This window comes from Microbacterium sp. 1154 (assembly GCF_031455375.1).
In the GTDB taxonomy this organism is placed as follows: Bacteria; Actinomycetota; Actinomycetes; order Actinomycetales; family Microbacteriaceae; genus Microbacterium.
This window is the reverse complement of sequence record NZ_JAVDSN010000007.1, coordinates 1-57,671: the sequence shown is the minus strand read 5'-3', so window position 1 is coordinate 57,671 and position 57,671 is coordinate 1. Positions and strand designations below refer to the sequence as shown.

The following is a 57,671-nucleotide window of genomic DNA, read 5'->3' as shown; positions in this document are numbered from 1 at the left end:
GGAACGCCACGTCGGACATGAGCACGCGGGCACCCACGCGGATCTCGAGGTCGTGCACGGCGAGCACAGCGAACGTCCGTTCTTCGGGGATGGGGAAACCGGCCGACATGGCCAGCCACCCAGTATAAGACGCGCCCCTGCGTGCCCGCCGACAGCGCGGTCATGGTCGGGCGACGACGCCCGGGCGAGAGCTGCGACCAAACGACCGCGCCCTGCGGATGCCGACGATCCGGGCGCGACGAATAACGCACCGCGAGAGTGTCTCGACGCCGAGGAGTTCGGCCTGTCCCTCTGGCATCCGGGTTTGCGTTCTGCCCCGAGGACTGACCTAAACTAAGCCTATCCTTACCTAACACGCAGGAGGCTCTTCGTGTCCCGATTCCGCGCACTGGCGGCACTCGCCGTCGGTTCCGCCCTCGTCCTGACCGGCTGCGCCGGCACCTCGGCAGCCGCTCCCGGCGCCTCCGAGTCGACCGACGGGGATGCCGCATTCCCCTTGACGCTCAGCAACGTCTTCGGCGAGACGACCATCCCCGCCAAGCCCGAGCGCGTCGTCACGGTCGACTGGGGCAACCAGGACGTCGCCCTGGCGCTCGGTGTCGTTCCCGTCGCCATGCCCAAGGTGATCTACGGAGACGAAGACGGCGACGGACTCCTCCCCTGGACGAAGGACAAGCTCGCCGAACTCGGCGCGCAGACGCCCGTCCTGATGGACGAGACCAACGGCTACGACTACGAGGCGATCTCCGACGCTCGGCCCGACGTCATCCTCGCCGCCTACTCCGGCATGACCCAGGAGCAGTACGACACGCTCAGCAAGATCGCGCCGGTCGTCACCTTCCAGGACGTCGCGTGGGGCACCACCTGGCAGGACATGACCGTCCTCGACGGCACGGCGCTCGGCCTGAAGGACGAGGCCGAGCAGATCGTCGCCGACAAGGAGAAGCACATCACCGACGAGGCGGCGAAGTACCCCGCCATCGCCGGCAAGAAGTCGCTCCTCACCTACTTCGACCCGACCAACCTGTCGACCCTCGGCTTCTACAACACGCTCGACCCGCGCATGGGCTACCTCGAGGAGCTCGGCCTCGCCCCGTCGTCATACGTCGCCTCGCAGTCGGCAGCGTCCGACACCTTCTGGTTCACGCCCAGCACGGAGCAGATCGAGAACTTCACCGACGTCCAGGTGATGGTGGCCTACGGCGCCGACGGCATGATCTCCGCGATGCAGGCCGACCCGCTGCTGTCGAAGGTGCCGGCCGTGGCGAACGGTGCGATCGCCGTGATCACGAGTGGTTCCACCCTCTCGTCGGCCATCACCCCGACGCCGCTGAACATCGGATCGACCTACGGCGACGAGTACATCGGCCTCGTGGGAGCTGCAGCCGCGAAGGCCGCGTCCTGATGCCGACGCCCCACCCGTCGGAGCGATGAGCACTCTCGCTCCGGCCCTCTCCGCCCCCGGCGACGCCCGCCCGCGTCGCTGGGGGCGGAGACGTGCGGTCGGTGTCGCCGCTCTCGTCATCGTGCTCGTCGTCGCGGCGATCCTCTCGGTGACCTTCGGTGCGCGTGACGTGACCGCGGCCGACATCTGGTCCGGGCTCACCGGATCCACCGACACCGCCTCGGCGGCCGCGGTCGCCAAGCGGGTCCCCCGCACGCTCCTCGCGGTCCTCGTCGGCGCAGCCCTCGCGGTCTCGGGTGCGGTGCTGCAGGGAGCTACCCGCAACCCTCTCGCCGACCCGCAGATCCTCGGCATCAACGGCGGCGCCGGACTGGCGATCGTCGTCGGGATCGCCTTCTTCGGGCTCGGATCGGCGACGTCGTACATCTGGGTGGGACTGATCGGTGCCGCAGGTGCTGCGGTGCTGGTCTACGCGATCGGCTCGCTCGGTCGCGGCGGGGCGACGCCGTTGCGTCTCGCGCTCGCCGGCGCGGTGAGCGCCGTCGCCTTCAGCTCCCTCACGAGCGCCGTCCTCCTGCCGCGCATCAATGTCATGAACGAGTTCCGTTTCTGGCAGATCGGCGGCGTCGGTGGCGCGACCTTCGAGACGATCCTGCAGGTGCTGCCCTTCCTCCTGGCCGGTCTCGTGATCTGCCTCGCCAGCTCGACGTCTTTGAACACGCTCGCCCTCGGAGACGAGCTCGCCGCGGGCCTCGGCGCTCGCGTCCGCACCGCCCGACTCCTCTCCACGGGGGGCGCCGTGATCCTGTGCGGCGCCGCGACCGCGGTCGCCGGCCCCATCGGCTTCGTCGGGCTCGTCGTCCCGCACATGATCCGCTTGCTCGTCGGCGTCGACCACCGGTGGCTGCTGCCGGTCTCGGCCCTCGGCGGAGCCGCGCTCCTCACGCTCGGAGACGTCGTGGGCCGCCTGGTCGCACGTCCCGAGGAAATCGAGGTCGGTATCGTCACCGCTCTGGTCGGGGCTCCGTTCTTCATCGCGCTGGTCCGGCGACAGAGGATGAGGGCGCTGTGATCGACGCACTCACCAGCCCCGCGCCTCCCGCCCTGGCCTCCGTCGTCGCCGGCCGGAAGAGTCGTCGCCGGAAATGGGCGCTGGTCACCGGCATCCTGGCCCTTCTCGTCGTCGGCGCGTTCTCGTTGTCGCTCATGCTGGGCCAGACCGTCTACTCCCCGAGCGACGTGTGGGGCGTCCTCACGGGACAACGCGTCCCGGGAGCATCGTTCACCGTGGGCGAGCTGCGGCTGCCCCGCGCGGTGACCGCGCTGTTCACGGGCCTGTGCTTCGGCATGGGAGGTGTGGTCTTCCAGTCGATGCTGCGCAATGCCCTCGCGAGTCCCGACGTCATCGGCATCAACACCGGGGCGAGCGCGGCTGCCGTCATCGGCATCGTCGTCTTCGGGATGGGCGAGACGACGGTGTCGTTCCTCGCGATGGCCGCGGCCCTCGCCGCCGCGCTCACGATCTACCTGCTCGCCTACCGCAACGGCGGCTCGGGGGCACGCCTGATCCTCGTCGGCATCGGCGTCGCGGCGATGTGCCAGGCCGTGGTGTCGTACGTGATCGCACGCGCCGCGGAATACGACCTCCCCGCCGCGATGCGCTGGATCACCGGCAACCTGAACGACGCGACGTGGGACCGCGCCCTGCCGGTCGCCGGCGCGGTCATCGTCCTCGCCCCGGTTCTCCTCGGCCTGTCCGGCCGCCTCGAGATCCTCCGCATGGGCGATGACACCGCCGCCGCCGTCGGTCTCCCCGTCGAGCGGAGTCGGCTGCTGCTCATCGTCGCCGCGGTGGGCCTGCTGGCCTTCGGCACGGCCGCCGCGGGCCCCATCGCCTTCGTGTCGTTCCTGGCCGGCCCCATCGCCGTGCGTCTGCTCGGGCCGGTCGGCTCCCCCATCCTGCCCGCGGGTCTGGTCGGCGCCCTCCTGGTGCTCGTGGCGGACTACTGCGCCCAGTACGCGTTCGGCACGCGTCTGCCCGTGGGCGTCATCACCGGTGTGCTCGGCGCGCCGTATCTCATCTATCTGCTCGTTCGCAGCAGCCGAACCGGAGGAACCACGCTATGACCGTCGAGCGCTCCCTCGTCGCCGAGGCCGTCACCCTCGGCTACGGAGACCGGACCATCGTCGACTCGCTCGACCTGCAGATCCCGCCGGGGAAAGTGACGACCATCGTCGGTGCGAACGCGTGCGGCAAGTCGACGCTGCTCAAGGCCATGGCGCGTCTGCTGACGCCGGCAGCGGGTCAGGTGCTGCTGGACGGCAAGTCCATCCACCGTCAGCCCACCAAGCAGGTCGCGCGCGTGCTCGGGCTCCTCCCCCAGTCGCCGATCGCCCCCGACGGCATCGCTGTGTCGGATCTCGTCAGCCGCGGCCGCCACCCCCACCAGGGTGCGCTGTCGCGTTGGACGAGCGCCGACGACGCCGCGGTGGCACGCGCTCTCGACGCCACCGACGTCGCGCACCTCGCCGATCGCCCCGTCGACGAACTCAGTGGTGGCCAGCGCCAGCGGGTCTGGATCGCGATGGCCCTCGCGCAGGAGACCGACGTCCTCCTGCTCGACGAGCCCACGACGTTCCTCGACATCAGCCATCAGATCGACGTCCTCGACCTGCTGGCCGACCTCAACCGCGACCGCGGAACCACCGTGGCCATGGTGCTGCACGATCTCAACCTCGCCGCCCGGTACGCCGACCACCTCGTGGCCATGGCGCAGGGCGAGGTCATCGCGGCGGGAGATCCCTCCGACGTCCTCACCGAGGACACCGTGCGCCGCGTCTTCGGCCTCGACAGCCGCGTCGTGCCCGACCCGCTGACCGGGCGACCCATGGTGATCCCCGTCGGCCGGCATCACACGGTGGCCGAGCCGGAGCAAGCGCAGACGGTCTCGGCCGACGCATGACGAAAGCCCCGGCCTCGGCCGGGGCTTTCATCGTTCGGGGCACGAAGCGCCCGGAGTTCAGGCCGTGCGCTCGACCTGACCGGCGCGCCAGTAACCCATGAAGGCGACGCGTCCGCGATCGACACCGCAGCCCGAGACGAGCATCCGGCGCAGCAGCTTCACCGTCGAGGACTCGCCCGCGATCCAGGCGTAGAACTCCCCCTCCGCGTCGGCGGGGCTGTCCCACAGCAGGTCGACGTCGAGGTCGATCTCCTCGAGCACCTGCGGCCGGGGCGCGGCCGCCCGCGCCAGAACGTCACCGGATGCCGCGGTCCAGGCCTCCACGGCCTCGACCAGCGCCTCGCCGTGAGGCCGTTCGCCCCTCGGGAGCCAGTGCACGCGCGCGTTCCCGCTGCGCACCGGGAGCGCGTCGTCGACATCGGGGACCTCGATGAACGCGTCGACCTCGAGCCCCGGCTCGAGCCCCTCGAGCACCGCGCAGATCGCGGGGGCGGCGGTCTCATCACCGGCCAACACGATGCGACGCGCCGTGCCGGGGTGGAAGTCGATGCCCTGCGCCGACTCGGGGCTGCGCGCATCGGGGCCGACGACGACAAGGTGGTCTCCGGTCGTCGCCGACTCGGCCCACGAACCCGCGGGCCCGGCGTCGTGGTGGACGACGAAGTCGATGTCGAGCTCCCGCGCCTCGGGGTCGATCCGGCGCACGGTGTAGGTGCGGAACGGCATGCGTTCGTCGTCGGGCAGATCGCGCCAGCGGGTGTACCACTCGCCGTTGGCGATGGCATCCGGGTCGTCCTGTCCGATGTCGCAGACGGTGCCGTCGCGACCGGGCAGCACCAGTTTGACGCGCTGGTCCCGACGATCGGTGCCGAAGACGTCGAAGTCGGGAGAAGTGAACGTCACGCGCACGAAGTGCGGCGAGAGTCGCCGCACCTCCTTCACCACGGCGACGTACGGGCGGTAGGCGGGACGCGTGGCAGTGATCACAAGATAAGGATATCCTTACCTTCCCCCGGAATGCCACGCCGCTGCCTCGACGGCGAGCGAACGGGCCGCGCTATCCGCGATCGACGAGCTTCCCGACCCGCTCGATCGCCTCGCGCAGCACCTCGGGGGCGCACCCGACGTTGATCCGCACGTGCCCCACACCCTCAACTCCGAAGAGGGGCCCGTGGTGCAGGGCGACCTGAGCCTCGCGCCGGATGAAGGGAGCGGGATTGTCGCCCCAGCCGTAGGCCGAGACGTCGACCCACGCGAGGAACCCCGCCTCGGGGATCCGGTACCGCGCGAGGGGCAGGTGTTCGGCGAGAAGGTCGGCGAGCAGCCGTCGATTGTCGTCCAGAGCCACGAGCAGCGAGGCGAGCCACCCGTCGCTGTCGGCGGAGAACGCGGCACGATTCGCGAGGACGCCGAACAGCCCCGCTCGCCACTCCACCTCCCACGGGAGGCCCCGGACGACCGCGGCCGTGTCCTCCGCCCCCGTCACGATGACCGCGCACTTCAAGCCCGCGAGGTTGTACGTCTTGCTCGCGCTCGTCACGATGTAGCCGACCGCGGCGGCCTCGTCGCCGGCATCCAGGAACGGCGTGAACACCGCCGGGGCGTGCGTGAGGGGCGCGTGGATCTCGTCGCTGACCACGCTCGCGCCGTAGCGGTACGCGAGACGCGCGAGCGCCGCGAGGGAGTCGCGGGAATGGACGGTGCCGGTGGGGTTGTGCGGGTTGCACAGCAGCACGGCCCGGGCGCCGCCGGCCAGTGCCCGCTCGATGCCGTCGAGGTCGAGGCTCCAGCGCTGACCGTCGTCGACCAGCGGAACGCGCTCGACCACGGCCCCCGCCTCTTCGACGGTGTCGTAGAACGGCGGATAGACGGGCGGCGTCACGATCACACGGTCGCCGGGAGAGGTCACCGCGCGCAGCACCTCGACGACGCCCATCATCACGTCGCCCGTCCAGCGGATGCGCGCCGGATCCGGCCGCCACCCCCACTGACGCTCCGCGAAGTCGGCGAAGTCGAGATCGATCCCGGGCCGCGGCGGGGTGTACCCCGTGTCGCCGATCTCGACGGCGCGGTGCAGTGCGGACGTGATGGCCGGCGCGAGCGGGTAGTCGGTCTCGGCGACGAACATGGGGATCACGTCATCGTCGTAGGAACGCCACTTCGTGCTGCTGCGCTGACGCAGGAGCTCGAGCGGCAGGGCCTGCAACGGGAGAACGCTCATGCGAAAAGCCTAACGAGAGGCCCGGATGCCGAGTACTCCACGCGTCAGAGGAGGACACACGAGCGCAGACCCCGGACCCTCGCCGCCGCACGGCGTCCACGGGGCGCCGGGGTCCCGGCATCCGGAAACGACGAACGCCCACCCCGTGAGGAGTGGGCGTTCGTGGTGATCGGGATCTCAGATCGCGAAGCCGAGAGCGCGCATCATGTCGCGGCCGTCGTCGGTGATCCGCTCGGGACCCCACGGCGGCATCCACACCCAGTTGATGCGGAAGCGTTCCACGACGTTGTCGAGGGCCTGCGCGGTCTGCTCTTCGAGCACGTCGGTCAGCGGGCAGCCGGCCGAGGTGAGGGTCATGTGGATGACGAGCGCGTCGTTCTCGTCATCCCAGGCGAGATCGTAGATGAGGCCGAGGTCGACGACGTTGATCCCCAGTTCGGGGTCCATGACGTCTTTGAGAGCCTCGGTGACCTCGTCGTACTTCTCGGGAGCGAGCGTTGCGGTCATGTAACGATCCTACGCGTCGATCGGCGTACCGGCCTCGAGGAAGCGGTCGTAACCCTCTTCTTCGAGTCGGTCGGCGAGCTCGGGGCCGCCCTCTTCGACGATGCGGCCCTTGACGACCACGTGCACGAAGTCGGGACGGATGTAGCGAAGGATGCGCGTGTAGTGCGTGATCAGCAGCACACCGAGATCGGTCTGCTCCTTCGCGCGGTTGACGCCCTCGGACACGATCTTGAGCGCATCGACGTCGAGGCCGGAGTCGGTCTCGTCGAGCACGGCGATCTTCGGCTTAAGCAGTTCGAGCTGGAGGATCTCGTGGCGCTTCTTCTCGCCGCCCGAGAAGCCCTCGTTGACGTTGCGCGAGGCGAACTTCGGGTCCATGCGGAGGTTCTCCATGGCGCCCTTGACGTCCTTGGTCCACGAGCGGATGGCCGGAGCCTCGCCGTCGATGGCCGTCTTCGCGGTACGGAGGAAGTTGGTGACGGTGACACCGGGGATCTCGACCGGGTACTGCATCGCCAGGAAGAGGCCCGCGCGAGCGCGCTCGTCGACGCTCATCTCGAGCACGTCCTCACCGTCGAGGGTGATGGAGCCGCTGGTGACGGTGTACTTGGGGTGACCGGCGATCGTGTACGCCAGGGTCGACTTGCCGGAGCCGTTGGGGCCCATGATCGCGTGGGTCTCACCGGTGCGCATCGTGAGCGTCACGCCGTTGAGGATCGGGGTCGTACCGTTCTCCGTCTCGACCGTCACGTGGAGGTCGCGGATCTCGAGGACAGACATGGTGTTCCTTACTCGTAAATTCTGGGGGTCGTGGGCGCGGCTCAGGCCGTCGCCTTGGTGACGGACGGATCGATGAGCACGTCGTCTCCGTCGATCACGACCTCGTACACGGGCACCGGCTCGTAGGCCGGGAGGTTCAGCGGTCGACCGGTCTTGAGCGAGAAGGCCGAACCGTGAGCCCAGCACTCCAGCGTCTCTCCCTCGACGAAACCGTCGGAGAGCGAGATGTCGCCGTGCGTGCACACGTCGCCGATAGCGTGGACATCGCCGTTACCGTCCAGCACGACGGCGATCGCGACCCCCTCGATTTCAACGCGATGCGCCTCGTCCTGGGTGAGGTCGCTCAGAGCGCACGCGCGCGAGGCGCTCACGCCTCGGCTCCCGCGGCCAGCTCGTGCTCGATGGCCTCGATGAGCTCGGTCTCGAGCTCGGGGATGCCGATACGCTGCACGATCTCGCTGAGGAAGCCCAGCACGACAAGGCGACGAGCCTCGTCCTCCGCGATGCCGCGGGCCTGCAGGTAGAACAGCTGCTCGTCGTCGAAACGCCCCGTGGCGCTGGCGTGACCCGCACCCTGGATGTCACCGGTCTCGATCTCGAGGTTCGGGATCGAGTCGGCGCGGGCGCCGTCGGTGAGCACGAGGTTGCGGTTCGCCTCGTAGGAGTCGGTGCCCGTGGCATCCGGCCCGATGAGGACGTCGCCGATCCAGACACTGCGTGCGCTCTCGCCCTGCAGCGCGCCCTTGTAGAGCACGTCGCCGACGGTGTGCGGCCCCTTGTGGTGCAGGTAGACCTGCGACTCGAGGTGCTGACCGGCGTCCGAGAACGACAGGCCGTACAGGCGTCCCTCGGCGCCGGGGCCCGAGAGCTCGACGGAGGGGTTGACGCGTACGACGCCGCCACCGAAGCTCACCACGACGTGCGTGAGCTTGGCGTCTCGGTCGACTCGGGCCTGATGGGATGCCGCGTGCACGGCGTCGTCGTTCCAGCGCTGCACCGAGACGACGGTGAGGTCGGCGCCGTCGCGCACGATGATCTCGACGTTCTGGACGTGGTTCGCCGTGCCCTCGTGACGCAGCACCACCGTGCCGCGCGAGTTCGGCTGCGCCTCGATCACGACGTGGGCGTGGGCGAGGCCGCCCGTGCCGGTCAGGCGCACGACGACGGGCTCGTCGAGCTCGACGTTCGCGGGGATCCGCAGCAGCGGCGCTTCGGTCTCGTGCGTCCAGGCGAGGGCGGCGGTGAGGTCTTCCGGGCGGAAGTGCTCACCGCGCGGGGCGTCGCCCGCGGCCAGGCGCAGCTGCTCGACGGCGGCCGGGGCGCTGACCTCGACCGAGACGACGCCCGAGGGGCCCGCCTCGTCGACGAACAGCGGCGCGAGCCGGTCGATCGGCGTCAGCTTCCAGTTGACCTCGCGGCCCGAGGGCACACCGAAATCGGCCGGATCGAACGAGGTCGGTCGCTCCGAGCGCGTCTGCACCGGAACGACGGATGCCACGAGTGCGGCGGGGTCGATATGCCCCTCCGCGGCGGCTGCGGGAGTGTCAGTCGCAGTCGTCATTTAGCCTACGGATCCTTCCATGCCCATCTCGATGAGCTTGTTGAGCTCGAGCGCGTATTCCATCGGCAGCTCGCGGGCGATCGGCTCGATGAAGCCGCGCACGATCATGGCCATCGCCTCGTCTTCGGGCATACCGCGCGACTGCAGGTAGAACAGCTGCTCTTCGCTGACCTTCGAGACCGTGGCCTCGTGGCCGAGCTGCACGTCGTCGACGCGGATGTCGATCGCGGGGTAGGTGTCGCTGCGCGAGATCGTGTCGACCAGCAGCGCGTCGCAGCGCACCGTGTTGGCGGAGTGGTGCGCGTTGGCATCCACTCGGACCTCACCGCGGTAGCCCGCACGGCCGCCGCCGCGCGCGATCGACTTGGAGACGATCGACGACTGCGTGTAGGGCGCCATGTGGATCATCTTCGCGCCGGCGTCCTGGTGCTGACCGGGACCGGCGAACGCGACCGAGAGGGTCTCGCCCTTGGCGTGCTCGCCCATGAGATAGATGGAGGGGTACTTCATCGTCACCTTGGAGCCGATGTTGCCGTCGACCCACTCCATGGTCGCGCCCTCGTGGGCTACGGCCCGCTTGGTGACGAGGTTGTAGACGTTGTTCGACCAGTTCTGGATCGTCGTGTAGCGAACGCGGGCGTTCTTCTTCACGATGATCTCGACCACGGCCGAGTGCAGCGAGTCGCTCTTGTAGATCGGAGCGGTGCAGCCCTCGATGTAGTGGACGTAGCTGTCCTCGTCGGCGATGATCAGCGTCCGCTCGAACTGGCCCATGTTCTCGGTGTTGATGCGGAAGTAGGCCTGCAGGGGAATCTCGACGTGCACGCCCTTGGGGACGTAGACGAACGATCCGCCCGACCACACGGCCGTGTTCAGGGCGGCGAACTTGTTGTCTCCGGCGGGGATGACCGTGCCGAAGTACTCCTCGAAGAACTCGGGGTGCTCGCGCAGAGCGGTGTCGGTGTCCATGAAGATGACACCCTGCTGCTCGAGGTCCTCACGGATCTGGTGGTAGACCACCTCGGACTCGTACTGCGCGGCGACGCCGGCGACGAGGCGCTGGCGCTCCGCCTCGGGGATGCCGAGCTTCTCGTACGTGTTGCGGATCTCTTCCGGCAGGTCTTCCCAGGTCTGGGCCTGCTTCTCGGTCGAGCGGACGAAGTACTTGATGTTGTCGAAGTCGATCTCCGACAGGTCCGCACCCCACGTGGGCATGGGCTTGCGGCCGAACAGCTGGTAGCCCTTCAGACGCGTCTTCAGCATCCACTCGGGCTCGGACTTGAGGGCGGAGATCCCGCGCACCACGTCCTCGTTGATCCCGCGCTGCGCGATCGCGCCGGCGGCATCGGTGTCGTGCCAGCCGAACTCGTATTGCCCCAGGCTTTCGAGCTCGGGTCGGTCGATGAGTACATCGGACATGGTGATCACTCTCCTTCTCGGGCCACAACGGTGTCATCCGCCCCGGCATTCCGGACTCCGGTCGAAGTCTCAGGAACGACGCTGGTGGGCCCGCTCGAAGGCGCTGGCTGCGCGCCTAGACTGTCGTGGGTGCGGAACGCGTGAGCGCTGCACCCGGACCCTTCGATTCTACAGGCAACACCCGCTCCCGGCATGGCAGGCCCGCTCTCTCCACAGCCCGGAGCACCTCGACGCCAGGAAGCCGTACGCATGCCCTCCGCCTCGTCCCCCACCGCCTCGACCCGCGTCCCCGCCGCCTTGCGTCGCTTCGCGGCCTGGCTCCCGACCGATGTCGATCGTCGCGTTCGCGTGTTCGCCTGGCTGTCGTTCGTCGCCGAGGTGCTGATCATCGGCACCGGAGGCGCCGTCCGCCTCACCGGCTCGGGCCTCGGGTGCCCGACCTGGCCGAAGTGCACGCCCGACTCGCTCGTGAACACCCAGGAGATGGGCATCCACGGCGTCATCGAATTCGGCAACCGGACGCTGACGGGGCTCGTCGGCATCCTGGCCATCGCCGTCGTCGTGCTCGTCTGGCGGATGCGGCACGAGCGTCGTGTGCTGTTCGTGCTCTCGCTCGTCGTGCTCGTCGGGATCATCGCTCAGGCCGTCGTCGGCGGGATCACGGTGCTCACGGGCCTGAACCCCTTCATCGTCGGCTTCCACTACGTCGCCTCGGTGTCGCTCGTGGCCGTGTGCGCCGCCTTCCTCGTCCGGATGAACCAGCCTGCCGGTCCGCGCCAGCTCGCGGCGCCGCGGTGGTTCGCCGGTCTCGTCCACGCCACCACCGGCGTCCTGGCCCTCACGATCGTGTTCGGCGTGCTGACCACCGGCGCAGGCCCCCACTCGGGCGACGCGTCCGCCGGACGCAACGGCTTCGACGCCGAGGTGCTGGAGCACGTGCACTCGTGGCCCGGGTACGCGCTGTTCGCGCTGACGCTGGTCGTCGTCATCGCGGCGTGGCGCCTGCGCCTGCCGGTGCGCCGCTGGGCCCTCGCCCTCCTCGCCGTCGAACTGGTGCAGATCGCCGTGGGCCTGTACCAGGCGCGCAACGGCCTGCCCGAGTTCGCCGTCGGCACGCACATGGTGCTCGCCGCCCTCGCCGCCGCGACGATGACCGTCGTCGTGCTGCGCCTGAAGCAGCCCGCGGTCGCGGGACGTCAGGACCCCGTGCGCGAGGCGGCCTCCGCGCGCGGCTGAGGCCGGGCGCCCGGCCCGCGACCGGCTCTCGGGCCGAGCGCCCTCGGCAACCGGGAACCCGCTCCCGACCCCCTTATACGCTCATAGGCGATTCATCGGCGACCCCTACACCGCGCACCGACGCATGGGTCATCGTTGAACGTGGCATTCCCGTGCCCACCGTCCCGTCGTCCCCCGCTTCGGGACCCGCCGCCCGACAACCCCCTGTCGGAACGACAAGGAGTACTCCCCATGAAGACTCGCCCCCGCCTGGTGACCAGCATCCCGTTCTGGGTGCTCGTGGTCGCATCCCTGGCCGCCATCGCCGGAGGACTCGCGATCGTCCTGAACGGGATCGACGCGATGGAGCAGGTGCTCAACGACCCGAACGCCACCGTCGTGCAGGTCTACGTCGGCCAGTCGTGGGTCGTCGTCGGTGCAGCCGTACTCGGCGCCGGTGCCATCGGCATCGTCGCGGTTCTGGCCCTCGCGGCCGCTGCCACGCTCACCCGCCGTCCCGACGTCGCGATCGAGACCATCGATTGGAACAGCGACGACGAGACCGTCGCCGAGAGCTCGGCTCCCGTCGCCCCGTTCGCGCCGGCCACCACCGCCACCCCCCTCGCGGTCGAGGATGCCGACGTCGAGACGCCCTCGACGGCCACCGCTCCCCCGCAGGCCGCCGCGGCAGCGCACCACGACGAGCCCCGGCTCGACACCGGAGACGACACCGCGCGTCGCTGATCCCGTGCCTCGAAGCGCCCGCTCCCGTTGGGGGCGGGCGCTTTCGTGTCTCCGGAAGACGGGGCGAATGCGTACCGTGGAGGGATGTTCACACTGCGCACGACCCGAGAGGACGACTGGCCCGAGGTGCGGTCGTTCCGCATCGAGAACGCCATGGACAACCCCGTGTCGTGGACCGCGACCGTCGAAGAGACACGGCTCATCCCCGACGACGGCTGGAAGATGCGCGCACGTCGCGGCGAACAGCCGGACACGACGAGCGTGGCCGCCATCGCCGACGAGACGGGTCGGTGGCTCGGCATGATGTGCGCGCAGATCGGCGACGCTCACGGCCCCGAACCCGTCCTCACGGGTGTCTACGTGACTCCGGACGCACGCGGGCGCGCGAACGGCGTCACCGACGCCCTGCTCGCCGCGGTCCTGGGCTGGGCGGCAACACGCGGAACGACCCTCCGGCTCTGGGTGGCCGAGCGCGCCACCCCGGCCCGGAAGTACTACACACGGAACGGGTTCGTCTCCACTGGACGCACCCAGGAGCTTCGGGTCCTCGGACGCGAACCCCACCCCGACGACGGCGGCCTCGTGGAGATGAGTCGCTCCCTGATCGCCGACGCACCCCGCGCGGACGCCGACCGCTGATCGCCACGGCCCCGGCTCGCTCGGTCACGCCAGGAACCGGCATCCGGAACGAAAAAGCGCCCGCTCCAAGAACGGGGCGGGCGCTTTCTGGAAGAGTTCAGAACGGAAGCAGCGGGTCGACCGCGATCGCGACGAATAACAGCGTCAGGTAGGTGATCGAGGCGTGGAACACGCGCATGGGCCGCGGCTCTCCACCGCGGACGGCGCGAGAGTACAGGCGGTGCGACTCGTAGATGAACCACCCGCCGAACACGAGCGCCGAGACCGTGTAGACCAGGCCCATCGGCGCGACGGGGATGAGCAGCAGCGAGCACGCGACGGTGGCCCACGCGTACAGGATGACCTGCAGACCCACCTGCGAACCACTGCGGGTCGCGCCCAGCATGGGCACATCGACCTCGTCGTACTGGGCCGCGTACTTCATCGACAGCGGCCAGTAGTGCGGCGGCGTCCACAGGAAGACCAGCGCGAACAGGATGAAGGGCGTCCACGAGAGCGAGCCCGTCACGGCCGACCAGCCGATGAGAACCGGGAAGCACCCCGCGATGCCGCCCCACACGATGTTCTGCTCGGTACGGCGCTTGAGGATCATCGTGTAGATCACGACGTAGAAGAAGATCGCCGCGGCCGAGAGACCCGCCGCCAGGACGTTGGTGAAGACCCACAGCCACACCGTCGACACCGCGGCGAGCGTCCACGCGAACACCAGCGCGCCGCGCGGCGAGACCTCGCCCGTCACGAGCGGGCGGTTGACGGTGCGCTGCATGTGGGCATCGATGTCGCGGTCGAGGTACATGTTGAACGCCGCCGCCGAGCCCGCGCTGAGCGAGCCGCCGACGACGGTGGCGAGGATGAGCCACAGGTTCGGGAGGCCGCCCTGCGCCAGGATCATCACCGGCACGGTGGTGACGAGGAGGAGCTCGAGGACGCGGGGCTTGGTCAGAGCGACGTAGGCCCGGAGGGTGCGTCCGACGGAGCGGCGATCGGTCGTCGCAATGACGTGCGACGTCGTCGAGATGTCCATCGTCCCCCGGGGTAGCGCGTATAGAACCTCCACGATTCTATGCCATCTCCACCACACGACCGGCCGTCTGTCGACCCCCGTCACGCACCGCAACCTGCGACGGCGTTCTCGCTATGCTGACGGTGAACGCGCGCCCCGCGCCGACACCCCACCCCTCTCCCACTCCTACGGTGGTGAGTGCGGCGTCGGAAGTGAACCCGGGCGCTCAGTATCGAGAAAGGCGACCCAGTTGTCGGACTTCGAATGGGATGACATCGATCGGCGCGCGGTGGACACCGCTCGCATTCTCGCGGCGGATGCCGTCGAGAAGGTGGGCAACGGCCACCCCGGAACCGCGATGTCGCTCGCTCCCGCGGCCTACCTGCTCTACCAGCGCGTCCTGCGCCACGACCCCGCTGACACCCACTGGCCGGGTCGCGATCGCTTCATCCTGTCGGTCGGCCACTCCTCGCTGACGCAGTACGTGCAGCTGTACCTCGGCGGCTTCGGCCTCGAGAAGAAGGACCTCGAGGCGCTGCGCACCTGGGGTTCGCTCACCCCCGGCCACCCCGAGTACGGCCACACCGACGGTGTCGAGATCACCACCGGCCCCCTCGGCCAGGGCCTCGCGTCGTCGGTGGGCTTCGCCTACGCGGCCCGCTACGAGCGCGGCCTGTTCGATCCCGAGACGCCGGCCGGCGAGAGCCCCTTCGACCACTACGTCTACGTGATCGCCGGTGACGGCGACCTCCAGGAGGGCGTGACCAGCGAGGCCTCCTCGCTCGCCGGCCACCAGGAGCTCGGCAACCTCATCGCCATCTACGACTCCAACCAGATCTCGATCGAAGACGACACCAACGTCGCTTTCACCGAGGACGTCCAGAAGCGCTACGAGGCCTACGGCTGGCACGTGCAGACGGTCGACTGGAAGAAGACCGGCGAGTACGTCGAAGACGTCGCCGAACTGAACGCCGCCATCGAGCGCGCCAAGGGCGAGACGAGCAAGCCCTCGCTCATCGTCCTGAAGACGATCATCGGCTGGCCCTCGCCCGGCAAGCAGAACTCCGGCAAGATCCACGGTTCGGCCCTGGGCGCCGACGAGCTCAAGGCCACGAAAGAGGTGCTCGGCTTCGACCCCGAGCAGCACTTCGCCGTCGACGACGACGTCATCGCCCACACGCGCAAGCTGGTCGAGCGCGGCGAGGCCGAGAAGGCCGCCTGGCAGCAAAAGTTCGACGCGTGGGCCGAGGCCCACCCCGAGCGCAAGCAGCTGTGGGACCGTCTGCAGGCCCGCGAGCTCCCCGAGGGCATCGCCGACGCCCTCCCCGCGTTCGAAGCGGGCAAGGACGTCTCGACCCGCGCCGCGAGCGGCACGGTCATCAACGCCCTGGCCGCCGAGCTCCCCGAGCTCTGGGGCGGTTCGGCCGACCTCGCCGAATCGAACCTCACCACGATCAAGGATGCCAAGTCCTTCATCCCCGCGGAGTGGTCGACGCACGAGTGGTCGGGTGACGACTATGGTCGCGTGCTGCACTTCGGCATCCGCGAGCACGCGATGGGCGCGATCCTCAACGGCATCGTCCTGCACGGCCCCACGCGTCCGTTCGGCGGCACGTTCCTCATCTTCAGCGACTACATGCGCCCGCCGGTGCGTCTGGCCGCCCTGATGAACATCCCGACGATCTTCGTGTGGACGCACGACTCCGTCGCCCTCGGCGAGGACGGCCCCACGCACCAGCCGATCGAGCAGATCGCCACGCTCCGCGCCATCCCGAACTTCGCCCTCGTCCGTCCCGCGGACGCCAACGAGACGAGCGTCGTCTGGCTCGAGATGCTGCGCCGCACCGCCGGTCCCGCCGGTATCGCCCTGACCCGCCAGAACATCCCCGTCTTCGCTCGCGGCGAGGGCGCGGCATCAGGTGACGAGTTCGCCTCCGCCGAAGGCGCGGTCAAGGGTGCGTACGTGCTGGCCGAAGCGAAGAACGGCGAGCCCGACGTGATCCTCATCGCGACCGGCTCCGAGGTGCAGCTGGCCGTCGAGGCGCGCGAGACCCTCGCCGCCGAGGGCGTCCACGCACGCGTCGTGTCGGCCCCGTCGCTCGAGTGGTTCGCCGAGCAGGACGAGGAATACCGCGAGTCGGTGCTGCCCTCGTCGGTGAAGGCGCGCGTGTCGGTCGAGGCCGGTTCCGCCCTCAGCTGGGCGGGCATCGTCGGCGACGCCGGACGCTCGGTCGCGATCGACCACTTCGGTGCGTCGGCCGACTACAAGACCCTTTTCCAGAAGTTCGGCATCACGACGGAGCACGTCGTCGAGGCCGCCCGCGAGTCGCTTGCTGCCGCGGGAGCGGCAGCCGGGCAGACGTCCGCAACGCAGAAGTAACCAGAGGAGAACCAGAACAATGAGCACTCCCACCGCAGATCTCTCCGCCGCCGGCGTCAGCATCTGGCTCGACGACCTGTCGCGTCAGCGCATCCAGTCCGGCAACCTCGCCGAGCTCATCGAGAAGCGCGACGTCTCGGGCGTCACCACGAACCCGACGATCTTCGCCGGTGCGCTGTCGAAGGGCGAGGCGTACGAGGGCCAGGTCAAGGAGCTCGCCGCGGAGAACGCCAGCGTCGACGAGGCGATCTTCTCGATCACCACCGACGACGTGCGCGACGCGTGCGACATCTTCCTCCCCGTCTTCGAGGCCACCCACGGCGTCGACGGCCGCGTCTCGATCGAGGTCTCCCCTGACCTCGCGCACGACACCGAGGGCACCGTCGCGCAGGCGAAGGACCTCTCGGCACGCGTCGACCGCAAGAACGTCCTCATCAAGATCCCCGCGACCAAGGCCGGTCTGCCCGCCATCACCGAGGTCATCGGTGCGGGCATCTCGGTCAACGTCACGCTGATCTTCAGCCTGGAGCGCTACGAAGAGGTCATCGACGCCTACCTCGCGGGTGTCGAGAAGGCGCGCGACGCCGGTCACGACATCTCGACCCTCCAGTCGGTCGCCTCGTTCTTCGTCTCGCGCGTCGACACCGAGATCGACAAGCGTCTCGCGGCGATCGGCACCGACGAGGCCGCCGACCTCAAGGGCAAGGCGGGTATCGCGAACGCGCGCCTGGCCTACGAGCTCTTCGAGAAGAAGTTCGCCGAGCCCCGCGCCAAGGAACTGCTGGATGCCGGTGCCACGGTGCAGCGTCCGCTCTGGGCCTCGACCGGTGTCAAGGACCCGGCTCTGCCCGACACGCTCTACGTGACCGAGCTCGTCGCCCCCGGCACCGTCAACACGATGCCCGAGAAGACGCTCGAGGCCACCTTCGACCACGGCGTCATCACCGGCGACACGGTCACCGGCGCGTACGCCGAGGCGCACGAGGTCTTCGACCGCCTCGCCGCGGCCGGAGTCGACGTCACCGACGCCACGCAGGTGCTCGAGGACGAGGGCGTCGAGAAGTTCATCGCCTCGTGGCACGAACTGCAGGACACCGTCAAGACCGCACTGCAGGCCGGAAGCGCCCAGGCCGCGCAGTGACTCTCGCCGTCAAGGTCACCGGCCACGTCAAGTCGGTCGTCGACGCGGAGTTGCCGGGCCTGACGGGCTCGCTCATCGCATCGGGGATCACCGCGGGCGACGCCTCCCTGTGGGGCGCCGCCGCGGAGGACGAGGCCTCGCGTCGGCTCGGGTGGGTGCGGGCGGTCTCCGTCTCGCGCCCGCTCGTGCCCGAGATCACGGCCCTGCGCGACGAACTCGTCGCGCAGGGCGTGACCCGCGTGGTCCTCGCGGGGATGGGCGGATCCTCGCTCGCCCCCGAGGTCATCGCGCAATCGGCGGGCGTGCCGCTCGTCATCCTCGACTCGACCGCTCCTGGCCAGGTGCTCGCCGCGATCGACGGCGACGCCGAGTCGGGCGGACTCGAGCAGACCGTCCTGGTCGTCTCGAGCAAGTCGGGTTCGACGATCGAGACCGATTCCGCCAAGCGCGCTTTCGAGGCGGCCTTCCGCGACCTGGGCATCGACCCGGCCGGACGCATCGTGGTCGTCACCGACCCCGGCTCCCCGCTCGAGGAGTCGGCTCGGGCCGACGGTTACCGCGTCTTCACCGCCGACCCCACGGTGGGCGGCCGCTATTCGGCGCTGACCGCGTTCGGGCTCGTCCCGACCGGCCTCGCGGGCGTCGACATCGAAGACCTCCTCGACGAAGCGGATGCCACCCTGCTCGAGGTCGCGATCGACTCGCCCGAGAACCCCGCCCTCGTGCTGGCCGCGGCGATCGCCGGAGGCGGCGATCTTCGCCGCGACAAGCTCGGCCTGGTGACCGACGGCAGCCACATCATCGGCCTGCCGGACTGGATCGAGCAGCTCGTCGCCGAGTCGACGGGCAAGAACGGCACCGGCATCCTGCCCGTCGTCCTGCTCCCGGTCTCGCCGGAGCTCGAGGCGAAGCCCGACGACCTGCAGGTCGTCCGCTTCGTCGACGACGCCGACGCGTTCCACCTGTTCGAGCGTCACACCGGCGAGGTCCTCGTGAGCGGCTCGCTCGGCGCCCAGTTCGTCGTGTGGGAGTACGCGACCGCGATCGCCGGTCGGCTGTTGGGGATCGATCCCTTCGACCAGCCCGATGTCGAATCGGCGAAGACCGCGACGCGCGGCCTGCTCGACGCGCAACCCGCCCCCACCGCCCCCGCCTTCGTCGACGGCGGCGTCGAGGTGCGCGTCTCCGACCCGGCCCTGGGTGCCAGCGGCACGGTCGCGGGCGTACTCGCGGCGCTGTGGCAGACCGTACCGTCCGACGGCTACGTCAGCGTCCAGGCCTACGTGAACCGTCTCGAGCTTGCTCAGCTCCAGGGGCTGCGCGAACTCGTGGCCGCCGACTCCGGACGCCCCACCACGTTCGGGTGGGGGCCGCGGTTCCTGCACTCCACCGGGCAGTACCACAAGGGAGGACCCTCCACCGGCGTCTTCCTTCAGATCCTCGAACGTACCGATGTCGACCTCGAGATCCCCGGTCGACCGTTCACGTTCGGACAACTCATCAACGCACAGGCCGCGGGCGACGCGAGCGTGTTGGCGGAGGGCCACGGCCGTCCCGTCGTCACGCTGACGCTGACCGACCCGCAGGTCGAGGTGCTCTCACTCTTCGAGGCGGCGCAGTAAGCATGGTCGTAGAGATCACTCCGGGTCACAATCCGTTGCGCGATCCCGAGGATCGCCGTTTGAGCCGAATCGCGGGGCCCAGTGCCCTCGTGATCTTCGGCGTCACCGGCGACCTCTCGCGCAAGAAACTCATGCCGGCGGTCTACGACCTCGCCAACCGCGGACTCCTGCCGCCGGGCTTCGCGCTCGTGGGCTTCGCGCGCCGCGATTGGGAGGACCAGGACTTCGCCGAGGTCGTCTACGAGTCGGTCAAGAAGTACGCACGCACGGAGTTCCGTGAAGAGACGTGGAAGGAGCTCCTCGAGGGGATCCGCTTCGTCCAGGGAGAGTTCGACGACCCCGAGGCCTTCCAGCGGCTGCGCGCGACCGTCGACAAGCTCGACACCGAGCGCGGCACGATGGGCAACCACGCGTACTACCTCTCGATCCCGCCCAAGGCCTTCCCGCTCGTCACCACGCAACTCAAGGCGTCCGGTCTCGTCGGAGACGAGTCCGAAGGCGTCAAGGGATGGCGTCGTGTCGTCATCGAGAAGCCGTTCGGCCACGACCTCGCGTCCGCTCGCGAGCTGAACGAGGTCGTCGAGAGCGCCTTCCCCGCCGACTCGATCTTCCGGATCGATCACTACCTCGGCAAAGAGACCGTGCAGAACATCCTCGCGCTACGCTTCGCGAACGAGCTGTACGAGCCCATCTGGAACCGCAACTACGTCGACCACGTGCAGATCACGATGGCCGAAGACATCGGCGTGGGCGGCCGTGCCGGCTACTACGACGGCATCGGTGCAGCCCGCGACGTCATCCAGAACCACCTGCTGCAGCTCCTCGCCCTCACGGCGATGGAGGAGCCCATCAGCTTCAACGCTGCCGACCTCCGCGCCGAGAAAGAGAAGGTGCTCGCCGCCGTGCGCGTGCCCGAGAACCTCGCCGAGGCGACCGCTCGTGGCCAGTACGCCGGTGGATGGCAGGGCGGCGAGCAGGTGCTCGGCTTCCTCGAGGAAGACGGCATGAACCCCGAGTCGGTGACCGAGACGTACGCGGCCATCAAGCTCGAGATCAACACCCGCCGCTGGTCCGGCGTGCCCTTCTACGTTCGCAGCGGCAAGCGCCTGGGCCGTCGAGTCACCGAGGTGGCCGTCGTCTTCAAGCGCGCGCCGCAGCAGCTGTTCTCGCAGAGCCAGACGCAGGAGCTCGGGCAGAACGCCCTCGTCATCCGCGTGCAGCCCGACGAGGGCGTCACGATCCGCTTCGGCTCGAAAGTCCCCGGCGACGGCACCCAGGTGCGCGACGTCACGATGGACTTCGGCTACGGTCACGCCTTCACCGAGGCGAGCCCCGAAGCGTACGAGCGCCTCATCCTCGACGTGCTGCTGGGAGACCCGCCGCTGTTCCCCCGTCACGAAGAGGTGGAGCTCAGCTGGAAGATCCTCGACCCGATCGAGGAGTTCTGGGCCGCCCAGGGCGGTCCGCTCGAACAGTATTCGCCCGGTTCCTGGGGTCCGGCATCCGCCGACGAACTCCTCGCCCGTGACGGTCGCACCTGGAGACGCCCGTGATCATCGATCTGCCCGACACCACCGTCAGCGCCATCTCGAAGAAGCTCGTGAGCGTGCGCGAAGAGGGCGGCGCCGTCGCCCTCGGCCGCGTGCTGACCCTCATCATCGTCACCCACCACGGTGCCGAAGAAGAGGTGATCGAGGCCGCGAACGACGCCTCCCGAGAGCACCCGATGCGCGTCATCGCCGTGCTGTTCGGCAACGAAGACGCGGACCCCCGTCTCGACGCGCAGATCCGCGTGGGCGGCGACGCCGGGGCGAGCGAGGTCGTGGTGCTCCGTGCGCACGGTGCCGCGGGCTCCAACGCCGAGAGTCTCGTCACCGGATTGCTCCTCCCCGACGCTCCGGTCGTCGCGTGGTGGCCGGCCGACGCGCCCGAGGACCCTTCGCACTCCGCGATCGGTCGCATCGCGCAGCGTCGCATCACCGACGCTTCGTCGCAGGCGGACCCCGCCGCGTGGGTGGCCCAGCTCGGGGAGCACTACTCCCCCGGCGACACGGACTTCGCGTGGACTCGTGTGACGCGTTGGCGCGAGCAGCTGGCTGCCGTCCTCGACCAGCCGCCGTACGAGCCCGTGACCGCGATCGAGGTCCGCGGCGCCGCCGACTCCCCGTCGACGGCCCTGCTGGCGGCCTGGCTGGGGATGAAGCTCCAGGCTCCCGTCGACTACGCCTACCTGCCGGAAGACGAGTGGTCGAGCGGGATCAAGTCGGTGCGCCTGACGCGCCCGAGCGGCGACACGCTGCTCGAGCGCCCCGAGTCCGGCGTCGCGGTGCTGACCCAGCCCGGCCAGCCCACGCACGACCTGGCCTTCCCCCGGCGCACGCTGCGCGAGTGCCTTGCAGAGGAGTTGCGCCGCCTCGACCCCGACCTGCTCTACGGCCGGGTGATCACCGAGGGCCACGACCTGCTGCTCGCGGCGAGCGAGCGGGACGCGTCATGACCGACAACGGTTCGGTCAAGCAGGTCATCATCAAGCCGGATGCCGACACCCTGGCGTCCTACGTGGCCACGCGCTTCGTGAACCGCATCGTCAAGCGCGTCGCCGAGGGCAAGCGCATGCATGTCTGCCTCACCGGTGGAACGATGGGCGGCGCGGTCCTGCGCACGGCGGCGCGCGATGAACGCCTCGGGCAGGTCGACTGGTCGCTCGTGCACTTCTGGTTCGGCGACGAGCGGTTCGTTCCGCGTGACTCCGACGATCGCAACGAGAAGCAGGCGCGCGAGGCCTTCCTCGACCACCTCGACATCCCGGCCGAGAACATCCATACGGTCGCCTCGAGCGAGGACGGACTCGACCTCGATGCCGCGGCGATCGCGTATGCCGACGAGCTGGCGCAGTTCGCACCGTCCGACCGCAGCGAGACGGGCCCCTGGCCCGCGTTCGACATCTGCTTCCTCGGTGTCGGTCCCGATGCGCACATCGCGTCGCTGTTCCCCGACCGCCCCGAGATCTCGGTGACCGACCGCGCCACCGTGCCCGTACGGAACTCGCCCAAGCCGCCGAGCGACCGGGTGTCGCTGACGCGACCGGTGATCAACTCGTCCAAGCGCGTGTGGATGGTCGTGGCGGGTGCCGACAAGGCCGCGGCGCTGGGCCTCGCCCTCGCCGGGGCCAGCTACCAGAGCGTCCCCGCGGCGGGGGCCAAGGGCCGCCGTCGCACAGCGTTCTTCGTCGACGAGGTCGCGGCCGACCAGGTGCCGCCGCAGCTCATCGACCGCGAGTACTGAGTCGCCCGCGCCCCGTCGCGCAGAGGCGGGTGACAAGACCGGATGCCGCACGGCATCCGGTCTTTCGCATTCCGGACGGGCGTGTCGCTCGCGAATTTCCCCCTCTTGTCATCGACACACCGCGGTCTTACTCTCATGGTGGGGGGCATCCTGGACCGCTCGATGAGGATCGATCCGAACGGGTCGATCGGCGCCGAGCGGCCGACGCACGAGGGAGCGTTCGGATGCCATTTATCGGTCGTGTCCGAGAAACGCAGGTCGCAGAGGAAGACATCGCAGCCCGCGGGGGGTCGGCGCGATTATTCATCGGAGAGCCCGGAATCGGCAAGACGCGCCTCGCGCGGGAGCTCGCCGAGCGGCACGACACGGTCGTGATGTCGGCGAGACCCGACGAACGCATGTGGCCGTATTCGGGCCTGTCGGCCGCAGCCGCGGCGCTGGGCGGCGCGCGCGGCACCGCCGTCGACGGGCTGCTGGCTCGAGGACGGGACTGGCCGGAGCACCTCCTCGCGGAAGAGTTGAACAGGACGCTGCACCTCGTCCACGACGAGCCCGCGATTCTCCTCATCGATGACCTCGACGAGTTGGACAGTGCGAGCGTGACAGTCCTGTCGTTCGTCTTCGCCCGCCTGCGCGGCACCGGCCTCACCGTCCTCGCCACCGCCCGAGGCTCCGGCGATCACGGAGATTTCACGGGGATGGCGCTCACGCGGATCCGGCGGCTGCCCTTCGACGAGTCCGTCGACCTCGCCCGGTCGGTGCTCGGTACGAACACAGCGGTCGCCGTCCTCTACACGGTCGCCGAGGTCACCGCGGGTCACCCGGGCACCATCGTGCGCGTACGACTCACACCCCGCGAGGCCGTCGGTGATCACCCTCTTCCGCTCCCCCTGCGTCTGGCGGAAGACCGGACGCGTCGGAGAGGGGAGGGACGTCAGACCGGTGACCCCTGTGTGGCGTCGCTAATGGACCTGGTGGCGATCGGCCCCGTCTTCGATCACGACCGTTTGGCACTCGTTGCCGCGGACCGTGGCCTCGACCTCGACGCCCTCATCCACGACGGGCTCCTCTCGGTGCACGCGGGGCTGGTCCGCATCGCTGATCCCGCCCGTCGTCTGCGCCACCTCGCGGCGCTGTCTACGGAAGAGCGTCGCCACCTCCATGTCCGCTCCGCGCAGGAACACGAGGGGGCGTACCCGGCCGCGTGCCTGTGGCACATGAGCCTCACCGAGCCCGGAGCCGACCTCGAACGTCTGCTCATCGCGGCCGTCGACCTCGCCCGTAGCGGCGATCACCTCGCGGCGATCGAGTTCGCCGAAAGAGGTCTGACCGGGGAGGTCGATCCCGCGGCACGCTGCCGCCACCTCATCGACCTCGGCGAGGCCCTGGTCCTGCAGGGCCAGGACGTGCAGGGGCGCCACTACCTCGCGCGAGCCGGGCGCTCGGCCGATCCCGGTCTGCGCGCTCGCGCTGCTCTGGCCCGTCTTCGCGCCACGGCCGCGATCGAACACGTGGTCGACGAGACCGCCCTGACCGTCGCGGTCGAGGCCGACAGCGACGACGGACGCACCGCCGAGCACGTGCTCTGCGAGAGCGCGCTCCTGCACCTGTGGCACGGCGACCCCGAGCGCGCGCGCGAGCTCGTCGTGACGGCGGTCGATCGCGGTGTCGCTGCGGCCGAGACCGCGCTCGTGGCCAGACTGCTCGACGAACTCGGTGCCGACACGGTCACGGATCTCACGATCGACACCGGCGTCGGCACCGGGCCGGCAGGCGCTGATCCGCCGATCGAGCTGCAGCTGCTGGACCTGAGGGCCGGAATCATGCGAGAGGAGTACGCCGGGGTGCGCCGCAGGATCCGCTGGCTGCTCGATCGCACCCCTCGCCTCGCCCCGCTCTGGCGCGACCACCTGCTGTGTCTCCTCGTGACCACCGAGGTTCGCGGGGGCGATCCCCTCGGAGCCCGCGAGGCCGTCGCCGCGTGGCGGCGGGAATGGATCGATGGTCGCACCGTCGACGTCGCGACGATTCTCGTCCTGGCCTCGGCTGCGGCACTGGATCCTCTCGACGAGCGCGCGCACTCCCTGGTGCATCAGGGACGCGAGCTGTGCCGGAGGGAGGGCCGCCCGACTCTCCTCCCGTGGTTCGCCGTCATCGAGGGACAGATAGCCCTGGCCGAGGGCCGCTATCACGACGCGGTCACGTCTTTGCGCGAAGGTCGCGACGGCGTCGGAGCCGACGACCCCGCACTGACCCGCGCCGACGCCGACTTGATCGAGGCGCTGTGGCTCAGCGGAGATCCGGCGGATGCCCAGGTCGAGCTGCGCAGGCTCGAGCACGCCGCCCGCCGCTCCCCGCGTCGCTGGACGACGCTCGCGCTCGCCCGCTCGCGCGCCGTGTGCGCCTCGGACCGCGACGCCGTCAGCGCGTTCCGTGAGGCCGAGACGGTCTACCGCACCGATGACGCGCCGAGCGAACGGCGCCTTCTCGCGCGCGCCCGCGAACGCTGCCTCACGCTCGACGAACGCGCCCGACCCCGCATCCCTGCTGGCGATGCGACGCACGGTCGCTCGCTCACCGCCCAGGAACGCGACGTGATCGCCCTGGTCGAGAAGGGAATGCGAAACCGCGAGATCGCGGCATCCCTCTTCCTCTCGCTCCGCACCGTCGAGCTCCGGCTCACCGGGATCTATCGGAAGCTCGGGGTCAGCTCGCGTGCCCACCTCATGGCGACGCTGCACAATGCGGCGGGCTGATCGAAGGGATGCCGCGGCTCGCACGCGCGCCGGGGGCAGGTACCGCTACCGAGGCGAGGAAACCGCGGGCTCGGCAGCGGGCGGGACCGCGCGGCGGTCAGGGCTTCGCCACCGACCATCCGACGGGCGCCCGAGGGCCGCTCCGAGCGCCCGCAGGCACAGCACCGCATCCCACACACGCATGAGGGGGAAGAGCAGCATCCAGACCCGGGGCCGCTCACGCGAGATCGCGCATGCGAAGGCCGTCATCACGGCATCCACGATTACGAAGCCGAGCACGATCGGCCCGACGGGTGTCGCCGCCGACAGCGCCGACAGAGCTTCGCCCGCCTCCCCCGTCAGCAGGGGTGCGACCGCAGCCGCCCCTGTCGCGACCACGAGCACGGGAAGGATCGCCACCAGCGCGAGACTCGAGACCACGGTCTCGAGCGCGAACACGCCCACCGCCACCCAGAAGAGCCCGGGCCGCACACCGTGGCGGCGCACCGTCTGCCAGAAACCGAGGCTCCATCGCCGCACCTGCGCCGAGTAGTCGCGGAACACCGCCGGGTCCTGCGTCTCGGCGATGGCGCACTCGGGGTGGAAGGCGATGCGACCGAGCCGCTTCGCGTGCACCTCGAACGTCATGTTGAAGTCCTCGATCGACAGACCCGGCGCATCGATGTCGATGCGGTCGAGCACGTCCGTGCGATACAGGCTCGCAAATCCGGGCACGATCGCCACGGCATCCGCCCCGCGTGCCGCCTGGCCGAACTTGTGGAGGTATTGCGTGCAGACGTAGGTGCGCTCACGGTACGCGAGAAGAAAACGTCCCATGCGGGTGGTGCGCGTGTCGGTGGCGGTCGTCGCACGGCCGGCCACCGCGACCACTCCCTCGTCGGTGAACAGGGGCAGCGCCGTCCGAAGATAGTCCGGCCGGGGTCTCGAGTCGGCGTCGAGCAGCAGCAGGAGGGGAAAGCGCGACGGGATGCCGAAGCGTTCCAGGCCCGCCCGGATCGCCCCGGCCTTTCCCCGGTTGGGCGTGAGATCCCACGCGGCGGCCCCCTCGGCACGCGCGCGTTCCACCGTCGCATCGGTCGAACCGTCCGAGACCACGAACACGTTGCCCGCGGGCACCAGGCGGAGCGCAGCCGCGACGGCGTCGGCGATGACGAGCTCCTCGTTGTGCGCCGCGATCAGCACGGCCACCTCGTTGCGACGGTAATACATCGACGGTGACAGCAGGCCCTCCTGCACACGCCCCTCCGCCAGAAGGCGGCACAGCGCCGCGACGCCCCACACCAGGGTGGACACGCCGATCGTGCAGGCGGCGACGAGGACGACGGCGGCGGGGGTCATGGCATCCCTCCTTCTCGGGTCGGGGGGGGGTCGAAGCGACGCTACGCCCGGTCACGCGCGAGACGACCGCAATCTCCCGCACAGCGGGGTGCGGTGTCCCGCACGTGGTCGCGCGGTCGGCGGCAACCCGCATGATCCGGTCGGCGTGCTTGACCGCCTGCCGTGCCGCGCCGCAGTGTGATCCCCGGATCAGCGCGGTACCCGCTCGCACGCCGCCCCACCACCCGAATCGTCCGAGGGGGCGCCTCATTCCCCCTGAACCGCTCCCTCGGACCCTGCCCTGGAGGATGAAGATGTCCACTCTCGATGTCCGGACCGACGTGATCATCTCGTCGACGCCCCCGGCCCCCGCCCCGACGAGGACGTTCGATTTCGACGTCGCGATCGTCGGGCTGGGCTACGTGGGGCTCCCCACTGCTCTCGCGTACCACGCGAGCGGCTCCCGGGTACTCGCCCTCGACGTCTCGCCACGACGCCTGCGGGCGATCGCCGCGCGCAACGCCGACCTCATCGACTCCGACCGCGAACGCCTCGACACCGCTCTCCACGCGCCCGCCGGCTTCCGCCTCACCAGCGACATCGCCGAGTTGAGCCGCGCTGCCGCGATCGTCGTGTGCGTGCCGACGCCGGTCGACCACCAGCAGGTACCGGACCTCACCGCACTCCGGGCGGCGTGCGCCACCGTCGTCGCCGCCGCCCGGCCCGGGCAGCTCGTCATGCTCACCTCGACCACCTACGTCGGATGCACCCACGACCTCGTCGAGAAGCCGCTTCAGGAACGCGGGATGCAGGTCGGTCGCGACGTGTTCGTCACTTTCAGTGCCGAGCGCATCGACCCCGGCAACATCGGGTTCGCACAAGAGATCGTGCCCCGCGTCGTGGGTGGCGCGACGCCGCAGTGCGAGGAAGAGGGCGCGCGCCTCCTCGCCCGCTACGCCGCCCGGGTGCACCGGGTGTCGAGCCTGGCGACCGCCGAGATGACGAAACTGCTCGAGAACACCTTCCGCGCCGTCAACATCGCCCTGGCCAACGAGTTCGCCGACATCTGCGGCGCGCTCGCCGTGCCCGTCACCGAAGTCATCGAGGCCGCGAGCACCAAGCCCTACGGCTTCATGGCCTTCTACCCGGGCCCCGGGGTCGGGGGGCACTGCATCCCCTGCGACCCGCACTACCTGTTGTGGCAGCTCAAAGCCCTGCATGTCGACGCCGGCCTCATCACCGAGGCGATGACGCGCATCGCCGCGCGTCCGCGTCGCGTGGTCGACCGTATCCGCGACGTGCTCGGTCGCGCGGGCAAAGGGACGCTCGGCGCTCGCGTGCTCGTCGTCGGGGTCACCTACAAGCCCGACGTCGCCGACCTCCGCGAGTCCCCCGCTCTCGAGATCATCGACCACCTCATCGACGCGGGAGCGGAGGTGCAGTACGTCGACACGCACGCACCGCACATCCATCTCGACTCCGGCCGAGAGCGTGACTCCCTCGCCGAGCCGGCCACCTTCCACCCCGACGTCGTTCTGGTTCACACGCGACACCACGACAGCGACCTCGATTGGCTCGACGACGAGTCCCTGGTGGTCGACGGCACCTACCGCAGCGCTGACATCGCCGGGCGGGTGCTCCTGTGAGCGGCGTCTCGGTCTACCCGAGTTCCGCGCGCACGCGCACGCTCGTCACCGGTGGTGCCGGCTTCGTCGGCAGCCACCTCGTCGAGCACCTGCTGAATCTCGGCGACGAGGTCGTCGTCCTCGACGACCTCTCCACCGGCTCCGCTCGCAACCTCGCCGGCATCGCCGACAACCCGCTCCTCGAGATGATCCACGGCTCGATCCTCAACACCAAGACGGTGGGCACGGCGATGCAGGGCTGCGATCGCGTGTTCCACCTGGCCGCGGCCGTCGGGGTGAAGCTCATCGTCGAACAGCCCCTGCGGGGACTGCGCATCAACATCCACGGCACCGAGAACGTCCTGGCCGCGGCCATCGAACACCATGCCTCGGTGCTCCTGGTGTCCACGAGCGAGGTGTACGGCAAGAACACCGCCGACCGCCTGCGCGAGGACTCCGACCGCGTGCTCGGCGACCCGCTCCTCTCGCGCTGGACGTATGCCGGAGCGAAGGGGATCGACGAGGCGTTCGCCAAGGCGTACTGCGACCAGGAGGGTCTCGACGTCTCGATCGTGCGCTTGTTCAACACCATCGGCCCCCGACAGACCGGTCGCTACGGCATGGTGCTGCCCAACCTCGTGGGCCAGGCTCTGCGCGGCCATCCACTCACCGTCTTCGGCGACGGGCGGCAGACCCGCTGCTTCTCGGCCGTCGAAGACGTGGTCCCCGCGATGGTCGCGATCGAGCGCGACCCGCGCGCCCGCGGCCAGGCCTACAACCTCGGCGGTGCCCGCGAGATCTCGATCCTCGAACTCGCCGACGAGATCATCCGCACCCTCGACAGCCGGAGCACCGTCCAGCTCGTCCCCTACGAGCAGGCCTATGCGCCCGGCTTCGAGGACATGCGCCGCCGCGTACCCGACAACACCAGAGCGCACAAGCTCGTCGGCTACGAGCCCCGCACTCCGCTGACCTCGACGATCATGCGCGTCGCCGCCGACCTGCTCTCCCGCGAGCGGCTCGGTTCGGATTCCATGCCGCTCGCCGGCGCCGGTTCTTTCCGCGGGGTGCTCTGATGTGCGGGATCACCGCGTACCGCGGGCCCTCCTCCGCCGCATCCCGGGCTCGCAGCGCGCTCGAGCGCTTGGAGTACCGGGGCTACGACTCCGCCGGGATCGCCGCCCGGCACGACGACGGCACGGCGCTGCACGTACGCACGCTCGACGGCGTGGCATCCCTCACCGACGCGGTGCGTTCGGGGGAATCGGGGACGGATGCCACGACCGCCGCGATCGGCCATACCCGGTGGGCCACGCACGGCACCGTCAGCGAGCGCAACGCTCACCCGATCGAGGATTGCAGCGGTCGGCTCTTCGTGGTGCACAACGGGATCATCGAGAACGCCGACCTTCTCCGCGCACGGCTCGTCGCGGACGGACACCGCTTCGCCACCGACGTGGACACCGAGGTGATCGTTCACCTCATCGAGCAGGCCCTGCACCCGGGAGCCGGTCTCGGCGACGCCGTGGCCGACGCCGTCGCGCGCCTCGAAGGATCGTGGGCGATCGTCGCGCTCGACGCGCGCTCGGGAGCGCTCGCGGGCGCCGCGCACGGCTCGCCGCTTCTCTTCGCCGAGGGCGAGGAGGGGGTGTACTTCGCGAGCGACGTCGGTGCCGTCACGCCCGTGGTCGACGCGTTCCGCGTGCTGGAGGACGACGACATCGTCGAGGTCGACGCCGGCGACGTGCGCTGGCGCCGCGCCGGGGGCGGCTCCCGGCCGCGCGGGCTGTGGCCGGTGCCCCCGACGACCACCCTCGCCCGCACGGGGCGGCACCGCGACCACATGGGCAACGAGATCGACGAGCAACCCGCGGTCGCCAGCCGTGTGCTCGATGTCCTCGCCCCCGGCATCGCCGAGGGATTGCTCTGGCGCGGGATGGGCCTTCCCCCGCTCGACGAGATCGACCGCGTCACCATCCTCGGGTGCGGCACGTCGCTGCACGCGGGGCGGGCCGTGGCCGGTGTCTTCTCCCGCCTGGGCGGCCTTCCCACACGGGCCCTCATCGCGAGCGAGGCGGCGCACGAGGTCTGGGAGCCGCGTACCCTGGTGATCGCGCTGAGCCAATCCGGCGAAACGGCCGATGTGTTGAGAGCTCTCGACCGGTTGCCCGACCGCGGCTGCACGCTGCTGGCGATCACGAACACCCCTTTCTCGACGCTCGCGCGCCGCGCCGACGCTACTCTCGACTGCCTCGCCGGTCCCGAGATCGGCGTCGCGGCGACGAAGACGTTCGTCGCGCAGGTGCTCACGGGAGCGTGCCTCGCGCTGTCGGGGCTCTCGGTCTCGTCGCGCACCGACGCGGTTGCGCTCGAGGGCGACCTCCGGGCGCTGGCAGCCACGCCCGACGCGCTCTCGGCGGCTCTCGACGCCTGGCGCGGCCCCGCGGCCGAGAGAGCCGCGGAGTTCGTCGACGCCCCGGGCTTCCTCTTCCTCGGGCGGGGTTCCGGACTCGTGTACGCGGCCGAGGGTGCGCTCAAGCTCAAAGAGCTGTCGTATCGCTGGACCGAGCACCAACCGGCGGGCGAGCTCAAGCACGGGCCCCTCGCCCTGGTGGACGTCGGCACGCCCGTGTTCGTCGTCGACAACGGCGACCCGCGACTCGACGTGGATATCGCCGAGATCCTCGCCCGCGGCGGACGCGTGCTCCGCGTCGGCGAACGGATGCTGCACGTCGGGGGCCTGGCCATGCACCTGCCCCGAACCGGCCCCTCGTGGGGTCCGCTCGAGACGGTGGTGCCGCTGCAGATGTTCGCGCGCGAGCTCGCCCTGCGTCTGCGGCGCGATGTCGACAAGCCCCGCAACCTCGCCAAGTCGGTGACGGTCTCGTGATTCGCCTCGCCCTCCGACGCGCCCTCCCCACTCGAAAGGACACGACCATGATCCCGCACCACCTCGCCGCCGGACGTCGCCGGCTTCGGGCCGTCGCGGTCCTCGCCGCCGTCGCCGCGGGGGCGGGCGGACTGATCGCCGCAGCTCCCCCGGCATCGGCGCCTGCGCAAGCGGCGACCCGCACGATCGTCAGCCTCACGTTCGACGATGCGAACTCCGACCAGCTCAACGCCCTCCCCCCGCTCCAGGCCAACGGCATGAAGGGCACGTTCTACATCAACTCCGGCTTCATCGGAGCCGCGGGACACATGACCCGTACCGACCTGACGAACCTGAAGAACGCCGGCCATGAGATCGGCGGTCACACGGTCAACCACCCTGACCTCGCGCAGGTCAGTGTCGACGAGGCCACCCGGCAGATCTGCACCGACCGCAAGAACCTCACCTCGTGGGGTTTCACCGCCCGCAGCTTCGCCTACCCGTTCGCGTCCGCCACTCCCGCGGTCGAAACGGCGGTGGCCAATTGCGGTTACAGCAGCGGACGACTCCTCGGTGACATCCGGAGCCGCTTCGGGTGCGCCGACTGCGCCTACGCGGAGTCCACGCGGCCCGCCGACAAGTACGCGCTGAAGGCGCTCGACCAGGTCGACGCGACCTGGACCCTCGACGACCTCAAGGCGGGAGTCACCAACGCCGAGAAGAACGGCGGCGGGTGGGTGCCGTACACGTTCCACGACATCTGCGACGACGCCTGCAGCGACCTGGCGGTGACGACCTCGTTGTTCGGTCAGTTCACGAGTTGGTTGAAGACCCGTCAATCGGCCGGCACGGTGGTCAAAACCATCGGCGACGTCATCGGCGGTGCGGCCAAGCCCGTGGTCGACGGCCCCTCGGTGCCCGCTGCGACCGGGTCGACGAACGGCATCGTCAATCCGAGTATGGAGACCGGCGCCCCCGACTGCTGGATGAGGGGCGGGTACGGCAACAACGCTCCCGCCTTCAGCACGGGCGCCCCGGCGCACACCGGAAACATCGCCAGCGGCATCGTGATGTCGAACTACGCCGACGGGGACGCCAAGCTCCTCCCGCAGTTCGACCTCGGGCAGTGCTCCCCCACCGTGACGCCCGGGACGACGTACACGCTCCGCGAGTGGTACCAGGCGAGCGGGGTGACGCAGTTCGCCGTCTACCTTCGCTCCACGAGCGGCTCGTGGTCGTACTGGACCTCCAGCCCGTGGTTCGGCTCCGCGACCGGCTGGACTCAGGCCGACTGGACGACCGCGGCGATCCCGGCCGGGTACGACGGCATCAGCTTCGCTCTGACGATCTTCGGCAACGGCACCCTCCGCACCGACGACCTGCAGCTCTACGACAGCGCCGGCGCTCCGTCGCTGGCTCCCGCCACCGTGACCGCACCCTCGTTCGCGCCCATGACGGCGACGCCCCCTCGCGGACCGGTGGAGAAGGTCCACCCCACCGAGAGCGACGTCAGCGAGTGACGCGAGCGCTGCGGCCGGCGGCGGCGGTCACCCTCGCGGTGGGCGCCGCCGCCGGCCTGTCGGCGTGCATCCCGCCGGCGGCTGCGCGCCCTGACACGGGCTACCCCTGGCACACCGACATCGTGGCGACGACCTTCTGGGTCGGCGAGGTCTTCGATCCGAACGCCTCCGACGGAAGCCAACGCACGTCCACCTATGACTCGGACTGGCTCGGCTCCTACGGCGGCTGCGACGGGATCGTCGTCGGCGACGACTGCCGGACCGAGCCCCGCACCCCCGGGTCGGGCTACTTCCCCTCCGCGATGACGCCGCTCGAGAACCCGTTCTACCTCGACCTGCCCTTCGACGACGTCAACGACGACACCGCCTACGCCGCTCGAGGAGAAGTGGTGCCGTGGGCACGCCGACCGGCTTACGCGTCGCTGGTCGACGACCCCTCGACGAGCCTCATGAAGAACCGCTGGGTCGCTCTCCGCAAAGACGGACGCGTCTGCTACGGCCAGATCGAAGACGCCGGCCCCGGCGAGTATCACGACGCCGCGTACGTCTTCGGCTCCGATGACCAGCGCCCCGTCAACACGCGCTACAACGGCGCCGGGCTCGACGTGTCTCCAGCGCTCAACGGCTGTCTGGGCTTCGCCGATCTCGACGGCGAAGACGACCGCGTCGATTGGTCGTTCATCGACGAGGAGAACGTCCCCTCCGGACCCTGGACGACGATCGTGACGGACTCCCCCGTCCGCTGAGCGGACCCCGCACACGCAGAAGGGCCGGATGCCATGGCATCCGGCCCTTCTGTCGTGCGCGCTCGGGGACTTACTGTCCGCGACGCTCGCGCAGCTGCTGCAGCGCATCGTCGAGCAGGGACGCGGCTTCTTCGTCGCTCCGGCGCTCCTTCACGTACGCGAGGTGCGTCTTGTAGGGCTCCGCTTTCGCCAGGGCCGGCGGGTTCGACTTGTCGCGGCCGGCCGGCAGACCGGAGTGCGGGGAGTCGATCGTCTCGGGGATCTCGTCGTCGGGGATACCCGCCGCGAAATAGCGGACGGTCTCGTTACCGAGGGCGTCCCAGTACGACACGGCGACGCGGTCGGCGTGGAAACCGTGGTCCTGCTCGCCCATGGGGCCCGCGCCGACGCGCGAACCACGGATGGCGTTGCCTCCAGTGGCCATGTCAGATCTCCGCGAACTTGGTCAGCAGACCGAGACCGACGATGGTGACGAACCACACCAGCGCGAGCACGATCGTGAATCGATTGAGGTTGCGTTCGGCGAGGCCCGACGAGCCGAGAGCGGAGCTCATACCGCCGCCGAACATGTCGGACAGACCGCCACCGCGTCCCTTGTGGAGCAGGATGAGAAGGGTCAGCAGGAGGCTGGTGATGCCCAGGAGCACCTGCAGGACGAACTCGAGAATCTGCACAGTCGAAAGCCTTTCGTAGCGATCGGGTCGACCGCACAAGCGTCAAGTATACGGGGAGGCGTCCCGGACGCACGGATGCCCGCGGCGAAGCGCCGCGGGCATCCGGGTCGGTGTCAGACGCCGACGTGCTTCTGAAAGCGCACGATGGCCGCGAACTCGTCCACGACGAGGCTCGCGCCACCCACCAGGGCGCCGTCCACATCGGGCTCGCGCATGAAGCCGGCGATGTTGCCGGACTTCACCGAGCCGCCGTACAGCACACGGGTACGAGCGGCCGCGTCGGCACCGAGCTTGTCGGCGACGACGGCGCGGAGCTTCGCGCAGACCTCTTGCGCCTGGTCGGGCGTCGCCGCCTGACCGGAGCCGATGGCCCACACCGGCTCGTACGCCACGACGATGTCGGCATCCGCTGCAACGCCCTCGAGAGCGACCTCGAGCTGACCCACGGGAACGGCGCTCGCGCCGAACTTCTCGAGGTCCTCCGAGGTCTCGCCGACGCAGATCACCGGGGCGAGGCCGTGGCGGAGGGCCGCCTGCGTCTTCGCCGCGACGACCTCGTCGGTCTCGTTGTGGAACTGACGACGCTCGGAGTGTCCGATGATGACGTACTTCGCGTCGAGCTTGGCCAGGAACTGACCCGAGATCTCACCCGTGTAGGCCCCGGAGTCGTGCGCGGACAGGTCCTGACCGCCCAGGGCGATGTCGATCTTGTCGGCGTCGAGCAGGGTCTGCACGGTACGCAGGTCGGTGAACGGCGGGAAGACCGCGACCTCGACGCTTCCGGTCTCGTGCTTGGCCTCCTTCAGCGTCCAGTGCAGCTTCTGGACGAACGCGACCGCCTGGAGGTGGTCGAGGTTCATCTTCCAGTTGCCGGCGATGAGCGGGGTTCGCCTGTTCTGCGTAGCAGACGACTCCGTGTTGACTACTGCCATCCGAGGACCTCCAGTCCGGGGAGCTTCTTGCCTTCGAGGAACTCCAGGCTCGCGCCGCCACCCGTGGAGATGTGGCCGAAGGCGTCGTCCGCGAAACCGAGCTGACGCACGGCCGCGGCGGAGTCGCCGCCGCCGACGACACTGAGGCCGTCGACCTCGGTGAGCGCCTGAGCGACGGTCTTGGTACCGGCTTCGAACGCCTTCATCTCGAAGACACCCATGGGGCCGTTCCAGAAGACGGTGCGCGAACCGCGGATGGCGTCGGCGAAGATCTCCGCGGTGCGGGGGCCGATGTCGAGGCCGAGACCGGCATCACCGAACGCGGTGTCCTCGAGGGCATCGGCGTCGGCGACCACGTGCTCGGCATCCGCCGAGAACGACGCGGCGACGACCGCATCGACGGGCAGGACGATCTCGACGCCGCGCTCCTTCGCCGTGGCGAGGTAGCCCTTCACGGTGTCGATCTGGTCCTTCTCGAGCAGGCTCGCACCCACCTGGTGACCTTCGGCCACCAGGAAGGTGAACATCATGCCGCCACCGACGAGGAGCTTGTCCACGCGCGGGAGCAGGTGCTCGATGACACCGAGCTTGTCGCTGACCTTCGAGCCGCCGAGCACGACCGTGTAGGGCCGCTCGGGGTTCTCGGTCAGACGGTCCAGGACGTCGAGTTCCTTCTGGATCAGAAGACCCGCGGCCGAGGGCACCAGCTGGGCGAGGTCGTAAACGCTCGCCTGCTTCCGGTGCACGACGCCGAACCCGTCCGACACGAGGGCATCGCCGAGGCCGGCGAGCTCGCGGGCGAAGGCCTGGCGCTCGGACTCGTCCTTGGAGGTCTCCCCCGCGTTGAAGCGGAGGTTCTCGATGACAGCGACCTCGCCGTTCTCCAGCGAGGAGACGGCATCGTGAGCGGACTCGCCCACCGTGTCGCGTGCGAACGCGACCGGCTGGCCGAGCAGCTCGGACAGGCGCTGCGCGACCGGCTCAAGCGAGTACTTCGGATCGGGCGCCCCCTCGGGGCGGCCCAGGTGCGAGCACACGACCACACGCGCGCCGGCGTTGATCAGTGCGTTGAGGGTCGGCAGCGACGCGCGCACGCGGCCATCATCCGTGATGATCCCGTCCTTGAGAGGAACGTTGAGATCACAACGGACGATGACGCGCGTGCCGGCCAGCGACCCCAGCGAATCGAGGGTGCGCAGAGCCATGAAGGGTTACAGGCGCTCGGCGACGTACTCGGTCAGGTCGACGAGACGGTTGGAGTAGCCCCACTCGTTGTCGTACCACGACGAGACCTTGACGAGGTTACCGCTGACGTTGGTCAGCTCCGCGTCGAAGATCGAGGAGTGCGGGTTGCCCTGGATGTCGCTCGAGACGATCGGGTCTTCGGTGTACTGCAGGATGCCGTTGAGGCGACCCTCGGCAGCGGCCTTCTTGTAGACCTCGTTGACCTGGTCGACGGTCAGACCCTCGGTGGGCGTGACGATCGTGAGGTCGACGATCGAGCCGGTGGGAACCGGAACGCGGTACGACGAGCCGCTGAGCTTGCCGTTCAGCTCGGGCAGCACCAGGCCGATGGCCTTGGCGGCACCGGTCGAGGCGGGGACGATGTTGATCGCCGCGCCGCGCGCACGACGCAGGTCGCTGTGCGGGCCGTCCTGGAGGTTCTGGTCCGCCGTGTAGGCGTGGGCCGTCATCATGAAGCCGCGCTCGATGCCGAAGGCGTCTTCGAACACCTTCGCGAGGGGCGCGAGGCAGTTCGTGGTGCACGAGGCGTTCGAGATGATGACGTCGGTCTCGGGGTTGTACGTCTCTTCGTTGACGCCCATGACGATGGTCGCGTCGTCACCCGAGGCGGGAGCCGAGATCAGGACCTTCTTGGCACCACCGGCGACGTGCTTCTTGGCGTCTTCGGCCTTGGTGAAGCGGCCGGTGGACTCGATGACGATGTCTACGCCGAGCTCGCCCCAGGGGAGGTTGGCCGGGTCGCGCTCTTCGAAGACCTTGATGGTCTTGTCGCCGACGGTGATGGAGTCTGCGGTGTACGAGACGTCCTCGGTCAGCACGCCGCCGACGGAGTCGTACTTGAGGAGGTGCGCCAGCGACTTGTTGTCGGTGAGGTCGTTCACCGCCACGATTTCGAGGTCGGCACCCTGCGCGAGAGCCGCGCGGAGGTAGTTGCGTCCGATACGGCCGAAGCCGTTGATTCCGATCTTGACGGTCACGGAATATCTCCTGAATCAGTTGTGCGCGAGAAGCGCGTGATTGCGATGTTCGCTGGCGGACAACGGCGTCCCGATGAGGTGTCCCACCGGGACGCCGCACCGTTTACGACAGTACCAGCAGACCCGAGGTCTTCTCCCGGGCGGCGGCGAAGCGCTTCTGGGCGTCGTCCCAGTTGGCGATGTTCCAGAACGCCTTGACGTAATCCGCACGGACGTTCTTGTAGTCGAGGTAGTACGCGTGCTCCCAGACGTCGAGCAGAAGGAGCGGGACGGTGCCCGCGACGATCTGGCCCTGCTGGTCGAAGAACTGCTGGATGACGAGGTTCTCACCGATCGAGTCCCAGAACAGACCCGCCCAGCCCGATCCCTGCACACCGAGTGCGGCGGCGGTGAACTGCGCGCGGAAGGCGTCGAACGAACCGAACTGGTCGTCGATCGCGGACTCGAGGTCGCCGGTCGGCTTGTCTCCGCCGTTGGGCGAGAGGTTCGTCCAGAAGATCGAGTGGTTGGTGTGCCCGCCGAGGTTGAACGCGAGGTCCTTCTGCAGGCGGTTGATGTTGGCGAAATCGCCCTTCTCGCGCGCTTCGGCGAGGAGGTCGAGAGTGGTGTTCGCACCGTTGACGTACGTCTGGTGGTGCTTGCTGTGGTGCAGCTCCATGATGGTCGCACTGATGTGCGGCTCCAGCGCCGAGTAGTCGTAGGGCAGTTCGGGCAGCGTGTACTTCGCCATGATCTCAACTTCCGAATCGGGCGCCGCCGAAACCTCTTCGCCGTGACGACGTGCCGAGGGATCGAGCAGCGAGGGTGACGATTTCATCCTACTGAGGGGTAACCACGGCGCACCGGGGTTGCTTCCCCGGATGACGGAAGATAGTCGCCCGGGCGCGTCGGAGGAGGAGGCGCTCGGGATGCCGGGATCCCGGCGTCGGAGCTCGGCTCAGCACGCCGCGAGCCTCCGCGGGCGACCGGAGCGGGATGACCGCGGGGTCCCGACATCGGCGACAGGCAGGGGATGCCGAGAGCTCCGGCATCCGCGACGGTCAGGCCCGAGCCGGTCTGCGTCAGGAGACCGGCACTGCCCTTCGCGAACTCAGTCCTCGGCACCCACCGGGACGGCTGCCTCGGTGCCGGGGATCCCCTCGACCTCCGCCTTCTTGTCAGCCATGGCGAGCAGGCGGCGGATGCGGCCGGCGACGGCGTCCTTGGTCAGGGGCGGGTCGGCGTGGTGGCCGAGCTCGTCGAGGCTGGCGTCGCGGTGGGCCAACCGCAGCTCGCCGGCCTGCTGCAGGTGAGCGGGCACCTCTTCTCCGAGAATCTCGAGGGCGCGCTCCACGCGGGCGCACGCGGCGACGGCGGCCTGCGCCGAGCGGCGGAGGTTGGCGTCGTCGAAATTGACGAGGCGGTTGACGCCGGCGCGTACCTCGCGCCGCTGACGCATCTGATCCCACTCCCCCGCCGTGCGGCGGGCACCCATCTCGTACAGGGCACCGCGGATCGCCTCACCGTCGCGCACGACGACGCGCGGAACGCCGCGCACCTCGCGGGCCTTGGCGGGAATGCCGATGCGGTGGCCAGCGCCGACGAGGGCCATGGCCGCTTCCGACGACGGGCATGAGATCTCGAGCGCCGCCGAACGGCCCGGGTCGCTCAGCGAGCCTGCGGCGAGGAATGCCCCGCGCCAGATGGCGCTGAGATCGGGACGCGAGCCCGTGGTGAGCTTGTTCGGCAGACCGCGCACGGGGCGACGGCGCTGATCGAGCAGACCGGTCTGACGGGCCAGGGTCTCGCCCGCCTCGATCACGCGCACGGCGTAGAGACCGCCTGCTCGTCCTCCGGAGCCCTGCACGTGGTGCAGCTCGGGGCGCACGCCGTAGAGCTCCATGAGGTCACGGGCCACGCGACGCGCGAGGATGTCGGAGTCCAGCTCGGCCTCGACCGCGACGCGGTTGGCGATGGAGTGCAGACCGCCGGAGAAGCGCAGGAGGGCCGTCAGTTCGGCGACGCGCGCGGTCGGGCGCGGGTCGCGAACGGTGATGAGTTCGGCCTTCACGTCGGCGGTCAGCGGCACGGTTCTCCTCGGGTGGGGGCGGCGGGGACGACGGTACAGCCTACTCGCGACCGAGGTCGCGGTGAGCCACACGGACGGCCACCCCGGGCACATCGGACAGACGTGCAGCCAACTCACGGGCCATCACGACGGAGCGATGCTTGCCGCCCGTGCACCCCACAGCCACGACGGAATGCCGCTTGTTCTCGCGCTGATACCCCTCCATCACGGGGCGCAGCGCCGACGCGTACGCGTCGAGGAACTCCGACGCACCCTCTTGAGCCAGCACGTATTCCCGCACGCGGGGATCTTCGCCGGTGAGGGCGCGCAGATCGTCGTTCCAGAACGGATTCGGCAGGAATCGCATGTCCGCGACGAGGTCGACATCGGGCGGCAGGCCGTACTTGAAGCCGAAGCTCATGAGCGTGACGGTGTGCCGCGCAGCCCCCTCGTCGCCGAAGAGCGAAACGGTGCGCAACGACAGCTGATGCACGTTCAGCGCGGAGGTGTCGATGACGACGTCGGCCGCTTCACGGACAGGGGCCAAGCGCTCCCGTTCGCGACGGATCCCGTCGAGGATGGTCCCGTCGTGCTGCAGGGGATGCGGTCGGCGCACGGCCTCGAACCGTCTCACGAGCACCGCGTCGCTGGCATCCAGGAACACCACCCGTACCTGACGGTTGGCCTGCAGGGTCCGCATCGCCTCGGGCAGGTCGCCGAAGAGCGATCGACCGCGTACGTCGACCACCACCGCGACCCGCGGAACCGCTCCGCCGGCGAGCTCGGTCAACTCGAGCAGCGGACGCAACATGCGCGGTGGAAGGTTGTCGACCACGTACCAATCGAGGTCTTCGAGCGCGTTGGCGACCGTGGATCGCCCGGCGCCCGACATGCCTGTGACGATCAGCACCTCTCCTGGCTCGTCATCGCGTGCCGGTTCCATGGGCGATCGCCTCCCGTCGTGTGGTCCCAGCCTACCGAGCCAGGTGCGTGTGGATGGCCTCGGCCAGGGTCGGGCCGATGCCGGGGAGGGCCGTGATCTCGTCGGGCGTGGCGTTCTTGAGGGCCGACACCGAGCCGAAGTGCCGCAGCAGCGCCTTGATGCGGGCCTCGCCGAGGCCGGGGACCTCGGCCAGCACGCTCGTGATGTCGCGCTTGCGGCGCTTTCGTTGGTGGACGATCGCGAACCGGTGGGCCTCGTCGCGCAGCCGCTGCAGCAGGTACAGCGCCTCGGACGTGCGCGGCAGGATGACCGGGTACTCCTCCCCCGGCAGCCAGACCTCCTCGAGGCGCTTCGCGATGCCGCACAGCGCGATCTCCTCGTGTCCGGCGTCGGCGAGGGCACGGGCCGCCGCCGCGACCTGCGGCTGACCACCGTCGACCACGAGCAGCTGCGGGCGGTACGCGAAGCGGGGGCGCTTCCGCGCGGTCACGACCTCGCCGTCGGCCGTCGCCTCTTCGGAGTCGGGGTCGGCCACGATCGCGCCGTCGATCGTCTCGGGCTCGATCTCGTCGGGGCGGTCGAGATACGCGAGGCGCCGGCTGAGCACCTGGTACATCGAGTCGGTGTCGTCGGTCGTCTCGGCGACACCGAAGGAGCGGTACTGGTCTTTGCGGGGCAGACCGTCCTCGAAGACCACCATGGATGCCACGACATTGGTGCCCGAGAGGTGCGAGATGTCGAAGCACTCGATGCGCAGCGGAGCCTCGCTCATGCCGAGCGCCTCTTGCAGGTCGGTCAGCGCTTGGGAGCGGGCCACGTAGTCGCTGGTGCGGCGGGTCTTGTGGAGCATCAGCGCCTGCTGCGCGTTGAGCGTCGCGGTCTTGAGCAGGTCGGCCTTGCGACCGCGTTGCGCGACCTGGAGGGTCACGGGGCGGCCACGGCGATCGCGCAGCCAGTCCTCGAGTTGCTCGGCGTCGTCGGGCAGCTCGGGCACGAGCACCTGCCGCGGGATGTCGCTCGCGTCGGCATCGCCGTAGGTGCGCTGGAGCACCTGATCGACGAGGTCGGCGCCGGAGATGTCGATCTCTTTCTCGATGGTCGTCGCCCGCACACCGCGCACGCGTCCGCCGCGGACGACGAAGTGCTGCACGGTCGCGGCGAGTTCGTCCTCCGCGATCCCGAAGAGATCGGCATCCGTGTCCGAGGCGAGCACCAGCGCGCTCTTGCCGAGCACGGCGTCGATGGCCTGCAGGCGATCGCGATAGTGCGCGGCCGACTCGTAGTCCATCGCGGCCGAGGCCTCTTTCATGCGGGCGGTGAGCTCTCGCGTGAAGCGCTGGTCGCCACCGGACATGAAGGCGATGAAGTCGTTCACGACGGCGCGGTGCTCGTCGATCGTCACCTTCATCGAGCACGGCCCACCGCACCGACCGATCTGCCCCGGGAAACACGGCCGACCCGAGGCCATCGCCTTCTTGTACGAGGAGTCGCTGCACGTGCGGATCGGGAAGACCTTGATCATCAGATCGATGGTGTCGTGCACCGCCCACACCTTCGGGTACGGCCCGAAGTACTTGGCCCCGCGGATCTTGTGGTTTCGCGTGACGATGACGCGCGGGGCCTCGTCGGCGAGGGTGATCGCCATGTACGGGTACGACTTGTCGTCGCGGTAGCGGACGTTGAAGGGCGGATCGAACTCCTTGATCCACATGAACTCCAACTGCAGGGAGTCGATGTCGCTCGGAACGACCGTCCATTCGACGCTCGCCGCCGTCGTCACCATGCGCCGCGTCCGCTCGTGCAGGGAATGCAGCGGAGCGAAGTAGTTCGACAAGCGCGCGCGGAGGTTCTTGGCTTTCCCGACGTACAGCACGCGCCCCTCGGCATCCCGGAACCGGTAGACCCCCGGGTTGGTGGGGATCTCGCCGGCTTTGGGACGGTACGAGAGGTGCGATACCCGTTCTCGTGGTGCCACGCTCAGCCCGCCGCGCTCACGAGCTCTCGCTCGGCGTCGCCGCTTTCGACCGCGGCGGTGTTGCGCTGCGTGCCGGTGCGGCCGGTTTCGAGAAGCTCCGCCAGGAAGGCGCCGGTGTGGCTGCCTTCGACCTTCGCAACCTGCTCGGGGGTGCCGGTGGCCACGATCGTGCCGCCGCCCGCACCACCCTCGGGCCCGAGGTCGATGACCCAGTCCGAACTCTTGATGACGTCGAGGTTGTGCTCGATCACGATGACGGTGTTGCCCTTGTCGACGAGACCGTTGAGCACCTTGAGCAGCAGCGAGACGTCTTCGAAGTGCAGTCCCGTGGTGGGCTCGTCGAGCACGTAGATCGATCGGCCGTTGCTTCGGCGCTGCAGCTCCGTCGCGAGCTTGACGCGCTGCGCCTCGCCGCCCGAGAGGGTGGTCGCCGACTGTCCGAGACGGACGTAGCCGAGACCGACATCCACGAGGGTCTTGAGGTAGCGGTGGATCGCCTGGATCGGCTCGAAGAAGTCGGCGGCCTCGGAGATCGGCATCTCGAGCACCTCGGCGATGTTCTTGCCCTTGTAGTGCACCGAGAGGGTGTCGCGGTTGTATCGCTTGCCGTGACAGACCTCGCAATCCACGTAGACGTCGGGGAGGAAGTTCATCTCGATCTTGAGCGTGCCGTCGCCGGAGCAGGCCTCGCAGCGTCCGCCCTTGACGTTGAAGCTGAATCGACCGGCCTGATAGCCGCGGACCTTGGCTTCGGGGGTCTCGGCGAAGAGGCTGCGGATGCGATCGAACACGCCGGTGTAGGTCGCGGGGTTCGAGCGCGGGGTCCGGCCGATCGGCGCCTGGTCGACGTGCACCACCTTGTCGAGGTTGTCGAGGCCGGTCACTCGCGTGTGCTTGCCCGGAACGCGACGCGCCCCGTTCAGCTTGGAGGCGAGGACCTCGTACAGGATGCCGTTCACGAGCGTCGACTTGCCCGAACCGCTGACGCCGGTCACCGCCGTCAGAACGCCGAGCGGGAAGTCGGCCGTGACGTTCTGCAGGTTGTTCTCGCGTGCTCCGACCACCGTGACCTGACGCTTCTTGTCGATCTTGCGACGCTTCTTCGGCGCCTCGATCGAGCGGCGGCCGGACAGGTAGGCCCCCGTGAGCGAGTTCTCGTCGGTCAGCAGGCCGGAGAGGGGCCCGGAGTGCACGACGTTTCCGCCGTCGACACCGGCTCGGGGTCCGATGTCGACGACCCAGTCGGCCGCGTGGATGGTCTCTTCGTCGTGCTCGACGACGATGAGGGTGTTGCCTAGGTCGCGCAGCGTCTCGAGGGTCTGGATGAGGCGACGGTTGTCGCGCTGGTGCAGACCGATCGACGGCTCGTCCAGCACGTACAGCACACCGGTGAGGCCCGATCCGATCTGCGTCGCGAGGCGGATACGCTGCGCTTCTCCGCCTGAGAGGGTGCCGGCCGCGCGGCCGAGGCTCAGGTAGTTCAGCCCCACCTGCAGCAGGAAGTCGAGGCGCGCACGGATCTCGCGCAGCACCGCGGCGGCGATCGTCGCCTCTCGGTCGGTGAGGGTCAACTGCGAGAAGAACTCGCGCGCGTCGGCCAGGCTCATGCGAGACGCCGCCGCGATCGACGTGCCGTCGACGAGCACAGCGAGCACCTCGGGCTTCAGGCGGTCGCCGTCGCAGACCGCGCACGGAACCTCGCGAAGGTATTCCGACCAGCGCTGGCGCTGACTGTCGGACTCGGCCTGGAGGTACTGGCGCTCGATGTAGGGCACGACGCCCTCGAAGCCCGACGAGTACCGCATCTCACGGCCGTAGCGGTTCTTCCACTTGACGGTGACCTTGTAGTTCTCGCCGCGCAGGACCGCCTGCTGCACGTCGTGCGAGAGGTCTTTCCACGGGGTGTCGAGCGAGAACTTCAGATCCCTCGCCAGGCCCTCGAGGAGGCGCTCGTAGTACTGGAAGAGCCCCTTGCCCTGGGTCGTCCAGGGCAGGATCGCGCCGTCGCGGATCGACAGCTCCTCATCCCCGAGCATGAGGTCGACATCGACCGACATGCGCGTGCCGAGGCCCGAGCAGACGGGGCACGCGCCGAAGGGCGCGTTGAACGAGAAGGTGCGCGGTTCGATCTCGGTGAGCTGAAGCGGGTGTCCGTTGGGGCACGCCAGCTTCTCGGAGAACGACTGCCAGGCGTCGTCGCCCTCTTCGTCGACGTAGTTGACCTGCATGATCCCGCCGGCGAGGCCCATGGCCGTCTCGACGGAGTCGGTCACGCGGCTGAGGTTGTCTCCGGATGCCACGAGTCGGTCGACGACGACCGCGATGTCGTGCTTGTAGCTCTTCTTGAGCGTCGGGGGCTCGGCCAGCTGCACGAGCTCGCCGTCGACGACCGCGCGCGCGTAGCCCTTCGCGCTCAGCTCCTTGAAGAGGTCGACGAACTCCCCCTTCTTCTGCGTGACGACCGGCGCGACGATCTGATACCGCGTGCGCTCGGGCAGGTCCATGAGCTGGTCGGCGATCTGCTGCACCGTCTGCCGCTGGATGCGCGCCCCGCAGTCCGGGCAGTGCGGCACGCCGACGCGCGCCCAGAGCAGACGCATGTAGTCGTGGATCTCGGTGATCGTGCCGACCGTCGAGCGGGGGTTGCGGTTGGTCGACTTCTGGTCGATGGAGACCGCGGGGCTCAGACCCTCAATGAAGTCGACATCGGGTCGGTCGACCTGCCCGAGGAACTGACGGGCGTAGGCGCTCAGCGATTCGACATAACGGCGCTGCCCCTCGGCGAAGATGGTGTCGAACGCGAGGCTCGACTTTCCCGAGCCCGACAGACCGGTGAAGACGACGAGTGAATCGCGCGGGATGTCGAGGTCGACGTTCTTCAGGTTGTGGACGCGCGCGCCCCGGACACTCAGCTTTCCGCTGGTACCGGAATTCGCAGACGATGAGGGCTGGGCGACGGGAACGATGGGCACCTGTTAAGTCTAGGTCGGACCTCCGACATCGGCCCCGGGTTCGCCCCGGGCGCACGGATGTGCGAGGGTGCGGCCCCCTCTTCCCGCTCGAGACCGCCCACGCGGCTCAGCCCTTCGACGGCCCGGCGAACGGGGCGAGCCCGTCGCGCAGCGCGACGAGGGCAGTCTCATCGACGCCGACCCGGGCCATGATCTTCGCCGGCACCTCGAGCGCCGCTTCGCGCAGCGCCCGGCCCTCGTCGGTGAGGTCGATGTCGAGCACGCGCTCGTCGTCGCTCCGACGCGACCGCACGACCCTTCCCTGCGCTTCGAGGCGCTTCACCAGCGGCGAGAGGGTGGCGGGCTCCATCGCGAGGTCGGCTGCCAGCGCGCCGAGCGAACGCGGGGTCTCTTCCCACAGCGCGAGCATCACCAGGTATTGCGGGTGGGTTAGGCCCAGCGGTTCGAGCACCGGTCGATAGATCGACACCACGTTGCGGGCAGCCGTGACCAGCGCGAAGCAGACCTGGTTCTCGAGCTTCAGCGGGTCGTCCACGTGCCGTCCCTCCAATTCGTTAGTACACTAATGATCATGACACGAAAGGATGCCGACCGCCCGCCTCTCCGCGAGCGCGTCCGCGAAGCCGGCGGGTGGTACCAATACGTGAACACCCGTCTCATCCGCGTTGCGGGCCCCGCGTCCGTGGGTCCGTACGAGACCACCCCCGAACCCGTGCGGACGGGGCGCCCCTGCCCGCTCTGCGGTCACGCGATGACAGAGCACTCCGTCGACCGCTCCGGGCCGAAGCCCCTCCTGCACTGCCCCTGAGAGGCCGCGGCCCCGTCGGCGGCGGCGGTCTCCTGGGCGGCGGGATCAGGCGTGACCGGCGCGTTCCATGGCGCGCAGCTCTTTCTTCATGTCCTGTACCTCGTCACGCAGGCGTCCGGCGAGCTCGAACTTCAGCTCGGCCGCGGCCGCGAGCATCTGCTGCGTGAGATCGGCGATCGTGGATTCGAGCTGGTCGGCGCCCTCCGCCGCGATACCCGTGCGCCGTAGCGACGGCGTCGGCGACTTGCCCTTGCCGGACTTGTCGTTGCGCGACAACAGGTTCTTGGTGTCGGACGCTTCGCGGTTCAGGACTTCGGTGATGTCGGCGATCTTCTTGCGCAGCGGCTGCGGGTCGATCCCGTTTTCGGTGTTGTACGCGATCTGCTTCTCGCGTCGACGTTCCGTCTCTTCGATGGCCTTGCTCATCGAGTCGGTCATCTTGTCGGCGTACATGTGCACCTGGCCCGAGACGTTACGGGCGGCACGACCGATGGTCTGGATGAGCGACGTTCCGCTGCGCAGGAAGCCCTCCTTGTCGGCGTCGAGGATCGCCACCAACGACACCTCGGGAAGGTCGAGGCCCTCGCGGAGGAGATTGATGCCGACGAGGACGTCGTAGACGCCGGCACGCAGCTCGGTCAGCAGTTCGACGCGACGAAGCGTATCGACGTCGGAGTGCAGGTAGCGAACCCGCACCCCGTGCTCCCCGAGGAAGTCCGTGAGCTCTTCCGCCATCTTCTTGGTGAGCGTCGTGACCAGCACACGCTCGTCCCGCTCGACGCGCACCCGGATCTCTTCGAGCAGATCGTCGATCTGCCCCTTCGACGGCTTCACGATGATCTCGGGGTCGACGAGACCCGTCGGGCGGATGATCTGCTCCACCACACCGTCGGCGATGCCCATCTCGTAGCGACCGGGCGTCGCCGAGAGGTACACCGTCTGCCCGACGCGCTCCTTGAACTCGTCCCAGCGCAGCGGCCGGTTGTCCATGGCGCTCGGCAGGCGGAAGCCGTGCTCGACCAGGGTGCGCTTGCGGGATGCATCACCCTCGTACATCGCGCCGATCTGGGGCACGGTGACGTGCGACTCATCGATGACCAGCAGGAAGTCGTCGGGGAAGAAGTCGAGGAGGGTGTGCGGCGGATCTCCGGGCATCCGGCCGTCCATGTGCCGCGAGTAGTTCTCGATGCCGGAGCAGAAACCGAGCTGCTGGAGCATCTCGAGATCGAAGGTCGTGCGCATCCGCAGGCGCTGGGCCTCGAGGAGCTTGCCCTGCGACTCGAACTCCTTGAGGCGTTCCTCGAGTTCGTGCTCGATCGTGCCGATCGCTCGCTGCACGGTCTCGGTGCCGGCGACATAGTGCGAGGCCGGGAAGATCGGCACGGAGTCCATCTTCTCGATCACGTCACCGGTGAGCGGATGCAGGAGGTAGAGCGCTTCGATCTCGTCACCGAACATCTCGATGCGGATCGCGTACTCCTCGTACACCGGGATGATCTCGATCGTGTCGCCGCGCACCCGGAAGTTGCCACGGGAGAAGTCGACGTCGTTGCGGTTGTACTGCATCGAGATGAACTTGCGGATGAGGGCGTCACGGTCGTAGCGCTCCCCCACCTGCAGAGCGACCATCGCCCGCAGGTACTCCTCGGGCGCACCGAGGCCGTAGATGCACGACACGGTCGAGACCACGACGACATCGCGGCGCGAGAGGAGGGAGTTGGTCGTCGAGTGGCGCAGACGCTCGACCTCGGCGTTGATCGAGCTGTCCTTCTCGATGAACGTGTCCGTCTGCGGGACGTATGCCTCGGGCTGGTAGTAGTCGTAGTACGAGACGAAGTACTCGACCGCATTGTTCGGCATGAGCTCTCGGAACTCGTTCGCCAGCTGCGCCGCGAGTGTCTTGTTGTGGGCGAGCACGAGCGTCGGCCGCTGTACCTGCTCGACGAGCCAGGCCGTCGTCGCCGACTTACCCGTGCCCGTGGCACCCAGCAGAACGACGTCGGTCTCGCCCGCGTTGATGCGCCCCGCGAGCTCGGCGATCGCCTGTGGCTGGTCGCCGGAGGGGCTGTATTCGCTGATGACCTCGAAGGGACGGACGGAGCGCGTGGCCTGCATGCTTCCAGCGTAGGCGGGGCCTCCGACATCGGGGTCGGGTTGCGTTCGCCGTGCGCGAGCGCACGGCCCATCGACGCGGGATCAGTCGGCGTGGACCAGTCGTCGCCAGAGGTCGTCGACCTGTCGGCGTGTGGCATCCATGTCCGCTGACGTGTCGATGACGACGTCTGCCAGCGCGAGCCGATCCTCGTCGCTCGCCTGCGAGCCGATGCGGGCGCGGGCATCGGACTCGCTCAGCCCGCGGGCGTCGATGAGCCGACGCACGCGCAGCTCCGCGGGGCAATGCGCGACGACCACGAGGTCCCAGGCGTCACCGCCGCGAGCCTCGGCGAGCAGGGGGACGTCGTACACGACGACCGCAGAGGGATCGCCGGCGAAGGCTGCCGCGAAGCGACGCTCCGACTCGGTTCGCACGGCGGGATGCACCAGCGCGTTCAGGCGCGCGAGTCGATCGGGGTGCCCGAAGACGAGGGCCCCGAGCGCGGGTCGATCGAGAGAGCCGTCGGGCTGCAGGACCCCGGGTCCGAACTCCGCCGCGATGTCCGCGAGGACCGGCGATCCGGGAGACTGCACCTCTCGCACGATGGCGTCCGCGTCGACGACGACGGCTCCGCGATCCGCGAGCAGGGCGGCGATGGTGGACTTGCCCGAGGCGATCCCACCTGTCAACGCGAGAAGAGGCACTCGTCGAGGATGCCACATCCGCACGTCCTGCCATCGGGGAGGCGTGAGGCCGCCCCGTCGTCTAGCATTCCCCCAGGCCGCTCGCCCGAAACGGCCCGACGAAAGCCCCGCCATGACCGCACCCCCCACCACGGTGGTGATCGAGGACGACCTCGACATCCGCCTCCTCGTGACGGCGGTGCTGGAGGGCGCCGGGTACGTCGTCCACGCGGCCGCCACGGGCCTCGACGGGATAGAACTCGTCCGTCGCCACGACCCGATCGTGACCACGCTCGACGTGAGCATGCCGGGAATCGACGGATTCGAGACCGCTCGCCGCATCCGCGCATTCAGCGACACCCGCATCCTGATGGTGAGCGCGCGGGCCGATGAGGCAGAACAACGCGCGGGGCGCGAGGCGGGTGCCGACGACTACCTCACCAAGCCTTTCCGCCCCCGCGAACTTCGTCAACGGGTGATCGATCTCGCCCGATCGGCCCGGGGCTGAGGCCCCTCTCAGACCAGGCCGAACGCCTGCTCGCCCGTCGCGGCCGCGCGGGCCGCTGCCTCATCAGCGCGGCTGGTCAGGGCCGCGGAATCGTAACCGTGATCGGCGGCGAGGGCCATTCCGACGCCCACCGCGGGCACGACGGCGGCCCCGAGTCGTGCGAGGTCCGCGACCACCCGCTCGTGTAGGACCCGGGCGGCGCGGCGGACATCGGTCGTCGGCGTCGTCGTGAACGCGACAGCGAGACCGGCGGCATCCGCCTCCCCCACGAGCGCCATCGTCGGCGCGTGCCGGCGTACCGAGGCCCGCATCTCGAGCACCAGTCGTTCGGCGTCATCAGGGCCGAAGGCCACCGCCACGCGCTTGAGGTCGTCGATCCGGATGCCGAGCACGCAGACGCCCTCGCCGGCGGCCTGCGCACGTGCGCAGATGATGCCGAGAGTCGCCTCGAAGGACTCGCGGAACAGCACCCCGTTGGCGTCGACCGAAAGTCGGCGGGTCCCCGCCGTTCCTCGAAGCGCCGACTCGTTCGCACGAAGAACCGAGGTCACCACGACCGCCGCAATCAGGAGAGAGATCGTCAGGAGCGCGGAGACCCGCGTGTCGAAGGCGTTGCGGAAGAGGTCGCTGTCGGGACCGAGCCAGATGAACACGGCGGTGCGCGCGACGAACCACACCGTCTCGACCGCGAGCACCATCGTGAGTCCGGAGGAGCTCCAGCGCCGAGCGATGGCATCCCTGCGCGTCTCGATCGCTCCGGTCGCCGCGAACAGGGCGTTGCCCAGGAAGAAGGGCACGGCCCCTGCCCAGGAGCCGCCCTCTGGGCCGGCGGCGAGGGCGGCGACGACCGTCACGAACACCGCCGTGCTCAGGACGAGCGCCCCCCGGCGCACCGCGCGCCCGTTGAAGGCGACGCAGCCCAGCCAGATGAAGCCCGTCGCGGCGACGAACGCACCGTTGCCGACCGCCACCGCGATGTACACGTCGGGCAGGAGAAGCCACGCCAGGTAGCAGGTCGCCGAGAACGTCCCCGACAGGTACGCACTCGCCCAGAGGCGCCCGGGCAGGCCGTCCTTGAGCATCAGGGTGTCGAGCAAATACATCACCGTCGCGGCGACGATGACCAGCGTCGCCGCCGCCTGCATCGTGAGGACGTCGAGGTTCACGGGGTCTCCCTCGGTTCGCAGGGCAATCGGACGGTGAACGTTGCGCCGTCACCCGCCGCCGTCTGCACGGTGATCTCGCCCCCGTGGGCCCGGACGAGGTCGCGGCTGATCGCCAGGCCGAGGCCGCTCCCATGGGTCGACGAGTTGCGGACGGCGTCGCCGCGGAAGAACCGCTCGAAAAGGCGTGTCTGTTCGCTCGCGCCGATTCCGGGTCCGTCGTCCGCGATCGCGATCGTGACGGAGTCCGCCTCAACGCCCACCGACACCGCGACCGTCCCTCCGCGTGGGTTGTACTTGACGGCATTGGACAGCAGGTTGTCGATCACCTGTCGCACGCGCCGTCCGTCGACGAGCGCGCGCGCGGGCGCAAGCTCGTCCATGTCGATGCGGATGCCATGGTCATGGGCCCGCGGAGCGATCGACTCGATCGCCGAACGCACGATGGCGGAGACGTCGGTCGGGCGCAGATCGAGTTCGACGCCGAACCCCTCCCGGGAGGTGGACGAGACCGCGAGGATGTCGGCGACGAGTTCGAGCAGGCGCGATGCGTTGCGCTCTGCGACCTCGAGACGGTCGCGCGTGCCGTGACCGAGGGACTCGTCGTCGAGGGCGAGTTCGAGGTAGCCGATGATCGATGTGAGCGGCGTGCGCAACTCGTGCGAGACGCTCGCCACGAGGTCTTCTCGCGCGCGACGCGCCTGCTCTTCCACTGTCACGTCGCGCGACACGACCACGCCGCCGGCCTCACCCGCAGCACTGCCGGGCAGGCGTCGCGAGGTGACGCTGAGAGCGCGGCGGTCCTCCCCCGGCGAGCCGTACCAGACCACCTCCGCCTCGAAGACCTCGCCCGAGCGCGCGCGGGCGAGCGGCGCCGCCTCGGGTGGGATCGCCGTGGATCCGTCTGCGGCGAAGACGGCGATCTCGCGCCCGAAGGCATCGGCACTGTTCAGGAGGAACCCGTGAGCGGCGTTGGTGACCGACAACTCGCCGTCCGGAGTGATGCGGGTGACGCCGAAGTCGACGGCATCCAGGACCTCGGTCACCAGGTCCTCCTGGCGACGGGCGCGATCGAGGGCACGACGCAACTCGGTGGATTGCTTCTCCAGCAGAACGCGTTGGGCGCGTCCACGGCGCGCCGTGAGTGCGGCCATCGATGCCAGGGCCGCCACGGTGAACGGCAGGACGAGCGTCGACGACGCGAATCGCTGCAGATCGTCCGCGATGAGCTGGTGGACGACGACACCGGAGACCGTCAGCGACACGGCGACGACGCCGCGCAGACCGAACACCGTTCCGATCCAGATCGCGGGGAAGGTCCAGAGCAGTCCGAGGCCTGCCAAGGGAGCGCTCTCGCGCATGACGGCGATCGCCACCACGTCGATGATCGGGAGCACTCCGACGACCCACCTCGGCATGCTCCGCCACGGCAGGAGGACGGCGGCGATCACCCCCGCGAAGACGAGCGCGGTACCCGCGAAGAACAGCGACGCGTGGACGACCTGGCCGACCACGATCGACACGATGACACCCAACAGGGTCGCCGCAGCGAGCAACGTTTGGCTGGCCACGATGCTGCGGCGCAGACCGAAGCGCTCGCTCGAGGTCGGGGGCGCCATGGCCTCGACGATAGCGTTTCGCGCGCACCCGGTACGGGTAGGGGCTGGCGGCACGCCGTTCAGGAGGTGTTCACTCCGGGGCCGACACCGTCAGAAGCCGAAATCGCCCCCGAAATCACCGCCAAAGTCCATGGCCCCCGCATCGGCGGCTCCGGGATCGCTCATCCCGGCATCGGCCTGTGCGTCCGCTGCGGCGCCGTCGGCGTAGCCCGCGTCGTAGCCGGGGTCGAACATGGCTCCGACGAGGGCCGAACCGACGACGTATCCTCCGATGGTTCCGAGCATCGAGGCGCCGAGCATCGAACCGAAGCCGGGGCCGTTCGAGAACCCGCGGCCGCCAAAGGTGCGCTCCATGAAGCCCGGCTGCGAGTACTCCGCGCGCGTGGCGGCACGGGCCAGTGTGGCGGGGTCGGCATTTGCGGGGCGCTCCGACGCCGACAGCCCCGACGACATCTCAGCGAGCACCTGTTGACGCTGGGCGGGAGTCAGACGACCGAAAGCCTCGGCGTGCACCTGCTCGACCGTTTCGGGCGGAGCCGTGCGCAGCAGGTAGCGATAGCGCTCGACGGCCTGACGGTCGTCATCCGATCCGGATGCCGTGGATCCCGGCGCAGTGGCCTGCGCCGGCGGGGGCGCGTACCGACCGTCCCCGTCGCGCGAGCCGCTCGCGGGAACGCGGGGCACCGTCGCCTCGGGGGCGCGTCGCGACGCCTCGTCACCGGAACCGAACAATCGGTCGAACAAGCCCATGATGCCGCCTCTCGAATCGTGTCCCCGAACGATAGAGCCCGGTGCTCGGAGCGACCTGAGGCTTGTGCGGTTCCTCCCCACGTGCCACCGATCGGCGCACCTGTCGGTCCCCGACGAGAGCGCCGTCGCGAGTCGCCGAACCCGCGCCGTGGCTCACCCGCGCCGCGCCACCGCCGCGCTCGTCCAGCGCGCGTACAGCGCCCACGGGTCGTCGACGCCCGCGGCGAGCTCGGCCACGTGCGCGTCGAGCGCTGGGCTCCGACGAAACCACTCGGTCTTCCCGAAACGCTCTTCGTGGAACAGAGCATGCCGGCGTCGTTCCACGAGCCGGTCTCCCGGTTCGAACGCGAGGAGCTCGTCGTGCCAGATCGCCGCCAGCCGCTGGCGGGGACTCGCGGTGGTCCCGATTTTTATGCGGTCTTCGAACCCGAGGTAGTAGACGACATCGACACGCGGCGGCGGGAGTTCTCCGTCGACGGTCTCGCCATGCCTCCACTCGCACACCGCGCACAACCACCCGCTCGGCCACCGCACCCCCAGGCGCGACCCACAGAGCCGACAGGGGGTCGGTAGAACGTCGGTCACCCCGTCGGTCGAAGCCAGCCAGTCGGCGCTGACGGACAGATGCCACGCGCACAGGCCCACCGGCGCGAGCTCCTCGGCGGGCTCGGAACAGTCCGGAACGAGGCAGTCGGGGGTGGGCATGCGCTCACGCTACGCCCGACCCCCGACATCGTCTCAGCCCTCGACGACCGGAGCCTCCAGCACGAGGAACAAGCCCGCGTACGGCTCGAGCTCGAGGGAGAAGCTCTGCAACTCGTCCACCCGGCCGACCGCCTCTCCCGTCGCCGCGTCGATGGCCGTGCTCTGCGGCACCAGCCACTCCGAGCGCACGGTGCCCTCGATGGTCTCTCCCGAGAAGTTCAACACGGTGATCTGCAGCGGTGCGGCCTCGTCGCGTCGGTCGCCCCCGTCGAGACGGTGCACCATCACGAGCATGCTGGGGTGGCCGACCTGGGGGATGTCGACCTGTGAGGCGATCGCGATGCCGTGGTCACCGCGGATGCGCAGGATCTCCTTCAACCCGGACAAGAACGACTCCGGGTCTTCCTGCTGCTGTCCGAGCGAGCCGTACAACGAACGCGCGCGGGGCACGCCCGACATCGACGACGACGCTTCCGGTGCGACATCGAGCAGGTCGTGCGCCCCCCGCTCGATCCAGCGGGTGTCGCCGGTCGAGATGAGGTGCCGCACGTCATCCGCGGGAAGCGTCAGCGAGCCGGTGAGGTCCCAGCCCGACAACGCGAAGACGCCGGGCTGCCACGAGTTGTACTTGGCGAGCAGCAGGTGGGCGTCACGGATCGCCGGGATGTCGTCGTCGGTGATGTCGGCGAGCGTCGCCTTACCCTGCGTGGCGGCGATGAGGGATGCCGATGTGCAGGCGATCCCGTTCTGCGTGAAGACGAGGTTGTAGTCCGCCTCGACCGTGAGCTTCTCGGTCAGCTCGGCGCGCACCGTCTCGGCGATCTCTCCACCGGTGTGCTCGCCGTGGCGGAAGGGGTAGACGGTGTCTCGGTGCGTCGTCGCCCAGTGCACGAGCTCGTACGTCAACTCGTCGTGGTTCTGCATGCCGTGAACCAGCTGCACGGGCTCGACGCCGGTCTCGAGCGCCGTGGTCAGAGCCAGACGGAGGAATTCGGTGTTCGCCGTGGCGAGGGCGTGATGGTAGCCGGGCCGCGTCACGAAGTCGTACGACAGGTCGGCTCCGACTGCACTCGTGTCGCGAATGTCCTCCATCGTGAGGTTCAACTCCTGGAACGTGAACCCCCCGACCTTGCGCACCATGCCCGCGATGATGTGGTTCGCCGCGTGGGAGAGTGGATGCCCCTCCGACCACGCGGGCAGACCCTCCGCGCTCTTCTCGACCCCGAGGAAGCCGTTGGCGTCGAGACGCAGCGCGCTCGTGCCGAGGTCGCCGAGCGAGTGCAAGGCATCGCCGATCACGAGCCGCATCCCCGCGAACGTGGGATCGAGCCAGTTGATCGAGGGCTGGCCCTCCTTGAAGTAGTGCAGATAGACCCAGCGCCGTTCCAGGCCGTCGGTACCGACGACCGGTGCGGTGGTGCTCCAGTTCGTCTCCTTCACCCCGGGGGTGTAGAAGATGACACGCTGCAGCTCACCGATGATGTAGCCACGCGCGCTCAGCTCGCGCTCGGTCTCGGCGTCGAGGTTGACGGAGTCGCGTCCCGCGGGCACCTCCGGTAGCAGATCCCAGTCTTCCCGCGGGATCTCGACCATGTGATAGATGCCCGGATAGTCCTTATAGGCCATCTCGGCGAGCCGGAAATCCGCGCCTTTGCCAGTATGACCCGGGACGATGTCGTCGATCACGCTGCCGCCGTGCGACTCGGCCACGTCGGCCACGCGCCGGAACGCGTTCTCGTCGCCGAACTCCGGATCGATCTGCGTACTGATGCGGTCGAAATGACCGTCGACGCTCGGGGTCTCCTGCCAACCGGTGATTCCGCCCGCGCGCTTGACGGGCCCGGTGTGGATGCCGTTGATCCCCACCCACTCGAAGGCCTCCCACAACGCCTCGTCGCCGAGGGCCTCGAGGAACGATTCTCCGGGCCGCGTGATCAGGGAGATCGGATATGCCGTGAACCACACGTCGGTCGACTCGATCGCCCGACGGGCATCGGGGCGTGCGTACGGGTTGCGCCACATGGAGGGCTGACCCGAGAGCTGTCGGCTCAGGACGTCGGCATCCTTCAGCATCGACTGCCGCACGAGCCACTCGACATACGACGGGTTGGCGCCGTTCGCGTTGCGGGGGTCCGTGAGGAAACGTCGTAGCGTCCCGCCGCGGAACTGGTCCCGGGGACGCAGGCGACGCGGCCGTGCGGGATAGCGCTGCTCGTCGTAGCTGATCTCCGTGGCGTTCTCGGCGACGTCGTCCGTGTCGACCGGCTCCGCATCACCCCGGTTCGCGTCGACCTTCTCGTCATCCATCACAGCGCGCTCATCGGCGTCGTCCACTCCCGACCTCCCTCACGTCTTATACGACGCTAGTCGTTTCCCCCGACATCGACCTCAGCCATTGACCTCGACCCGCCGACCCTGAGATAGATCGAGTCGGTCAGCGCGGAGAAGCCGGGGCCGCGCGCAGGGCCAGGGCGGCGATCAGCAACGCGACGGCGCACATCCCGAGCACCACGGCGAGGAACGACGCCCAGCCCGTCGACGCGAACACCAGACCGAGCAGCCAGCCGAAGACGCTCGAGCCCGCGTAATAACCGAGGTAGTACAGCGACGATGCCTGCGCGCGCGCCTCCGGGTGAGCCGCCACCGGCGTCCACCCCGAAGCCACGGCGTGCGCCGCGAAGAAACCCGCGGTGAACGCGATGAGACCCACCACCACGGCGACCACCGACGGAATCAGCATCGCGGCCGCACCGATCGCCATCACCCCCGTGCTGACCAGCAGTACCGGTAGTCGTCCGTACCTCACCGCGAGAGCGCCCGCGCGCGGAGACGACACCGTCCCCGCCAGGTAGGCCAGGAAGAGCAGGGTCACGACGGCCGGCGCCAACGAGAACGGCGACGCGGCCAGGTGAAAGCCCAGATAGTTGTAGACCGCGACGAACGCCCCCATCAACAGGAACGCTTGCGTATACAGCGCCCACTGCACGGAAGACCGCAGATTCAGCCCGAGCCGACGCCGCACCGAGGGGCCCTTCACCGTGCGCGAGCGCCCCGGCACGAAGCCCCGCGCCGCGGGCACCAATGTGAGGAACACGGCGGCCGACACGACACACAGGAGGACGACGGATGCCACCCCCCACCGCCACCCGGCGACTTCGCCGATCAGCCCGGAGGCGACGCGACCGGAGAGGCCCCCGACGGTCGTGCCGGCGATATACGAGCCGGCAGCAGCCGCCACGAAGCGCGGGGAGACCTCCTCGCTGAGATAGGCGAGCGCGACCGCCGGCACGGCGCCGAGAGCGATCCCTTCCAGAAGTCTCAGGGCCAGGAGCGAACCCAGGTCGTTGGCGAAGGGAGTGACGGCACCGAGCAGTGTCGCCGTGACGACGCCAATCGCCATGGCCGGCACCCGCCCGATCCGGTCCGCGACGAGTGACCACGGGATGACCGCCGCGGCGAGACCCAGAGTGGATGCCGACACCGTCAGAGCCGCACCCGAAGGACCCGATGCGACGTCGGAGGCGATCGCCGGCAGGACCGCCTGCGTCGCGTACAGCTGGGCGAATGTCGCCACACCGCCGAAGAAGAGACCGATCAGCAGGCGTCGGTACTCGCGGCTTCCGGGGACGTGTCCGGTGAAGTCGCTCACATCATCGACTTTAGCGAGATGTCGAGCGGGTATGCGGAAGCGCCGGTGCCCTCCCCACCCCCACAACGGGGAAGAGAGCGCACCGGCGCGGACCCACACACACACACACGGAATGTGCCCGTAAATGCGAAATGGCCACCCAGCTTTGGGTGGCCATTTCGACTAAAAGAAGTCCGGCGGTGTCCTACTCTCCCACAGGGTCCCCCCT

50 protein-coding genes (1 of these 50 running past the window's edge) are annotated in these 57,671 nt (G+C 69.2%); 21 read left to right on the top strand and 29 right to left on the bottom strand.

Features of this window, described 5'->3' with window-relative positions; translation table 11 throughout:
* Window positions 1-67 carry the beginning of an ABC-F family ATP-binding cassette domain-containing protein gene (locus tag J2X55_RS16255; protein ID WP_115918977.1) on the bottom strand. It extends 1,532 nt beyond the left edge of the window, so the window shows 67 of its 1,599 coding nt (coding positions 1-67); it begins with the start codon at window positions 65-67; its stop codon lies off the left edge, out of view.
* Window positions 68-370: 303 nt separating this feature from the next.
* On the opposite strand from J2X55_RS16255, the gene J2X55_RS16250 reads away from it, so the two are divergent.
* The 4 genes from J2X55_RS16250 to J2X55_RS16235 are packed head-to-tail and all read left to right on the top strand — an operon-like array spanning window position 371 to window position 4,368.
* Window positions 371-1,405, top strand: coding sequence for an iron-siderophore ABC transporter substrate-binding protein (locus tag J2X55_RS16250; protein ID WP_115918777.1), 1,035 nt, complete (start codon window positions 371-373; stop codon window positions 1,403-1,405).
* 25 nt (window positions 1,406-1,430) lie between these two features.
* A complete protein-coding gene (locus J2X55_RS16245; RefSeq protein ID WP_115918779.1) occupies window positions 1,431-2,477 on the top strand; it encodes an iron ABC transporter permease in 1,047 nt (348 codons plus the stop codon).
* Window positions 2,474-3,532, top strand: a complete 1,059-nt coding sequence (locus J2X55_RS16240) for an iron chelate uptake ABC transporter family permease subunit (RefSeq protein ID WP_309824655.1) — start codon at window positions 2,474-2,476, stop codon at window positions 3,530-3,532. Before J2X55_RS16245 ends, J2X55_RS16240 begins: the two co-directional genes overlap by 4 nt.
* A complete protein-coding gene (locus J2X55_RS16235; protein ID WP_309824653.1) occupies window positions 3,529-4,368 on the top strand; it encodes an ABC transporter ATP-binding protein in 840 nt (279 codons plus the stop codon). The genes J2X55_RS16240 and J2X55_RS16235 overlap by 4 nt, the downstream gene beginning before the upstream one ends.
* A 57-nt stretch (window positions 4,369-4,425) precedes the next feature.
* Here the strand turns inward: J2X55_RS16235 and J2X55_RS16230 are convergent, their stop codons facing one another.
* From J2X55_RS16230 to sufB, 7 genes are all read right to left on the bottom strand, one after another.
* On the bottom strand, window positions 4,426-5,355 hold the full coding sequence (locus tag J2X55_RS16230; RefSeq protein WP_309824652.1) for a siderophore-interacting protein: 930 nt from the start codon (window positions 5,353-5,355) through the stop codon (window positions 4,426-4,428).
* Window positions 5,356-5,425: 70 nt separating this feature from the next.
* A complete protein-coding gene (locus tag J2X55_RS16225; RefSeq protein WP_115918784.1) occupies window positions 5,426-6,589 on the bottom strand; it encodes a MalY/PatB family protein in 1,164 nt (387 codons plus the stop codon).
* A 177-nt stretch (window positions 6,590-6,766) separates the two neighbouring features.
* Window positions 6,767-7,096: a metal-sulfur cluster assembly factor gene (locus tag J2X55_RS16220; RefSeq protein ID WP_056232125.1), complete on the bottom strand. Its 330-nt coding sequence runs from the start codon at window positions 7,094-7,096 to the stop codon at window positions 6,767-6,769.
* A 9-nt stretch (window positions 7,097-7,105) separates the two neighbouring features.
* A complete protein-coding gene (gene sufC / locus J2X55_RS16215; protein ID WP_056232130.1) occupies window positions 7,106-7,876 on the bottom strand; it encodes a Fe-S cluster assembly ATPase SufC in 771 nt (256 codons plus the stop codon).
* A 41-nt stretch (window positions 7,877-7,917) separates the two neighbouring features.
* Entirely contained in the window at window positions 7,918-8,247 is a 330-nt protein-coding gene (locus tag J2X55_RS16210; protein ID WP_309824651.1) for a non-heme iron oxygenase ferredoxin subunit, read from the bottom strand.
* Window positions 8,244-9,437 carry a Fe-S cluster assembly protein SufD gene (gene sufD, locus J2X55_RS16205; protein WP_115918790.1) on the bottom strand — a complete coding sequence of 398 codons (1,194 nt, stop codon included), beginning with the start codon at window positions 9,435-9,437 and terminating at the stop codon, window positions 8,244-8,246. The genes J2X55_RS16210 and sufD overlap by 4 nt, the downstream gene beginning before the upstream one ends.
* Window positions 9,438-10,856, bottom strand: a complete 1,419-nt coding sequence (gene sufB, locus J2X55_RS16200) for a Fe-S cluster assembly protein SufB (RefSeq protein ID WP_115918981.1) — start codon at window positions 10,854-10,856, stop codon at window positions 9,438-9,440.
* 249 nt (window positions 10,857-11,105) lie between these two features.
* Here sufB and J2X55_RS16195 point away from each other — a divergent pair, with 249 nt between their 5' ends.
* The 3 genes from J2X55_RS16195 to J2X55_RS16185 all read left to right on the top strand — a co-directional run bounded on the left by J2X55_RS16195 (window position 11,106) and on the right by J2X55_RS16185 (window position 13,454).
* Window positions 11,106-12,092, top strand: coding sequence for a heme A synthase (locus J2X55_RS16195; RefSeq protein WP_115918792.1), 987 nt, complete (start codon window positions 11,106-11,108; stop codon window positions 12,090-12,092).
* A 231-nt stretch (window positions 12,093-12,323) separates the two neighbouring features.
* On the top strand, window positions 12,324-12,815 hold the full coding sequence (locus J2X55_RS16190; protein WP_115918794.1) for a dinucleotide-utilizing enzyme: 492 nt from the start codon (window positions 12,324-12,326) through the stop codon (window positions 12,813-12,815).
* 84 nt (window positions 12,816-12,899) lie between these two features.
* A complete protein-coding gene (locus J2X55_RS16185; RefSeq protein ID WP_309824650.1) occupies window positions 12,900-13,454 on the top strand; it encodes a GNAT family N-acetyltransferase in 555 nt (184 codons plus the stop codon).
* A 97-nt stretch (window positions 13,455-13,551) separates the two neighbouring features.
* Here the strand turns inward: J2X55_RS16185 and J2X55_RS16180 are convergent, their stop codons facing one another.
* Window positions 13,552-14,478: a heme o synthase gene (locus tag J2X55_RS16180; RefSeq protein WP_115918798.1), complete on the bottom strand. Its 927-nt coding sequence runs from the start codon at window positions 14,476-14,478 to the stop codon at window positions 13,552-13,554.
* Between the two features lie 229 nt (window positions 14,479-14,707).
* Here J2X55_RS16180 and tkt point away from each other — a divergent pair, with 229 nt between their 5' ends.
* The 7 genes from tkt (at window position 14,708) to J2X55_RS16145 (ending at window position 25,641) form a co-directional block, all read left to right on the top strand.
* A complete protein-coding gene (tkt, locus tag J2X55_RS16175; RefSeq protein WP_309824649.1) occupies window positions 14,708-16,837 on the top strand; it encodes a transketolase in 2,130 nt (709 codons plus the stop codon).
* Window positions 16,838-16,856: 19 nt separating this feature from the next.
* The gene (gene tal / locus J2X55_RS16170; protein ID WP_309824648.1) at window positions 16,857-17,978 is read left to right on the top strand and encodes a transaldolase; all 1,122 of its coding nucleotides are present in this window, start codon (window positions 16,857-16,859) and stop codon (window positions 17,976-17,978) included.
* Complete coding sequence (locus tag J2X55_RS16165) at window positions 17,975-19,600, top strand: glucose-6-phosphate isomerase (RefSeq protein WP_309824647.1); 1,626 nt, start codon at window positions 17,975-17,977, stop codon at window positions 19,598-19,600. The genes tal and J2X55_RS16165 overlap by 4 nt, the downstream gene beginning before the upstream one ends.
* A gap of 2 nt (window positions 19,601-19,602) precedes the next feature.
* Window positions 19,603-21,153, top strand: coding sequence for a glucose-6-phosphate dehydrogenase (zwf, locus tag J2X55_RS16160; protein ID WP_115918806.1), 1,551 nt, complete (start codon window positions 19,603-19,605; stop codon window positions 21,151-21,153).
* Window positions 21,150-22,097, top strand: a complete 948-nt coding sequence (locus J2X55_RS16155; protein WP_210112932.1) for a glucose-6-phosphate dehydrogenase assembly protein OpcA — start codon at window positions 21,150-21,152, stop codon at window positions 22,095-22,097. The genes zwf and J2X55_RS16155 overlap by 4 nt, the downstream gene beginning before the upstream one ends.
* Complete coding sequence (gene pgl, locus J2X55_RS16150; protein ID WP_115918810.1) at window positions 22,094-22,885, top strand: 6-phosphogluconolactonase; 792 nt, start codon at window positions 22,094-22,096, stop codon at window positions 22,883-22,885. The genes J2X55_RS16155 and pgl overlap by 4 nt, the downstream gene beginning before the upstream one ends.
* Window positions 22,886-23,109: 224 nt before the next feature.
* Window positions 23,110-25,641, top strand: coding sequence for a LuxR C-terminal-related transcriptional regulator (locus J2X55_RS16145; protein WP_309824645.1), 2,532 nt, complete (start codon window positions 23,110-23,112; stop codon window positions 25,639-25,641).
* Window positions 25,642-25,686: 45 nt separating this feature from the next.
* On the opposite strand, the gene J2X55_RS16140 is transcribed toward J2X55_RS16145, so the two are convergent.
* Complete coding sequence (locus J2X55_RS16140; protein WP_309824644.1) at window positions 25,687-26,979, bottom strand: glycosyltransferase family 2 protein; 1,293 nt, start codon at window positions 26,977-26,979, stop codon at window positions 25,687-25,689.
* Between the two features lie 293 nt (window positions 26,980-27,272).
* Here J2X55_RS16140 and J2X55_RS16135 point away from each other — a divergent pair, with 293 nt between their 5' ends.
* Genes J2X55_RS16135 through J2X55_RS16115 form a run of 5 tightly spaced genes read left to right on the top strand, consistent with a single transcriptional unit; the run spans window position 27,273 to window position 33,718 of the window.
* A complete protein-coding gene (locus tag J2X55_RS16135; RefSeq protein ID WP_115918983.1) occupies window positions 27,273-28,604 on the top strand; it encodes a nucleotide sugar dehydrogenase in 1,332 nt (443 codons plus the stop codon).
* Window positions 28,601-29,659: an NAD-dependent epimerase/dehydratase family protein gene (locus J2X55_RS16130; protein ID WP_115918816.1), complete on the top strand. Its 1,059-nt coding sequence runs from the start codon at window positions 28,601-28,603 to the stop codon at window positions 29,657-29,659. The genes J2X55_RS16135 and J2X55_RS16130 overlap by 4 nt, the downstream gene beginning before the upstream one ends.
* Window positions 29,659-31,473, top strand: a complete 1,815-nt coding sequence (gene glmS / locus J2X55_RS16125) for a glutamine--fructose-6-phosphate transaminase (isomerizing) (RefSeq protein ID WP_309824643.1) — start codon at window positions 29,659-29,661, stop codon at window positions 31,471-31,473. Before J2X55_RS16130 ends, glmS begins: the two co-directional genes overlap by 1 nt.
* Window positions 31,474-31,520: 47 nt before the next feature.
* Window positions 31,521-32,972, top strand: a complete 1,452-nt coding sequence (locus J2X55_RS16120) for a polysaccharide deacetylase family protein (protein ID WP_309824642.1) — start codon at window positions 31,521-31,523, stop codon at window positions 32,970-32,972.
* Window positions 32,969-33,718 carry a hypothetical protein gene (locus J2X55_RS16115; protein ID WP_115918822.1) on the top strand — a complete coding sequence of 250 codons (750 nt, stop codon included), beginning with the start codon at window positions 32,969-32,971 and terminating at the stop codon, window positions 33,716-33,718. Before J2X55_RS16120 ends, J2X55_RS16115 begins: the two co-directional genes overlap by 4 nt.
* Before the next feature lie 70 nt (window positions 33,719-33,788).
* On the opposite strand, the gene J2X55_RS16110 is transcribed toward J2X55_RS16115, so the two are convergent.
* The 11 genes from J2X55_RS16110 to J2X55_RS16060 all read right to left on the bottom strand — a co-directional run bounded on the left by J2X55_RS16110 (window position 33,789) and on the right by J2X55_RS16060 (window position 46,018).
* Window positions 33,789-34,142, bottom strand: a complete 354-nt coding sequence (locus J2X55_RS16110) for an RNA polymerase-binding protein RbpA (RefSeq protein ID WP_115918824.1) — start codon at window positions 34,140-34,142, stop codon at window positions 33,789-33,791.
* 1 nt (window position 34,143) lies between these two features.
* Window positions 34,144-34,392, bottom strand: a complete 249-nt coding sequence (gene secG / locus J2X55_RS16105) for a preprotein translocase subunit SecG (protein WP_056232190.1) — start codon at window positions 34,390-34,392, stop codon at window positions 34,144-34,146.
* A gap of 113 nt (window positions 34,393-34,505) precedes the next feature.
* The gene (gene tpiA, locus J2X55_RS16100) at window positions 34,506-35,324 is read right to left on the bottom strand and encodes a triose-phosphate isomerase (RefSeq protein WP_309824641.1); all 819 of its coding nucleotides are present in this window, start codon (window positions 35,322-35,324) and stop codon (window positions 34,506-34,508) included.
* Entirely contained in the window at window positions 35,315-36,529 is a 1,215-nt protein-coding gene (locus J2X55_RS16095; RefSeq protein ID WP_309824639.1) for a phosphoglycerate kinase, read from the bottom strand. Before J2X55_RS16095 ends, tpiA begins: the two co-directional genes overlap by 10 nt.
* Before the next feature lie 6 nt (window positions 36,530-36,535).
* Window positions 36,536-37,546, bottom strand: coding sequence for a type I glyceraldehyde-3-phosphate dehydrogenase (gene gap / locus J2X55_RS16090; protein ID WP_115918830.1), 1,011 nt, complete (start codon window positions 37,544-37,546; stop codon window positions 36,536-36,538).
* 103 nt (window positions 37,547-37,649) lie between these two features.
* Window positions 37,650-38,276 (bottom strand): superoxide dismutase, encoded by a 627-nt coding sequence (locus J2X55_RS16085; RefSeq protein WP_115918985.1) that lies wholly within the window; start codon window positions 38,274-38,276, stop codon window positions 37,650-37,652.
* A 360-nt stretch (window positions 38,277-38,636) separates the two neighbouring features.
* The gene (gene whiA / locus J2X55_RS16080) at window positions 38,637-39,614 is read right to left on the bottom strand and encodes a DNA-binding protein WhiA (protein ID WP_115918832.1); all 978 of its coding nucleotides are present in this window, start codon (window positions 39,612-39,614) and stop codon (window positions 38,637-38,639) included.
* A gap of 40 nt (window positions 39,615-39,654) precedes the next feature.
* Window positions 39,655-40,536 carry an RNase adapter RapZ gene (gene rapZ / locus J2X55_RS16075; RefSeq protein ID WP_210112938.1) on the bottom strand — a complete coding sequence of 294 codons (882 nt, stop codon included), beginning with the start codon at window positions 40,534-40,536 and terminating at the stop codon, window positions 39,655-39,657.
* A 31-nt stretch (window positions 40,537-40,567) separates the two neighbouring features.
* Window positions 40,568-42,511, bottom strand: a complete 1,944-nt coding sequence (gene uvrC / locus J2X55_RS16070; protein ID WP_115918836.1) for an excinuclease ABC subunit UvrC — start codon at window positions 42,509-42,511, stop codon at window positions 40,568-40,570.
* A 2-nt stretch (window positions 42,512-42,513) separates the two neighbouring features.
* Window positions 42,514-45,483 (bottom strand): excinuclease ABC subunit UvrA, encoded by a 2,970-nt coding sequence (uvrA, locus tag J2X55_RS16065; protein WP_309824637.1) that lies wholly within the window; start codon window positions 45,481-45,483, stop codon window positions 42,514-42,516.
* Between the two features lie 106 nt (window positions 45,484-45,589).
* On the bottom strand, window positions 45,590-46,018 hold the full coding sequence (locus J2X55_RS16060) for a MarR family transcriptional regulator (protein WP_309824635.1): 429 nt from the start codon (window positions 46,016-46,018) through the stop codon (window positions 45,590-45,592).
* 30 nt (window positions 46,019-46,048) lie between these two features.
* Here J2X55_RS16060 and J2X55_RS16055 point away from each other — a divergent pair, with 30 nt between their 5' ends.
* Entirely contained in the window at window positions 46,049-46,291 is a 243-nt protein-coding gene (locus J2X55_RS16055) for a hypothetical protein (protein WP_115918841.1), read from the top strand.
* A gap of 45 nt (window positions 46,292-46,336) precedes the next feature.
* Here J2X55_RS16055 and uvrB read toward each other — a convergent pair whose 3' ends face one another.
* Window positions 46,337-48,406, bottom strand: coding sequence for an excinuclease ABC subunit UvrB (gene uvrB, locus J2X55_RS16050; protein WP_115918843.1), 2,070 nt, complete (start codon window positions 48,404-48,406; stop codon window positions 46,337-46,339).
* Window positions 48,407-48,487: 81 nt separating this feature from the next.
* The gene (coaE, locus tag J2X55_RS16045) at window positions 48,488-49,090 is read right to left on the bottom strand and encodes a dephospho-CoA kinase (protein WP_115918845.1); all 603 of its coding nucleotides are present in this window, start codon (window positions 49,088-49,090) and stop codon (window positions 48,488-48,490) included.
* A 112-nt stretch (window positions 49,091-49,202) separates the two neighbouring features.
* Between coaE and J2X55_RS16040 the strand changes: the two genes are divergently transcribed.
* Window positions 49,203-49,577 (top strand): response regulator, encoded by a 375-nt coding sequence (locus J2X55_RS16040; protein ID WP_309824632.1) that lies wholly within the window; start codon window positions 49,203-49,205, stop codon window positions 49,575-49,577.
* A gap of 8 nt (window positions 49,578-49,585) precedes the next feature.
* On the opposite strand, the gene J2X55_RS16035 is transcribed toward J2X55_RS16040, so the two are convergent.
* The 6 genes from J2X55_RS16035 to J2X55_RS16010 form a co-directional block, all read right to left on the bottom strand.
* Complete coding sequence (locus J2X55_RS16035) at window positions 49,586-50,743, bottom strand: diguanylate cyclase domain-containing protein (protein WP_115918849.1); 1,158 nt, start codon at window positions 50,741-50,743, stop codon at window positions 49,586-49,588.
* Window positions 50,740-52,359 (bottom strand): ATP-binding protein, encoded by a 1,620-nt coding sequence (locus J2X55_RS16030; protein ID WP_309824630.1) that lies wholly within the window; start codon window positions 52,357-52,359, stop codon window positions 50,740-50,742. The genes J2X55_RS16035 and J2X55_RS16030 overlap by 4 nt, the downstream gene beginning before the upstream one ends.
* A 90-nt stretch (window positions 52,360-52,449) precedes the next feature.
* The gene (locus J2X55_RS16025; protein ID WP_115918853.1) at window positions 52,450-53,109 is read right to left on the bottom strand and encodes a hypothetical protein; all 660 of its coding nucleotides are present in this window, start codon (window positions 53,107-53,109) and stop codon (window positions 52,450-52,452) included.
* 153 nt (window positions 53,110-53,262) lie between these two features.
* Window positions 53,263-53,814 (bottom strand): GIY-YIG nuclease family protein, encoded by a 552-nt coding sequence (locus J2X55_RS16020; protein ID WP_115918855.1) that lies wholly within the window; start codon window positions 53,812-53,814, stop codon window positions 53,263-53,265.
* Between the two features lie 33 nt (window positions 53,815-53,847).
* The gene (treS, locus tag J2X55_RS16015; RefSeq protein WP_115918989.1) at window positions 53,848-56,121 is read right to left on the bottom strand and encodes a maltose alpha-D-glucosyltransferase; all 2,274 of its coding nucleotides are present in this window, start codon (window positions 56,119-56,121) and stop codon (window positions 53,848-53,850) included.
* Between the two features lie 127 nt (window positions 56,122-56,248).
* Window positions 56,249-57,463: an MFS transporter gene (locus tag J2X55_RS16010; RefSeq protein ID WP_309824628.1), complete on the bottom strand. Its 1,215-nt coding sequence runs from the start codon at window positions 57,461-57,463 to the stop codon at window positions 56,249-56,251.
* Window positions 57,464-57,671 lie beyond the last annotated feature (208 nt).

Excerpts from the sequence above, each read along its gene's own strand:
- J2X55_RS16245 (WP_115918779.1), top strand. The coding sequence starts at position 1,431 with ATGAGCACTCTCGCTCCGGCCCTCTCCGCCCCCGGCGACGCCCGCCCG.
- J2X55_RS16235 (WP_309824653.1), top strand. The coding sequence starts at position 3,529 with ATGACCGTCGAGCGCTCCCTCGTCGCCGAGGCCGTCACCCTCGGCTAC.
- J2X55_RS16225 (WP_115918784.1), bottom strand. The coding sequence starts at position 6,589 with ATGAGCGTTCTCCCGTTGCAGGCCCTGCCGCTCGAGCTCCTGCGTCAG.
- J2X55_RS16220 (WP_056232125.1), bottom strand. The coding sequence starts at position 7,096 with ATGACCGCAACGCTCGCTCCCGAGAAGTACGACGAGGTCACCGAGGCT.
- sufC (WP_056232130.1), bottom strand. The coding sequence starts at position 7,876 with ATGTCTGTCCTCGAGATCCGCGACCTCCACGTGACGGTCGAGACGGAG.
- sufD (WP_115918790.1), bottom strand. The coding sequence starts at position 9,437 with ATGACGACTGCGACTGACACTCCCGCAGCCGCCGCGGAGGGGCATATC.
- sufB (WP_115918981.1), bottom strand. The coding sequence starts at position 10,856 with ATGTCCGATGTACTCATCGACCGACCCGAGCTCGAAAGCCTGGGGCAA.
- J2X55_RS16195 (WP_115918792.1), top strand. The coding sequence starts at position 11,106 with ATGCCCTCCGCCTCGTCCCCCACCGCCTCGACCCGCGTCCCCGCCGCC.
- J2X55_RS16190 (WP_115918794.1), top strand. The coding sequence starts at position 12,324 with ATGAAGACTCGCCCCCGCCTGGTGACCAGCATCCCGTTCTGGGTGCTC.
- J2X55_RS16185 (WP_309824650.1), top strand. The coding sequence starts at position 12,900 with ATGTTCACACTGCGCACGACCCGAGAGGACGACTGGCCCGAGGTGCGG.
- J2X55_RS16180 (WP_115918798.1), bottom strand. The coding sequence starts at position 14,478 with ATGGACATCTCGACGACGTCGCACGTCATTGCGACGACCGATCGCCGC.
- tal (WP_309824648.1), top strand. The coding sequence starts at position 16,857 with ATGAGCACTCCCACCGCAGATCTCTCCGCCGCCGGCGTCAGCATCTGG.
- zwf (WP_115918806.1), top strand. The coding sequence starts at position 19,603 with ATGGTCGTAGAGATCACTCCGGGTCACAATCCGTTGCGCGATCCCGAG.
- pgl (WP_115918810.1), top strand. The coding sequence starts at position 22,094 with ATGACCGACAACGGTTCGGTCAAGCAGGTCATCATCAAGCCGGATGCC.
- J2X55_RS16145 (WP_309824645.1), top strand. The coding sequence starts at position 23,110 with ATGCCATTTATCGGTCGTGTCCGAGAAACGCAGGTCGCAGAGGAAGAC.
- J2X55_RS16140 (WP_309824644.1), bottom strand. The coding sequence starts at position 26,979 with ATGACCCCCGCCGCCGTCGTCCTCGTCGCCGCCTGCACGATCGGCGTG.
- J2X55_RS16135 (WP_115918983.1), top strand. The coding sequence starts at position 27,273 with ATGTCCACTCTCGATGTCCGGACCGACGTGATCATCTCGTCGACGCCC.
- glmS (WP_309824643.1), top strand. The coding sequence starts at position 29,659 with ATGTGCGGGATCACCGCGTACCGCGGGCCCTCCTCCGCCGCATCCCGG.
- J2X55_RS16120 (WP_309824642.1), top strand. The coding sequence starts at position 31,521 with ATGATCCCGCACCACCTCGCCGCCGGACGTCGCCGGCTTCGGGCCGTC.
- J2X55_RS16110 (WP_115918824.1), bottom strand. The coding sequence starts at position 34,142 with ATGGCCACTGGAGGCAACGCCATCCGTGGTTCGCGCGTCGGCGCGGGC.
- tpiA (WP_309824641.1), bottom strand. The coding sequence starts at position 35,324 with ATGGCAGTAGTCAACACGGAGTCGTCTGCTACGCAGAACAGGCGAACC.
- J2X55_RS16095 (WP_309824639.1), bottom strand. The coding sequence starts at position 36,529 with ATGGCTCTGCGCACCCTCGATTCGCTGGGGTCGCTGGCCGGCACGCGC.
- J2X55_RS16085 (WP_115918985.1), bottom strand. The coding sequence starts at position 38,276 with ATGGCGAAGTACACGCTGCCCGAACTGCCCTACGACTACTCGGCGCTG.
- rapZ (WP_210112938.1), bottom strand. The coding sequence starts at position 40,536 with ATGGAACCGGCACGCGATGACGAGCCAGGAGAGGTGCTGATCGTCACA.
- J2X55_RS16055 (WP_115918841.1), top strand. The coding sequence starts at position 46,049 with ATGATCATGACACGAAAGGATGCCGACCGCCCGCCTCTCCGCGAGCGC.
- uvrB (WP_115918843.1), bottom strand. The coding sequence starts at position 48,406 with ATGCAGGCCACGCGCTCCGTCCGTCCCTTCGAGGTCATCAGCGAATAC.
- J2X55_RS16040 (WP_309824632.1), top strand. The coding sequence starts at position 49,203 with ATGACCGCACCCCCCACCACGGTGGTGATCGAGGACGACCTCGACATC.
- J2X55_RS16030 (WP_309824630.1), bottom strand. The coding sequence starts at position 52,359 with ATGGCGCCCCCGACCTCGAGCGAGCGCTTCGGTCTGCGCCGCAGCATC.
- J2X55_RS16025 (WP_115918853.1), bottom strand. The coding sequence starts at position 53,109 with ATGGGCTTGTTCGACCGATTGTTCGGTTCCGGTGACGAGGCGTCGCGA.
- J2X55_RS16020 (WP_115918855.1), bottom strand. The coding sequence starts at position 53,814 with ATGCCCACCCCCGACTGCCTCGTTCCGGACTGTTCCGAGCCCGCCGAG.
- treS (WP_115918989.1), bottom strand. The coding sequence starts at position 56,121 with ATGGATGACGAGAAGGTCGACGCGAACCGGGGTGATGCGGAGCCGGTC.